The 57,671-nt window shown below is 35.0% G+C and carries 51 protein-coding genes and 1 tRNA gene (1 of these 52 running past the window's edge); 30 read left to right on the top strand and 22 right to left on the bottom strand.

The window, feature by feature from the left end; all coding sequences use genetic code 11:
• Positions 1 to 1,454, bottom strand: partial view of an NAD-dependent DNA ligase LigA gene (gene ligA / locus MYP_RS22725; RefSeq protein ID WP_045468936.1) — the 5' portion only. Its footprint begins 553 nt before the window's first position; only the first 1,454 of its 2,007 coding nucleotides appear in the window; it begins with the start codon at positions 1,452 to 1,454; the stop codon falls past the left edge of the window.
• 84 nt (positions 1,455 to 1,538) lie between these two features.
• On the opposite strand from ligA, the gene MYP_RS22720 reads away from it, so the two are divergent.
• From MYP_RS22720 to mtgA, 3 genes are all read left to right on the top strand, one after another.
• Positions 1,539 to 2,117: a nitroreductase family protein gene (locus MYP_RS22720; RefSeq protein ID WP_045468934.1), complete on the top strand. Its 579-nt coding sequence runs from the start codon at positions 1,539 to 1,541 to the stop codon at positions 2,115 to 2,117.
• 77 nt (positions 2,118 to 2,194) lie between these two features.
• Positions 2,195 to 2,503, top strand: a complete 309-nt coding sequence (locus MYP_RS22715) for a GNAT family N-acetyltransferase (protein WP_052430447.1) — start codon at positions 2,195 to 2,197, stop codon at positions 2,501 to 2,503.
• Between the two features lie 114 nt (positions 2,504 to 2,617).
• On the top strand, positions 2,618 to 3,304 hold the full coding sequence (mtgA, locus tag MYP_RS22710; RefSeq protein ID WP_370568898.1) for a monofunctional biosynthetic peptidoglycan transglycosylase: 687 nt from the start codon (positions 2,618 to 2,620) through the stop codon (positions 3,302 to 3,304).
• Between the two features lie 77 nt (positions 3,305 to 3,381).
• Here the strand turns inward: mtgA and MYP_RS22705 are convergent, their stop codons facing one another.
• From MYP_RS22705 to MYP_RS22695, 3 genes are all read right to left on the bottom strand, one after another.
• On the bottom strand, positions 3,382 to 5,400 hold the full coding sequence (locus MYP_RS22705) for an alpha-amylase family glycosyl hydrolase (protein ID WP_231570088.1): 2,019 nt from the start codon (positions 5,398 to 5,400) through the stop codon (positions 3,382 to 3,384).
• A 95-nt stretch (positions 5,401 to 5,495) separates the two neighbouring features.
• Positions 5,496 to 5,840, bottom strand: coding sequence for a hypothetical protein (locus MYP_RS22700; RefSeq protein ID WP_045468931.1), 345 nt, complete (start codon positions 5,838 to 5,840; stop codon positions 5,496 to 5,498).
• Positions 5,841 to 6,000: 160 nt separating this feature from the next.
• On the bottom strand, positions 6,001 to 6,315 hold the full coding sequence (locus tag MYP_RS22695; RefSeq protein ID WP_045468927.1) for a hypothetical protein: 315 nt from the start codon (positions 6,313 to 6,315) through the stop codon (positions 6,001 to 6,003).
• A 314-nt stretch (positions 6,316 to 6,629) separates the two neighbouring features.
• Here MYP_RS22695 and MYP_RS22690 point away from each other — a divergent pair, with 314 nt between their 5' ends.
• Genes MYP_RS22690 through MYP_RS22680 form a run of 3 tightly spaced genes read left to right on the top strand, consistent with a single transcriptional unit; the run spans position 6,630 to position 10,287 of the window.
• On the top strand, positions 6,630 to 7,151 hold the full coding sequence (locus MYP_RS22690; protein WP_045468924.1) for a TlpA family protein disulfide reductase: 522 nt from the start codon (positions 6,630 to 6,632) through the stop codon (positions 7,149 to 7,151).
• 57 nt (positions 7,152 to 7,208) lie between these two features.
• Positions 7,209 to 9,440 (top strand): penicillin-binding protein 1A, encoded by a 2,232-nt coding sequence (locus MYP_RS22685; protein ID WP_045468920.1) that lies wholly within the window; start codon positions 7,209 to 7,211, stop codon positions 9,438 to 9,440.
• Positions 9,441 to 9,498: 58 nt separating this feature from the next.
• The gene (locus MYP_RS22680; protein WP_045468917.1) at positions 9,499 to 10,287 is read left to right on the top strand and encodes an Fpg/Nei family DNA glycosylase; all 789 of its coding nucleotides are present in this window, start codon (positions 9,499 to 9,501) and stop codon (positions 10,285 to 10,287) included.
• Here MYP_RS22680 and MYP_RS22675 read toward each other — a convergent pair.
• Positions 10,250 to 11,287, bottom strand: a complete 1,038-nt coding sequence (locus MYP_RS22675) for a hypothetical protein (RefSeq protein ID WP_045468914.1) — start codon at positions 11,285 to 11,287, stop codon at positions 10,250 to 10,252. The genes MYP_RS22680 and MYP_RS22675 overlap by 38 nt on opposite strands.
• A gap of 347 nt (positions 11,288 to 11,634) precedes the next feature.
• Between MYP_RS22675 and MYP_RS22665 the strand changes: the two genes are divergently transcribed.
• A complete protein-coding gene (locus MYP_RS22665; protein ID WP_045468908.1) occupies positions 11,635 to 12,408 on the top strand; it encodes an XRE family transcriptional regulator in 774 nt (257 codons plus the stop codon).
• A 7-nt stretch (positions 12,409 to 12,415) separates the two neighbouring features.
• Here MYP_RS22665 and MYP_RS22660 read toward each other — a convergent pair whose 3' ends face one another.
• Complete coding sequence (locus tag MYP_RS22660; protein ID WP_045468905.1) at positions 12,416 to 13,162, bottom strand: hypothetical protein; 747 nt, start codon at positions 13,160 to 13,162, stop codon at positions 12,416 to 12,418.
• Between the two features lie 63 nt (positions 13,163 to 13,225).
• Here MYP_RS22660 and MYP_RS22655 point away from each other — a divergent pair, with 63 nt between their 5' ends.
• Complete coding sequence (locus tag MYP_RS22655) at positions 13,226 to 13,771, top strand: hypothetical protein (RefSeq protein WP_045468902.1); 546 nt, start codon at positions 13,226 to 13,228, stop codon at positions 13,769 to 13,771.
• A gap of 52 nt (positions 13,772 to 13,823) precedes the next feature.
• On the opposite strand, the gene MYP_RS22650 is transcribed toward MYP_RS22655, so the two are convergent.
• From MYP_RS22650 to MYP_RS22635, 4 genes are all read right to left on the bottom strand, one after another.
• Positions 13,824 to 14,888 carry an AMP-binding protein gene (locus MYP_RS22650; protein WP_052430445.1) on the bottom strand — a complete coding sequence of 355 codons (1,065 nt, stop codon included), beginning with the start codon at positions 14,886 to 14,888 and terminating at the stop codon, positions 13,824 to 13,826.
• A gap of 134 nt (positions 14,889 to 15,022) precedes the next feature.
• A complete protein-coding gene (gene menD / locus MYP_RS22645; RefSeq protein WP_231570087.1) occupies positions 15,023 to 16,708 on the bottom strand; it encodes a 2-succinyl-5-enolpyruvyl-6-hydroxy-3-cyclohexene-1-carboxylic-acid synthase in 1,686 nt (561 codons plus the stop codon).
• Positions 16,709 to 16,713: 5 nt separating this feature from the next.
• Positions 16,714 to 17,922: a chorismate-binding protein gene (locus MYP_RS22640; RefSeq protein ID WP_052430444.1), complete on the bottom strand. Its 1,209-nt coding sequence runs from the start codon at positions 17,920 to 17,922 to the stop codon at positions 16,714 to 16,716.
• Between the two features lie 13 nt (positions 17,923 to 17,935).
• Positions 17,936 to 18,355, bottom strand: coding sequence for a hotdog fold thioesterase (locus MYP_RS22635; RefSeq protein ID WP_045468896.1), 420 nt, complete (start codon positions 18,353 to 18,355; stop codon positions 17,936 to 17,938).
• Positions 18,356 to 18,395: 40 nt separating this feature from the next.
• On the opposite strand from MYP_RS22635, the gene MYP_RS22630 reads away from it, so the two are divergent.
• From MYP_RS22630 to MYP_RS22595, 8 genes are all read left to right on the top strand, one after another.
• Positions 18,396 to 19,025: a histidine phosphatase family protein gene (locus MYP_RS22630; RefSeq protein WP_045468893.1), complete on the top strand. Its 630-nt coding sequence runs from the start codon at positions 18,396 to 18,398 to the stop codon at positions 19,023 to 19,025.
• A gap of 123 nt (positions 19,026 to 19,148) precedes the next feature.
• Positions 19,149 to 20,243, top strand: a complete 1,095-nt coding sequence (locus tag MYP_RS22625) for a fatty acid desaturase family protein (protein WP_045468890.1) — start codon at positions 19,149 to 19,151, stop codon at positions 20,241 to 20,243.
• A gap of 204 nt (positions 20,244 to 20,447) precedes the next feature.
• Positions 20,448 to 22,055: a pyruvate dehydrogenase complex dihydrolipoamide acetyltransferase gene (locus MYP_RS22620; protein ID WP_045468886.1), complete on the top strand. Its 1,608-nt coding sequence runs from the start codon at positions 20,448 to 20,450 to the stop codon at positions 22,053 to 22,055.
• A gap of 93 nt (positions 22,056 to 22,148) precedes the next feature.
• Positions 22,149 to 22,688 carry an ATP-dependent protease subunit HslV gene (hslV, locus tag MYP_RS22615; protein WP_045468883.1) on the top strand — a complete coding sequence of 180 codons (540 nt, stop codon included), beginning with the start codon at positions 22,149 to 22,151 and terminating at the stop codon, positions 22,686 to 22,688.
• Positions 22,688 to 23,029, top strand: a complete 342-nt coding sequence (gene arsC, locus MYP_RS22610; protein WP_045468881.1) for an arsenate reductase (glutaredoxin) — start codon at positions 22,688 to 22,690, stop codon at positions 23,027 to 23,029. The genes hslV and arsC overlap by 1 nt, the downstream gene beginning before the upstream one ends.
• Before the next feature lie 78 nt (positions 23,030 to 23,107).
• On the top strand, positions 23,108 to 23,635 hold the full coding sequence (locus MYP_RS22605; RefSeq protein ID WP_045468879.1) for a hypothetical protein: 528 nt from the start codon (positions 23,108 to 23,110) through the stop codon (positions 23,633 to 23,635).
• A gap of 3 nt (positions 23,636 to 23,638) precedes the next feature.
• A complete protein-coding gene (locus tag MYP_RS22600; RefSeq protein ID WP_045468877.1) occupies positions 23,639 to 24,226 on the top strand; it encodes an acyl carrier protein phosphodiesterase in 588 nt (195 codons plus the stop codon).
• 105 nt (positions 24,227 to 24,331) lie between these two features.
• Positions 24,332 to 24,970: an ACP phosphodiesterase gene (locus MYP_RS22595; protein WP_045468875.1), complete on the top strand. Its 639-nt coding sequence runs from the start codon at positions 24,332 to 24,334 to the stop codon at positions 24,968 to 24,970.
• Here MYP_RS22595 and MYP_RS22590 read toward each other — a convergent pair.
• From MYP_RS22590 to MYP_RS22580, 3 genes are all read right to left on the bottom strand, one after another.
• Positions 24,954 to 25,754, bottom strand: coding sequence for a phosphatase PAP2 family protein (locus tag MYP_RS22590; RefSeq protein ID WP_052430443.1), 801 nt, complete (start codon positions 25,752 to 25,754; stop codon positions 24,954 to 24,956). The two genes, MYP_RS22595 and MYP_RS22590, sit on opposite strands and share 17 nt — an antisense overlap.
• Positions 25,755 to 25,816: 62 nt before the next feature.
• Positions 25,817 to 26,467 carry a YdcF family protein gene (locus tag MYP_RS22585; protein WP_045468872.1) on the bottom strand — a complete coding sequence of 217 codons (651 nt, stop codon included), beginning with the start codon at positions 26,465 to 26,467 and terminating at the stop codon, positions 25,817 to 25,819.
• An 11-nt stretch (positions 26,468 to 26,478) separates the two neighbouring features.
• Positions 26,479 to 27,513 (bottom strand): DUF4421 family protein, encoded by a 1,035-nt coding sequence (locus MYP_RS22580; protein WP_045468869.1) that lies wholly within the window; start codon positions 27,511 to 27,513, stop codon positions 26,479 to 26,481.
• Positions 27,514 to 27,743: 230 nt separating this feature from the next.
• Here MYP_RS22580 and MYP_RS22575 point away from each other — a divergent pair, with 230 nt between their 5' ends.
• On the top strand, positions 27,744 to 29,720 hold the full coding sequence (locus MYP_RS22575; RefSeq protein WP_045468867.1) for an amylo-alpha-1,6-glucosidase: 1,977 nt from the start codon (positions 27,744 to 27,746) through the stop codon (positions 29,718 to 29,720).
• 4 nt (positions 29,721 to 29,724) lie between these two features.
• Here MYP_RS22575 and MYP_RS22570 read toward each other — a convergent pair whose 3' ends face one another.
• Together MYP_RS22570 and MYP_RS22565 are read right to left on the bottom strand one after the other, a co-directional pair.
• Complete coding sequence (locus MYP_RS22570; RefSeq protein WP_045468865.1) at positions 29,725 to 32,139, bottom strand: DUF5686 family protein; 2,415 nt, start codon at positions 32,137 to 32,139, stop codon at positions 29,725 to 29,727.
• Positions 32,136 to 34,436: a patatin-like phospholipase family protein gene (locus tag MYP_RS22565; RefSeq protein ID WP_231570086.1), complete on the bottom strand. Its 2,301-nt coding sequence runs from the start codon at positions 34,434 to 34,436 to the stop codon at positions 32,136 to 32,138. The genes MYP_RS22570 and MYP_RS22565 overlap by 4 nt, the downstream gene beginning before the upstream one ends.
• A 147-nt stretch (positions 34,437 to 34,583) precedes the next feature.
• Here MYP_RS22565 and lepA point away from each other — a divergent pair, with 147 nt between their 5' ends.
• The 5 genes from lepA (at position 34,584) to MYP_RS22540 (ending at position 42,105) form a co-directional block, all read left to right on the top strand.
• Positions 34,584 to 36,371 carry a translation elongation factor 4 gene (gene lepA / locus MYP_RS22560; protein ID WP_045468861.1) on the top strand — a complete coding sequence of 596 codons (1,788 nt, stop codon included), beginning with the start codon at positions 34,584 to 34,586 and terminating at the stop codon, positions 36,369 to 36,371.
• Positions 36,372 to 36,392: 21 nt separating this feature from the next.
• Positions 36,393 to 37,304: a bifunctional 5,10-methylenetetrahydrofolate dehydrogenase/5,10-methenyltetrahydrofolate cyclohydrolase gene (locus tag MYP_RS22555; RefSeq protein ID WP_231570085.1), complete on the top strand. Its 912-nt coding sequence runs from the start codon at positions 36,393 to 36,395 to the stop codon at positions 37,302 to 37,304.
• Positions 37,282 to 37,923, top strand: a complete 642-nt coding sequence (locus tag MYP_RS22550; RefSeq protein ID WP_045468858.1) for a 7-carboxy-7-deazaguanine synthase QueE — start codon at positions 37,282 to 37,284, stop codon at positions 37,921 to 37,923. Before MYP_RS22555 ends, MYP_RS22550 begins: the two co-directional genes overlap by 23 nt.
• Before the next feature lie 7 nt (positions 37,924 to 37,930).
• Positions 37,931 to 39,853 carry an OmpA family protein gene (locus tag MYP_RS22545; protein ID WP_045468855.1) on the top strand — a complete coding sequence of 641 codons (1,923 nt, stop codon included), beginning with the start codon at positions 37,931 to 37,933 and terminating at the stop codon, positions 39,851 to 39,853.
• 164 nt (positions 39,854 to 40,017) lie between these two features.
• A complete protein-coding gene (locus tag MYP_RS22540; RefSeq protein ID WP_045468852.1) occupies positions 40,018 to 42,105 on the top strand; it encodes an alpha-ketoacid dehydrogenase subunit alpha/beta in 2,088 nt (695 codons plus the stop codon).
• A 382-nt stretch (positions 42,106 to 42,487) separates the two neighbouring features.
• On the opposite strand, the gene MYP_RS22535 is transcribed toward MYP_RS22540, so the two are convergent.
• The 3 genes from MYP_RS22535 to rfaD all read right to left on the bottom strand — a co-directional run bounded on the left by MYP_RS22535 (position 42,488) and on the right by rfaD (position 45,431).
• Complete coding sequence (locus MYP_RS22535) at positions 42,488 to 43,018, bottom strand: SRPBCC family protein (protein WP_045468849.1); 531 nt, start codon at positions 43,016 to 43,018, stop codon at positions 42,488 to 42,490.
• A 179-nt stretch (positions 43,019 to 43,197) separates the two neighbouring features.
• Positions 43,198 to 44,436: a M48 family metallopeptidase gene (locus MYP_RS22530; RefSeq protein ID WP_045468846.1), complete on the bottom strand. Its 1,239-nt coding sequence runs from the start codon at positions 44,434 to 44,436 to the stop codon at positions 43,198 to 43,200.
• A gap of 29 nt (positions 44,437 to 44,465) precedes the next feature.
• Positions 44,466 to 45,431, bottom strand: coding sequence for an ADP-glyceromanno-heptose 6-epimerase (gene rfaD, locus MYP_RS22525; RefSeq protein WP_045468843.1), 966 nt, complete (start codon positions 45,429 to 45,431; stop codon positions 44,466 to 44,468).
• A gap of 99 nt (positions 45,432 to 45,530) precedes the next feature.
• Between rfaD and MYP_RS22520 the strand changes: the two genes are divergently transcribed.
• Genes MYP_RS22520 through lpxB form a run of 4 tightly spaced genes read left to right on the top strand, consistent with a single transcriptional unit; the run spans position 45,531 to position 48,947 of the window.
• On the top strand, positions 45,531 to 46,391 hold the full coding sequence (locus MYP_RS22520; RefSeq protein WP_052430442.1) for an ABC transporter substrate-binding protein: 861 nt from the start codon (positions 45,531 to 45,533) through the stop codon (positions 46,389 to 46,391).
• Entirely contained in the window at positions 46,381 to 47,385 is a 1,005-nt protein-coding gene (locus MYP_RS22515; protein ID WP_045468840.1) for a FecCD family ABC transporter permease, read from the top strand. The genes MYP_RS22520 and MYP_RS22515 overlap by 11 nt, the downstream gene beginning before the upstream one ends.
• A gap of 23 nt (positions 47,386 to 47,408) precedes the next feature.
• Entirely contained in the window at positions 47,409 to 47,825 is a 417-nt protein-coding gene (locus MYP_RS22510; RefSeq protein ID WP_045468837.1) for a 6-pyruvoyl trahydropterin synthase family protein, read from the top strand.
• A 12-nt stretch (positions 47,826 to 47,837) separates the two neighbouring features.
• Positions 47,838 to 48,947: a lipid-A-disaccharide synthase gene (gene lpxB / locus MYP_RS22505; RefSeq protein WP_045468834.1), complete on the top strand. Its 1,110-nt coding sequence runs from the start codon at positions 47,838 to 47,840 to the stop codon at positions 48,945 to 48,947.
• 87 nt (positions 48,948 to 49,034) lie between these two features.
• Here lpxB and clpX read toward each other — a convergent pair whose 3' ends face one another.
• The 4 genes from clpX to MYP_RS22485 all read right to left on the bottom strand — a co-directional run bounded on the left by clpX (position 49,035) and on the right by MYP_RS22485 (position 52,663).
• The gene (gene clpX / locus MYP_RS22500; RefSeq protein ID WP_045468831.1) at positions 49,035 to 50,255 is read right to left on the bottom strand and encodes an ATP-dependent Clp protease ATP-binding subunit ClpX; all 1,221 of its coding nucleotides are present in this window, start codon (positions 50,253 to 50,255) and stop codon (positions 49,035 to 49,037) included.
• Positions 50,256 to 50,367: 112 nt separating this feature from the next.
• Entirely contained in the window at positions 50,368 to 51,063 is a 696-nt protein-coding gene (locus tag MYP_RS22495) for an ATP-dependent Clp protease proteolytic subunit (RefSeq protein ID WP_045469110.1), read from the bottom strand.
• A gap of 95 nt (positions 51,064 to 51,158) precedes the next feature.
• The gene (tig, locus tag MYP_RS22490; protein WP_045468828.1) at positions 51,159 to 52,499 is read right to left on the bottom strand and encodes a trigger factor; all 1,341 of its coding nucleotides are present in this window, start codon (positions 52,497 to 52,499) and stop codon (positions 51,159 to 51,161) included.
• Between the two features lie 82 nt (positions 52,500 to 52,581).
• Positions 52,582 to 52,663, bottom strand: a tRNA-Leu gene (locus MYP_RS22485).
• Between the two features lie 255 nt (positions 52,664 to 52,918).
• Here MYP_RS22485 and MYP_RS22480 point away from each other — a divergent pair.
• From MYP_RS22480 to MYP_RS22465, 4 genes are all read left to right on the top strand, one after another.
• Positions 52,919 to 55,120: a RelA/SpoT family protein gene (locus MYP_RS22480; protein WP_045468825.1), complete on the top strand. Its 2,202-nt coding sequence runs from the start codon at positions 52,919 to 52,921 to the stop codon at positions 55,118 to 55,120.
• Between the two features lie 108 nt (positions 55,121 to 55,228).
• Positions 55,229 to 55,708 carry a Fur family transcriptional regulator gene (locus MYP_RS22475; RefSeq protein WP_037576200.1) on the top strand — a complete coding sequence of 160 codons (480 nt, stop codon included), beginning with the start codon at positions 55,229 to 55,231 and terminating at the stop codon, positions 55,706 to 55,708.
• Positions 55,705 to 56,049: an STAS domain-containing protein gene (locus MYP_RS22470; protein WP_045468821.1), complete on the top strand. Its 345-nt coding sequence runs from the start codon at positions 55,705 to 55,707 to the stop codon at positions 56,047 to 56,049. Before MYP_RS22475 ends, MYP_RS22470 begins: the two co-directional genes overlap by 4 nt.
• A 13-nt stretch (positions 56,050 to 56,062) precedes the next feature.
• Complete coding sequence (locus MYP_RS22465) at positions 56,063 to 57,349, top strand: adenylosuccinate synthase (RefSeq protein WP_045468819.1); 1,287 nt, start codon at positions 56,063 to 56,065, stop codon at positions 57,347 to 57,349.
• Positions 57,350 to 57,671 lie beyond the last annotated feature (322 nt).

The following is a 57,671-nucleotide window of genomic DNA, read 5'->3' as shown; positions in this document are numbered from 1 at the left end:
CTTTCAAGATTGCAAAGTTTTTCAAATGTCAGATCATATAAGTCTGAGGGATCTTTAACCAATCCCTTAGCAAAAAGCTGATCCACTGTCTCTGATCCAATTCCTTCTATATTCAGAGCTTTTCTTTGGATAAAATGTTCAAGTTTACCTTTGATCTGTGGAGGGCATCCTTTCTCATTTGGGCAGTAATGCACCGCTTCTCCCTCTTTTCGGATAAGTGGGGTACCACATTCGGGGCAATTGCTGATGTACTCAATAGGAATACTATTTTCAGGCCTTAAACCCAGGTTTACTCCTGTAATCTTAGGGATTATTTCTCCCCCTTTTTCTACAAATACGGTATCACCAATGCGTAAATCGAGCCTTTTTATTTCATTGGCATTGTGCACTGAAGCTCTCTTTACTTTTGTTCCGGCCAATTGCACAGGTAACAGATTGGCAACAGGAGTAACGGCTCCTGTTCTTCCTACCTGATATTCTATTGATTCAAGTATAGTGCTTGCTGTATCAGCTTTATATTTATATGCTATTGCCCAACGAGGACTTTTGGCTGTATAGCCAAGAATTTCCTGTTGTTTATAATCATTAACTTTTATTACAATACCATCTGTACCAAGCGGAAGTTTAAATCTTTCCCTTTCCCATTTGTTGATATAGCTCATTACCTCTTGAATGTCTTTACAACTTGAATAAGAATCTGATACATTAAAACCCCACTCCTTAATTTTTATTAAAGCTTCATGATGAGATTTTATATCCAGATTCTCTCCCAATAAACCATATACGAAACAGTCCAGTTTTCTTTGAGCTACAACTGTAGAATCTTGCATTTTTATCGTACCAGAGGCCGCATTCCTTGGATTTGCAAGCAGAGGTTCTCCGATGTCTTCCCGCTCTTTATTGATTTTGTTAAAGGAATCCAGAGGAAGAAAGACCTCTCCTCTCACTTCAAAAAGGGGAGGTATATTGTTGCTTTTTATCTTTAAGGGAATGCTTCTGATTGTTTTTACATTGGCAGTAACGTCATCTCCTCGAACTCCGTCTCCTCTGGTAGTGGCCTGTTTGAGAATTCCATTTTCATAAGTTATACTCATTGCCACTCCATCAAATTTAAGCTCGGCTATGTATTCGAAATTTGTACCGATTGCCTTTTTAACCCGATTGTCAAATTCTATAAGCTCTTCCTCAGAGTAGGTGTTGCTTAAGGAAAGCATAGGGTAAACATGATAAACAGTTTTGAATTCTTTGGTAATAGTACCACCAACCCTTTGGCTGGGAGAATCTTCTTTTTTAAATTTGGGATGTAAATCCTCAAGTTTAATTAACTCTTCTAGTAATTTGTCAAATTCAAAATCAGATATTGCAGAGGTGCTTTGCTGATAATATAAATCATTATAGTAATTGATCTTTTCTGTAAGCTCTTCTATCCGTAGTTTGGCTTCTTCTCTGGTCATCTATTATTAAATGAATTGTTTTTAACTTTTTCTAAGTTATAATTATACAAAAATAAATAAAGATATAGTTTAAAATTTATTGTAATGGGAAATATTAAAATACATGAGCTAATAGAAAATCGTTGGAGTCCAAGAGCATATCAGACCAAGGATGTGGAGAATGAAAAACTTCAAAGAATTTTTGAGGCTTCCAGAAGAGCGCCTTCAGCAATGAACGAACAACCTTGGAGGTATATAGTGGGGGTAAAAAAAGACGGGCAGGTTTGGAGAAGCATTGCAAATAGTTTGAATGAAAGCAACCAGATATGGGCCCAACATGCTCCGGTTCTGATTTTGACTTTGGCCAAAAAACACTATACCCGAAACGGAGCAGAGAATTCCAGTAGGTATTATGATCTCGGGCAGTCTGTTGCATATCTTTCAATTCAGGCTACTAATGAAGGGTTGTTTTTACATCAGATGGGAGGTTTTTCCCAGGAAAAAGCAATAGAAAATTTACAAATTCCGGAGGAATTTGAACCGGTTACTGTAATTGCTTTAGGCTATAAAGGTGATCTCAATTCTTTGCCTCCAAATTTGCAAGAACGTGAAAAACAAATGGTTAATAGGATGCCGCTTAATCAGTTAGTTTTTTCGGAATGGGAAAATAGTTTTTTTGTTTAGGGATGTCACTTAACAAAATTTAAATCCTCCTAGTTATATTTTAAAAGTTCTTTAAATAAAACCATAGGAGGGTAACGATGATTTTCGATATAAAGCATGATGGGAAGAGTCAGAAATTCTTTATCGTTATAAATGGAAAGGAATGCAATCTAAAGTATGAAAAACTTTCCGATCAGATTTATGAGGTCAAGCAAATGTTTGTTCCAAAAAATTTGAGAGGCCAGGGGATTGCAGGTAGAATTGTGGAATTTTCTCTCAATTTTGCCAAAAAAAATTTTATTAAGATAAGAACGTCTTGTTCCTATATTCACAATTTCATAGAAAAAAGAAGAGAGTTTAAGGAGTTGTTGGTCACAACCTCTAAAGAGCCTGCCGTAATTATATAAGCCCGGTTAATCTTCAAATAACATATAACTTCATCCTGATTTTTCGATTCAGAAAATATATATTAGTAATTTCGTTTAGATTACTAAAATATGGATTGAGAAATCCGGATGAAGATGTTTTGGAAAAAGTGTGTAAGAATAATTAAACTGGCCGTAATTTTTTTTCTGGTCAGTACCTTGTTTTCAGTTATAATTTTAAGATTTGTTCCTCCAATTGCAACACCTTTGATGATCATGAGATGTGGTGAGCAGATCTGGAATGGTAAACCTCTAAAGCTTAAAAAGGACTGGGTGCCTTTTGAGGAAATTTCTCCAAATTTAAAAAGAGCGGTAATTGCATCGGAAGACCAGCGTTTTATGGACCATCATGGATTTGACTTTGATGCGATAAAAAAGGCTATGAAGTACAATAAAAAGGGAAAGAAAAAAGTAATAGGAGCAAGTACGATTAGTCAACAGGTTGCAAAGAATGTTTTTCTTTGGCCTTCCAGATCATGGGTGAGAAAAGGATTTGAGGTTTATTTTACTGTTCTTATAGAAATATTCTGGAGTAAGGAAAGGATTCTTGAAGTTTACCTTAACATTGTGGAGCTTGGAAATGGAGTATATGGTGCAGAAGCCGCATCAATATACTATTACAATATCAATGCAAAAAAACTTTCTAAAGATCAGGCGGCATTATTAGCCGCAATACTTCCTAATCCCTTAAAATGGTCTCCGACAAAGCCTTCCATGTATATTTTAAAGAGAAGGAACTGGATCAGACAGAATATGGCAAGAATGGGGAAGGTCGAGTTTTAATGAGAGGCTTAAAATTTATCCCAATAAAAAAGGGCCCGGATATTTATTCGGGCCCTTTTTATGTTTTAATATTAATATCAATCTATTTTTTTCATGACCAAAGCTGTTCTGTTGGTCAGATAAATACTTAAGGACTGGAATTCATCGGTTTCATGTATAAAGTCAGTATCAACTCTTCCAAATCCACCAAATTCCTTTTCATCAGAATTCAAAATGATTTTATACCTGCCCATTTCCGGAGCTCTGAAACGATAACCGAAAATTGAATTTCCAATGCTGAAGTTAAATATAAATATTAAGTTGTTTCTTTCGAAAATGATGACCTTATTAGCGGAGTCCATATTGATTTGTCTTCCGTGTAATGCGGATACAATATGGTTCTCTTTGATACAATGAATCATTGCTTTATCAAAGTTGGCAAGGTACTGATATTTCAGATTTTTACTGTCAACCAACGTCCATTGCCTGCGGGCATATTTGTAACTCCAGTTGTTTCCTTGTCTGGGAAAATCTATCCATTCCGGGTGACCGAATTCATTTCCCATAAAGTTCAGATATCCTTCTCCGCCCAAAGAAATGGTGAACAGACGGATCATCTTATGAAGGGCAATACCTCTGTCGATAACTACATTAGGATCATCAACCAGCATATGAAAGTACATTTCTTTGTCCATAAGCCAGAAGGCAAGTGTTTTGTCACCAACAAGTGCCTGATCATGGGATTCTGCATATGCAATTGTTTTTTCCTTCCATCTCCGGTTGCTTAAAACTGACCACATTTCATTTATATCCCAGTCTTCATCAGATCTTTCCTTTAATATTTTTATCCAATAGTCTGGAATACCCATTGCAAGCCTGTAATCAAAACCAAGTCCGCCTTCTTCTACTGTTCTGCAAAGGCCCGGCATTCCACTTACATCTTCTGCTATGGAAATTGCATTCGGGTTTACTTCTTTTATTAGTTCATTAGCAAGTTGCAGGTAAGTGATGGCATCCCACTCTACATCATTTTTAAAATATTTATCATAATGATCGAAGGATGTGGAGCCATGATGAAAATAAAGCATTGATGTAACACCGTCAAATCTGAACCCGTCGAACTTATATTCTTCAAGCCAGTATTTGACATTACTTAGCAAAAATTGCTTTACTTCCCATTTTCCATAATCAAAGATTTTGGAATCCCATCCTTCGTGATAACCTCTGCCTCCAGAATGGAAATATTGATGATCGGTTCCGTCAAATTCATTTAATCCTTCTGAAAGATTTTTTACTGCGTGAGAATGAACTATGTCCATAATAACAGCTATCCCCAGTTCGTGGGCTTTATTAATCAGATATTTTAAATCTTCCGGATTACCAAAGCGTGAAGAGGCTGCAAAAAAGTTAGATACATGGTAGCCGAAGGACCCGTAGTAAGGGTGTTCCATTACTGCCATTAATTGAATAGAATTGTATCCGTAATCTTTTATTCTTGGAAGGATTTCATCTGCAAATTCAATATAAGTGCCTAGTCCTTCTTTTTCCTGAGCCATTCCTACGTGAGCTTCGTAGATAATTGGTTCTTTGAGCACATCCTGAAGGTTCAGGTTATATGGCCCCCACTGGAATGGTGAAGGCTCAAACCAAAGCTGTCCGCTAAAATCATAAGTCTGAGGATCCTGAATGACCTTTTGTATATATGCAGGAATCCTGTCCATAGCGCCATTATTGGCTACGACATGAACTTTAATTCTGCTTCCATGAACAAAAGTATCTTTATATTGATCATAAGGAAGAAATATTTCCCAGTCCCCTCTGGGATTTCTGGTAAGAGAATGAGAACCTCTGTTCCATTGATTAAAATCACCAGTTAAGAATAATTGGTGAGCTTTAGGTGCCCATTCTCTGTACCACCATCCATTTTTTTCATTATCAAAGTTAACCCCATAGTATTTATGAGCATCAGCAAAATTGCTAAGACTTCCATAAGCCTTTTGAATTTCACTAAGAGCTTTATGATAACGTTCAAGACGAGCTTCAACATCATCATTATAGGGTTCCAACCAGGGATCATCCTGGATAAGAGGCAGTTTTTCTTTTTCCTTCACTGTCATTTAAAAAAGTTATGTTAGCTTAATAATACACGCTATAACTCTAATTTAAAAATTATTGTTTAGAGAATTTGATAACTTCTTTAATCAATAATTTATCAATCAGTAGTAATTAACTCATCTTCTGTAGTGCCAATTCTCGCAATAAGGATATTTTGAGCGCCTGAATATGCTACTAATGGCTTCTTATGAAGATTAATTGACTTTCGGATATATCGGATATCTACCTTTTTTGTTGTCTCTTTATCCACGGTTTTTACACTGTCCGCATTTAGAGAGTCTTTTGGAGTTGGGTCTGGTATTGATCTTGAACTTAATGTGTCTGTTTTTTTCTCAGGCAGCGGCCTGTTCATTTTATCTGTTTGTCCATTGTAAGGACTGCAGGCAAATACATTTCCCAAAAAGAAAATTAAAATGATGATATTCAGTTTAATATGTGACATAATTCCCTCCTTGAAATGGTGCTGTATAAGATTAAAACAAAAACTATGCAGTTTGTTTAATCAAAACGGGAATCGAAAAATGCAAGTTGGATTTAACTAATATTTAATTAGGAAAATCAGTAAGTTATGTTAAGAGTTATGAAATAAACAGAGAAAAAAATTATTCTAAATCTTCAGATAAATTATTTATATGAAGCTCATTTACTGAAAGTGTTTCTGAATCTACGTCCATTACAAATGATTTGAGTTTACCATCTTGTTGCTTAAATCGGATGAGACAGCGCTGGTTTGTTTCCCATTCAAAATTGACTGTTTTTTCATTCAGATCAGTAGCATAAATTTCTGCTGAAGGAGCTTCTGAAAATTCCATTCCTTTCAACCCAAATCGGACTGTAAATGGATCTACGAGGTTAGGCTTTATTCCTGAAATAAAAATGGAGAGTGAGCCATCAGGGGAGGAGGAATATATGCTCATTTCTTTCTTGCTTGTGCACGAAAAAAGCACTAGTGAGAACAGGCAAGAAATAACAATATGTTTCATTTAAGGAAGTGTCTGAATTGATAATCAAACCTAAATAAAATGGGAGTTAAACACAAGAATATCATTAAAAAAAAGATAAACATATCACTTACTGTCAATGATTAAAAGCATAGTCTAATTAGAAATACCAAACATCACACTAAAGATAACTTCATCCGGATTTTATTTTATCATCCAAGACTGTATCTTTAAATTTCAGAGATGAAAATGAACTTATTGGACTTAAACCTAATTTAAATTCAAGTGCTATGAAAAAGATATCGTGGTTATTGTTTTTTCCGGTCTTCCTTTTTTTGTTAAGCTTCAAGCCAAAGGAAATGACTTTGGAAACTAACAAAAGGATTTATGAAGCAGCACCGGATTTTACCCTTACTGATATTGATGGTAAGAAAGTTTCATTGAGCGACTTCAAAGGTAAGGTAGTTTACATGGATATCTGGGCTACCTGGTGTGGTCCATGCATGAATGCAATTGCGCTATCGCATGAACCTAAACAGGAATTTCTGGAAAATCCTGATGTTGTTTTTTTATATATTTCTATAGACCGGGAAAAAGATAAATGGAAAAAGGTCGTTAAGAGAAAAGGAATTGAAGGAATTCACGTTCATTCTTATGAAGGAAATGAGAGTTCAATTCTAGCCAAATATGGAGTTGTATCTATTCCGCGCTTTATTTTGATCGATAAAAACGGAAATATAGCGGATCCGAATGCAAAAGCTCCTTTCGAAGATGGATGGTCTGAGGATATGAAAAAATTACTTGCACAATAATATTGGTATTGACTAAAAGACATTTTAAATTGGGTTCTTTTTAGAACCCTTTTTTGTATGATTAGCTTTAAAGACAAAAAGATTAAATTCCTTTGGGTAGGATTCTGGAGTTTTGCTTTGTTCATTGCATTATTCATTTTTTCTATATCCATAAACCTGTTTGATTTATTTGGTAAAATTCCTTCACTAGAAATTCTTGAAAATCCTAAAAGTGACCTTTCTTCAGAAGTTTACACTGAAGACAATGTACTGATGGGTAAATATTTTAAGTATAACAGATCTAATGCAGATTACAGTGATTTGCCTGTTGATTTGGTTAATGCCTTGATAGCTACCGAGGATGTTCGTTTTTACAGACATTCAGGAGTAGATTTTAAAGGTACTTTTGCTATTTTTCTCTATGCTGTTACAATGCAGAAAAGGGGATCTAGCACCTTAAGTCAGCAGTTAGCCAAAAATCTTTTTCAGATGAGGCAGTCCAAAGAATATCAGGGACCTCTTAGCAAATTTATGCCTGTGGTTAAATTCAAGGAAATAATCACTGCTATCAGACTTGAAAGAGCTTATACAAAAAAAGAAATTCTCAATATGTATCTGAACACGGTAGAGTTCGGGAATGGAACATATGGAATCACATCTGCAGCTAAAAAATATTTTAATAAGAAAACATCTAAACTTAATACTGAAGAAGCTGCTTTGCTTATAGGCTTGCTTAAAGGACCAAGTGTTTATGATCCTATCAGAAAAGAGGAAAAAGCATTAAAAAGAAGAAATACGGTTTTAGGGCAGATGGTAAAATATAATTACTTAAGTAAGGATCAGTTTGAAAAGCTTAAGCTGAAACCTCTTGCTCTGGATATTACTTATGAAAATCAAAATACCGGCCTTGCTCCATACTTCAGAGACTACATAGAAGACTATCTTGTTAACTGGTGTGATGAACATGGTTATAATCTTTATGCTGACGGTTTGAAGATATATACAACCATTAATTCAAAATTACAGACTTATGCAGAAGATGCTGTTTCGAATCATATGAAGGCTCTTCAAAAGGAGTTTTTTGCGGAATGGAAAGGTAAGACTCCCTGGGCAACAAATAAAGTTGATGATAAAAAATTTGTAGAGAGATTTGCAAAAAGGTCTGAAAGGTACCGAGTCTTGAAAGCTGAGTTGGGAGATAATCCGGATGAGATTTTCAAGGAAATGAACAAGAAGGTTAAAATGAAAATCTATACGTTAAATGGAACCAAGGATACAACTATGAGTCCGATGGATTCTGTCAGGTATTACCTTCATTTCCTGCATACCGGAATGGTAAGTATGGATCCTCATAATGGTCAGGTTAAAGCCTGGGTAGGGGATGTTAACTTCAGGTATTTTAAATATGACCATGTTAAAAGAGGGGCAAGACAACCAGGTTCAACCTTTAAACCTCTGCTTTACGCCTATGCAATAGAAGAAAAAGGTTTAACCCCTTGTTCCAAAGTGCTGGATACCCAGGTTCCTTTCACAATGCCCGACGGAAAAGTCTGGATACCCAAAAACAGTAATAATAATTACTCTAATGACTATATGACCTTGCGTCGAGGAATGGCAAGGTCTGTGAATACTATAGCTGCTTATCTGATGAAATTAAGCGGTCCGGATTCTATCGTTGCATTTGCCAAACGTCTTGGTATAACCTCTCAGCTGGAAGCAGTTCCTACACTCGCGCTTGGAACAAGTGACGTGTCAGTTTTTGACATGACTCAGGCTTATTGTGCTTTTGTCAACAATGGCTACAGATTTGAACCATTAATGGTTACCAGAATTGAAGATAAATATGGCAATGTTCTGGAGCAGTTTAGAAATATTCCTCAACAAGTAATCTCTTCTGAAACTGCTGCATCCATGATTTATATGCTCAAAGGATCAGCAGAAGAAGATGGAGGTACTGCCAGAGACCTTGTAAGGAAGTTTAATATTACAAGTGAAGTTGGTGGAAAAACAGGTACTACACAAAACTCTGCAGATGGCTGGTTTATGGGGATATCGCCGGATCTTGTTTCTGGCGTATGGGTTGGTGCTGATGATAAAAATATTCACTTCCCGGACATGAAATTTGGACAGGGAGCAAGAATGGCATTACCTATATGGGGACTATACATGCAAAAAGTTTTTGCAGATAAAAATTTGGGTGTAAAAACGAAATTTGAAATCCCCGAACCTCTCAAGACTTCTTTTGATTGTGAATCTGCTGGCGATGAAGTAGATTCCACTATAGTGGATTTGACTCCTTCCTTTGATTAACATATAGCACCAAACACTTTATTCCTTTGTTTTTTTGATAAGATAAAGGAATAAAGTTATGCCGGAACTACCAGATGTTTCTGTCTTCAAAGATTATTTTGACAAAACTACTTTCAAAAAAAAGATTAAAAGAGTTGAAGTTTTTGAAAAACGTATTATTAAAGGAACCTCAGAAAAAGAACTAAACAACGTCTTAAAGGGCAAGTTTTTTAAAAAATCAGGTAGGTATGGAAAACATCTCTTTGCAGAAATAGATTCTGAAGCGGGCCTGGATATTCATTTCGGAATGACAGGTGATCTTGAACTTATTGATGATCTTTCTAAAATTCCTCCATTTACAAGGTTACTTTTTATTTTTCAGGACGGAGAAGGGTTAGCCTTTGAAGATCAGAGAATATTCGGACATATCAGTCTTGTACATAACTTTGATGATCTGATCTCACGATATCGATTAGGAAAAGATGCTCTGGAAATAACCGCTGAAGAGTTTCAGGAAACAATTCATAAAAGGAAAGGGAAGATCAAATCTCTTCTGATGAATCAGTCTTTGATTTCCGGTCTAGGAAATGTTTATGCAGACGAAATTCTTTTTCAGGCTGGTATTCATCCGGAATCAAAGGGAAGCCGAATCCCTGAGGAAAAAATAAAGAAGTTGTTTTCAACTATGAATAAGGTTTTAAAAACCGCTATAAAATACGCTGCTAAAAGAGAAGATTTCCCATCTAAGTTTTTAATAAATCATAGAAAGAAAAATGAAGATTGTCCGGATAAATGCGGTAAAATCGACATAATTAAAATAAATGGGCGTACTACTTATTTTTGCGGCGCTTGTCAGGAGCTTTTTTAGGTTCCTTTCTTTGAACTATTAAATATTCAAGGTTGCCAAAAACAAAAGTATCCGGATGAGCGATACTTATATCATTAATATTTCCGGACCAGGTTTCTATAATATCATGTTGGGTATTGAAAGGGCCTTTATCGAAGTCAACTGCCCGGATTGTAATCTTATCATTAGGAGTACATAAAAAGTAGTTTGATTGGTATGGTTTATTATATTGAATTACATTTTTTATTTGAGGACTATGGTAAATATAATCATCACCGCACTGAATATCCCAGAAAAGATCAGGAAAACCTGTGCCTCCAAAAGCATAGTCGAACTTGGAAGGATCACATACTTTCGTATTCAGTTTGAATTTTAATACTTCAATAGAAGTATAGATAAGTTCAGGGGCATTAATCTGAAATTTTATTTTCTTAAAAGCTATTGACTTATGTGAAAAATAGTCAATCTCTTTAAGATCACTTTTCAGGCTATCTTGTTTAAAGCGGACAGGAATAGCTTCGACCACCAGGTTAAGTTCGTGTTTTCCTTTCGATAGTTCCAAAGATCGGATCGGAATGGCGCAATTGAAAATTCTATTACCTTCTTTAACAAGCAAAAATTCATCATGCAAGCTCAGGAATTTTTCGGAATAATAGTTGATTGGCGATGTATATCTCTTCAAGCCTGTGCAGGATAAGGAGATATATACGGCTTCAATTCCCTGTGTTTTTAACTCTTTCCAAAATTGATCTGAGGAAGCAATACTGAAATCAACTTGTATAACATTAGACTTCTCATTTGTAAGCGTGTCAATGCTGACGATATTAAATTTAAATCCATTTTCAAGAGAGTCAACTGTGGTATACTTAATACCTGAGTATATCAATTGTGTGGGCACCTGACTGCTATTTGATTCATGATGGGCAGCTTCCTTACAGGAAGGTATTAGAATAATTAAAAATAATGCAATGAGATTGACTAATAAAATTCGTTCCATTGAGTTGTTCACTCCTTTTTTCATTCGTTAATTATATTTTTATACTAATTACATTTGCTAATAATTATATTTTTCAGAAAATAGTACTAAAAAAATTAGCATATGTTGATTTTGTAATGTTTATTTGCTAAAAAACATCGTAAATATGTTAGTCTCTACTAAAAGGGGGTTTAAATTAAAATATTTTTTACGCAAACCTATACCAAATTCAAGTTTCATACTGGTGAATTACCTGTTTGAAGATAATACGGGATTTTTCATTCATGGTGAAAAACTGGTCGAAAATAAAAGCAGTTTAGGCAGAATGATCAATAATGTATTACAGGATATCAATATTTTGATTTAATTAGTAGATATAATTTAAAAGAAACATGACTCTGATAAGTGACAATATTAAGCATTTAAGGAAGCAAAAAGGATTTACTCAGGAACAATTGGCCGAAAAAGTTGGAATAAAAAGGTCATTATTAGGGGCTTATGAAGAGGGGAGAGCAGAGCCTGGTTTATATAACCTTATCATGTTTTCTAAAATATTGGAAGTATCTGTAGACGCCCTCATTAGTGGGGATTTAAAAGATCCTGAAAGCTATAGGCAAATGATGCAGAAAGATATTGAAGCTAAAAAGTTAAGAGTGCTTTCAATTACTGTAGATAAAAATGATAATGAATCAGTTCCTATGGTTCCTCAAAAAGCAGCGGCAGGTTATCTCAATGGATATGCCGACCCTGAATATATTGGGGACCTTCCTAATTTTTATCTTCCGAACTTTAAGAATGGAACGTTCCGTGCTTTTGAAATTTCAGGAGATTCAATGTTGCCGCTTGTCTCTGGTACCATTATCATTGGCCAATATGTCGATAACTGGAATTATGTCAAAGATGATCAGACTTATATTGTCGTGACTTCAAAAGAAGGTATAGTTTACAAAAGAGTGACTAATTACTTAAAAACTAAAGAGGTATTTCTTTTAACATCAGATAACCCGGTTTATTCTTCTTATGAAGTACACCCGGATGATATACTCGAAATATGGGAGGCTAAAGCGTTCATCAGTACTGAGTTTCCAAAGCCCGATATGTCAATTGAGAAGCTAGCGCACATGGTTGTAAACATGAAAGAAGAACTTAAAAACCTGAAGAAGTAAGTTGGGCTTACTTCTTCGATATTTTTTCAAACATTTCGATAAGTTTTGGTACACTTTTATCTTTTTCTGAAAGATTAACTACCCCCTCGTTTGCCTTAAACCAGATTCCTTCTCCTGTATTAATGTAATAACCTTGAGCTTTTCCTGGATTTGGTAGGCTGTTTTCATAAATATATTCAGGTAAATAAATTGCCTGAAGTGTATTTTTCAGGTCTTCCCACTTCAATTGAATAGTCTTTTTCTGATTGTTTTGTTCTATTTCAGCTATAAATTTTCGGGATTTAAATTCAGGTTTAAGATTTATAGCTACAAAGTCCTGAGGGAAATTCTTTATAAAGCTGATCTCTAAATTGCTTTCTTTTCCTGAAGTTTCATAAACAGCCTGTGTTACTTCTTGTATAAAATAAGCCCACTCTTCACTATTCTCAGGTGACCCGGAAATAATTTTAGGTGCTTCAATCAGTACTTTTATGTCTGATTCCTCTTTAACAAATGTTGATTTATTGATTAGGGATTGAATTGGATCAATCCATACAGAACTTAAACTGCCATTCCAGTTGTAATCATCGTTTAAAGTGAATCCTTCATCTAAAATTTCTTCTTCTGTGAGTTCTTCACGTCCAATATATTTAATATTAAATTCAACTTTGAGCAGATTGTTTGCGTTAATAAATTTCAAATTAATGGTGTTGGCGTAAGGGGGATAAAGGTCAGAAGGTGTAAAATTTATTTCAAAACTGTGAAAGTTATTCATATTTGATTTGTTTTTTTAAATTTTATAAATATTTTTCAACGCAAATTAGTACAAACGTAAATAATGAAAGGTTTAAAAAGTATTATCTGTGATACAATATTAGGTGAAACAGGTATTAAGTTGACAGCCAAGGATTTGGGTATTAAGTTCGAAGCTGATGGTGTTATAGTGAAGCTTTGGGATTTCGAAGTGCTTAAAATGGCTATTCATGGGCACAAAGATACAGATACTGCTGAATTTGCTGAAGATTTATTGGATGCTCTTTTTGAAGAATATTATGACTTCAGAGAGAAGGTCATTGAATTAAAGCTAGAAGATTTGAATCAGCGTTGGAGACCTTTGATTATTGAGACAATTACCCCAATCTTAAAGAAGAACAAGGTGAGTCAAGGTGTGTTGGATGTCTTGGATTATGAATTTGTAGATATGGGATATGTAAAAACACCATATTCTAACCCGGATGAAGAGGAATGGGGCTTCCCGATTTTTGCTCTAAGAATAACTGACTTTGAAGATCTGGAATATTTGCATACAATAGATGCTTATTCTGATTTGCAAAAGTTTGATTTTGAGGGGCTTGTTAAAGATTTTCTTAAAAAGATAAGATAGTTTTAAAAGCTGTTAATATTAAATAAACCTGTTCTGGGCAACCAGAACAGGTTTATTTATTGTTTTTAATTGTCATTAGTTTGTCAATTTTTCCTGAAGTGGTGTATTCGAAAGTTTTACAAAATACAATATATCTTGGCACTTCATATTTGGATAATTCTTTTTTTAATAACTGAAGAATTTCTGATTTTTGGGTTTCAATGCCTTCGTAATAAAAGGCCAATGCTTCTCCCAATTTTTCATCAGCATTTTTGCTTAAAAAGAAATTTCCATCATAATTTCTATCTTTTAGAATTGTGTTAATCTTATTTTCTATTGATTCTATCTGAAGTTTTATTCCTCCTGAATTAATAATATTATCAATCCTTCCAAGCCAGGTGAATTCTCTTTCAGAATGAAATTGAACGAGATCGTTAGTAATTATCCATTGATTGTTGGTTACGGTGCCTTTAATTTCCAGACAGCCTCTGGAATCTACTCTTGTCTCTATACCATCAAATACTTTAAAATAATCAGATTGCTCAGGCCCATTTAATAATTTTAACGCTATATGACTTACTGTTTCAGTCATTCCATATGTACTATAAATCGGGACAGTTAAATTCTGAAGTCGGGATTTCAATGATTCTGATACTACTGCCCCACCTACTATGACGGCTTTTAACTTGTTTAATTTTGCTGAACTTTCAGGATTATTTAATATGGTTTCCAGCTGAAGCGGAACTATTGCTGTAAAATCAAATTCAAACTTCTCAGGAATTGATTTAAATGGATCTGAAACAGGAGGGATGATATAAGCATTAAATTTTTCTATCAACGTTCTGACAAGCATCATTTTACCTCCAATCATATTGGTGTTGATGCAAATTAAGGCTCTATCTCCTGACTTCAGTTTAAGCGCTTTTATTGTAGCTCTGGCACTTGCTTCCATCTGTTCTCTGCTTATCTCAATGACTTTGGGTGTTGAAGTGGATCCAGAAGTCTTTAGATAAAAAATATCTTCGTAATTCAACCAGTCCTTTAAAAAAGTAATTGTCGTGGACTCATATTCATCGGAAGTGGTGAAAAGATCCAGCTTTTCTAATTCAATTTTTCGATTATTAAGGTAGACTTCCACGTGATTAAAACTAAAGTTTATAATGGGGTTTTGAAATCCATTCAATCTGGTTTCATCAAGAAAGTAACTTAATTGAAAACGTTTCTTAATGTATGAATTTTAATTTTGAAAGTGGATTAAGGTTTTGACAAATTCTATTTGCCATATTTCTCTTTAATCTGCTGTTTAAAGGAAGTGAATATCCCAGTATTTTTATCTATACATGTTTCTATTTCAAGAATCTTTGATTTACCGGATGATGTTAATAACTCTGGTAGTGCTGTATTTAAAGACTCTCTTTCGTTGCAGTATAAGTATTCAAGATTAAATTCATTTGCAATATTATTAGCCTTAAGATTTTGTTGAGTAATAAAATATTCAGGAGCTTCTTTCAGATTTTTAGGACCATCAATCATGTTAAAGATACCTCCGCCATGATTATTTAATAAAACAATTCTTAAGTTATCTGGCAGGTAATTATTCCAGAAAGCATTTCTATCATAAAAAAAAGCAAGATCTCCAGTCAAAAGAAATACCAGTTTATTAGTGCTTAAAGCATTACCAACAGCGGTGCTGAGGACTCCATCTATTCCACTTGTGCCTCTGTTGGCTCTTACGATAGTTCCTGATTGGATAAAGCTTCCTAAGTAATTTACATACCTCACAGGCATACTGTTTGATAAATGAAGAATATTTTCAGGAGGTAAATTTTTTACGACTTCAAAAGCCGCTTCAAATTCTGAAAACTCTGATTGGAAAGAAAAGAAGTTTTTAAGAAAAGTCAATCCTTTTATATCAATATTAAGCCAGTTGTTCAGCCATTCATCATTTTTAACTGCACCTTTAAATGTATTGAAAAAAGATGTAGGTTCTACAGGAATAATATGTGTAAGACAATGATAGGTATCAGCACCTTCTCCTGATGGATCTATATGCCAATGGTATTTAGGCTTATACTTTCTTAGGAATGATTTCAGACTTTTAGATAATACTGATTGACCAAATGTGATGAGTAAATCTGGTGTAAGTGTTTCGTGTTCCGGTTCTCCCGAAAGTATTACATCAATGTTTTGTATGGAATTCTTACAGCGAATATTAGAAATTGGTTCAGCCCATACAGGAATTTTATGAAAAGCTGTGAATTTAGATACTGCATTATTCAATTCGATATTAGCATTGTTTTGTCCGCTGAGCAATACTACTTTCTCACTTTGGTTAAACAATTGAATAAGTTGCTGCAAGCTTGATGTATCGATTGATGATTGAGCTTTTACTTTTTCTATTATTCTAACAGAAGTATACTTTACTTCATTACTGTTTTTAGGATAAAAAGGCTCACGTAAAGGAATATTGATGTGTACAGGACCCCTAGGGTAGGAGTCTGCTAAGTTAATTGCTTCAGATATAGTTCTTTGAATATGCCAGGATGAATCTGGATTTTGATGATCTGTTGGAAGCTGGAAGAACTTTTTAACATGGTTTCCATATATATATTGCTGTCGGATAGTCTGTCCGTCTTGTTGATCTACCCATTCAGGTGGTCTGTCAGCAGTAAGTATAATTAATGGTATTTGTTGGTAAAAGGCCTCTGCCACGGCAGGGGCATAGTTGAGTGCGGCAGTTCCACTGGTACATAAAAGTCCAACAGGCTTTTGGGTCTCAAGTGATAACCCTAATGCAATAAATGCTGCAGATCTTTCATCTGTAATTGTCCTGCTTGTCAGTTCGGGATGTCTGACTATGGCTACAGTAAGAGGAGCACAGCGAGAACCAGGAGATAAAACAAAGTTTTTTAGACCTTTTTTGGAGCAGATTTCTGCAATATTATAGATTGATTCCACAAATATTAGTGAAGGTTATCAAAGAGTGATTCTAAAGTGTACATTTTATGATTGGTCTCTTCCAATTCATTGGCTGCCACTGAATCTTTTGTAATACCGGCTCCTGCAAAAAAGGAAACTTTCCCTGATTGAATTTTGCAGCATCTGATATTTACATAGACACTAGTTTCGTTATTTATATTGATTGGTCCAAGAAATCCTGTAAATAGCTCTCTGTCATATTTTTCCATTTCTGTTATATAATTCATGGCTGGTTCTTTAGGAGTACCACATACAGCAGAAGTAGGATGAAGAAGTTTTATCATCCTGTATAAAAGATCAGGAAAAGGAACTTCATTGATATTAACAGTAAAATCTGTTCGCAGGTGAAATAGATTGCCAGCCTGAACGGTTCTTGGCCCTTCATCTTCATATTCCCGAAGGCGAATAGACTTGAAGCAATTGATAATATATCTACTTACTATCGCCTGTTCCTCTATCTCTTTTTGAGTCCAGACCACTTCATTAAGTTTCTGAATTCCTGTTGCAGGTTTAGTTGCTGCAAGAGCTATTGTTTTAAATATATTATCCTTGGATACACTTACAAGCAGTTCTGGAGTAGCACCAATCCAAGTGCCCAAGGTCGGATGACTAACCAGGGAAGTGAAAGCCAGAGGATGTTTTTGACAAAGTTGAAGATAGAATTGAAAAGGATTAAATCCTGAGGGAAGTCCTTTCTCTTTGGAACGGGAAAGAACAATTTTTTTAAATTTTTCTTTTTGAATTTCTTCAACAGCTTTTTCTACAAGATTTGTAAATTCCTGAGTTTCTTTTTTATTTGAATTCTTTGAGCTGTATTTGCCCTGATGAAATGAGGTAAACTCATTGTAATGATATTCAAAAGTATCAGCAAGAGTTGAATTTGGAATATTATTTACTTGTATTTCAGATTCTGAAGAGTTGAAATAGATATCAGGCCTTATCAATATAGTTTCTTTTAAGTCGGGGTTGATAAAAGGACTTAAAAGAAATCCGGAGCCGATATTTTCATTAAACTGAACTTTATTAAGAGTTTCAGAAAAGTCAATGATGATGGATACATCATCTCGCCCAGGTTCTTTCCAAACAGCGACAGCAAGTCCAAGGTTAAAAGAAGCAGTGAATAATCGCTCCATTGTTTCTTCAGCCCGATCAAAACTTTGAACAAAGTCAGTGCGGGTACTCAATCCCTTCATCCGATAAATGTGTTTACTTTTTAGGTACGATGGCAACAGTTAGTCTGCTGATACAAACTAACTCTTTTTTTTCATTTTCAATCCTGATATCCCAGATATGCGTGTTTTTACCAAAATGAACGAGAGAAGCTTTTCCATAGACATAGCCGCTTCGAACACTTTTGACGTGATTAGCGTTAATCTCAAGACCAAATGGAGCATACTGCTCAAGATTGACGCAAGATGCTGATCCTATGGATCCAAGTGTTTCAGCAAGTACAACAGAAGCACCTCCGTGCAGAAACCCCATAGGCTGATGGGTACGGTTATCTACTGGCATTCTGCCGATGATATAGTCTGCGCCGACTTCTATGTATTCAATCCCTAAATGCTCCACCATTGTATTTTTGGATAGTTTATTAAGGCCCTGAACCGTAATGTTGGGATTAATCATTATTTTGCAATACTATAATTAGTACAAAAGTAGAACAAAATTGAAAACGAAAAAAATTTACCTTTTAAGACATGGTCAGACAGATTATAATCTGAAAGGAATTGTTCAGGGAAGTGGGGTAGATACAGATCTGAATGAGACTGGTCAGAATCAGGCAAAGGCATTTTATAATTCTTATAAAAATGTTCCTTTTGATAAAATTTATATTTCAGCCTTGAAACGAACCAAACAATCCGTTCAACCATTTATAGATCTGGGAGTTCCTTACGAAATTTTAAAAGGACTAAACGAAATCAACTGGGGTAATAAAGATGGCCAGATGATCAGCGTTGATGAAAATACCCAATATTGGCAGCTTGTAAAAGGATGGAATTCCGGAGATTTTGGGTTGAAAATGGAAGGTGGAGAAAGTCCAAGTGAAGTGGAAAAAAGACTTTTAGAAGCATGGAATCATATTATTTCCAATGAGAAAGAAGAAAATATTTTAATTTGTATGCATGGTAGGGCAATGAGAATATTACTTGCATCTATATTGCACAATGACTTGAGAAAGATGGAAACATTTGAACATCATAATCTTGGCCTATATATTTTGACTTATTCTCAGGATACAGGATTAGTGATAGAAAAATCTAATTGTAAGGAACATCTTAAAAATTTATTTTGTTAAAAAAACTGATATACATATATTTCCAGAACGAACTATTCGTTCGTGTAATGTTTTTCATTCATAAATAGAATTTTTTCGTATTAATGAAGAATAAATTGAAATTATAATACCTAAATACCATAAATGTTAGCAAAAGTAAAATTCATCGACGTTAAGAAAACTGGTTTTTTTTCTACCGTCAGAGAAAGAGTAGACAAATATTTTACAGAGAATAATATCTCGAAAACAGGTAATGCCGCAATGTATTTTAAAACAGTGTTTTTTTTGGGCGGATTAATTCTTTTCTATGGTTTAATTATTTCAAATCAATTCGGACTTATTACAATGTGGGTGCTTAGCGCCCTGCTTGGAATGTTTGCTGCATTTATAGGATTTAATATCTGCCATGATGCCATTCATGGGTCTTATTCTACAAACACAACTCTTAACAAAATTCTCGGTTATTTATTTAATCTAATTGGTGCCAATGCATATTTATGGAGTATTGCACACAATGTGGTGCACCATACATATACCAATATTCACGGTCATGATGAGGATATTGAAATTGCTCCCGGCCTTATCAGATTAAATCCTGAAGAAAAAGCAAATAAAATACAAAGATATCAGCATTATTATGCCTTTTTTCTTTATAGTCTCGCAAGTCTTTCATGGGTACTGAGAAAAGATTATATCAAATTCTTTAAAAAGAATATAGGATCTCATGTAAATGATCATCCGAAGAAGGAATATGTAAAGCTGTTTTTATTTAAGTTTTTATATTACTTGGTATTTATAGTTCTACCTCTTGTATTTGTTGATATAACCTGGTGGCAGTTCATTATCGGATTTTTAACAATGCACTTTGCAGAAGGTCTTGTATTAGGACTTGTATTTCAGCTTGCACATGTTGTTGAATTAACAGAATTTCCTGATCCTAATGATGATGGGAATATTGAAGAGGCTTGGGCTGTACATCAGATGCGTACAACTGCCAATTTTTCAAGAAAAAGTCCAATTGCTGCATTTTTATGCGGTGGATTAAATATGCAAGTGGAGCACCACTTATTTCCTAAAATATGTCATATACACTATCCCGTAATTTCTGAGATAGTTAGAGAAACAGCTATTGAATTCGGTATTCCTTATCATGAATATCCGACATTTGGAGAAGCATTAGTATCACATTTTAAGGTTCTAAAAAGATTTAGCAGACCTGAAATGGAAATATCTGCCTAATAAAATAAGGTTAAATCCCTAAGAAATATAGATTTTAAGAAAAATATCCCCACTCCTGTATATTTTCAGGGTGGGGATAGTACTTTTTGCGTTTTATTTTTAAATTTGGTCCGTTAAAAACTTGTTTTGAAAGGTAGTTAAACCTTATTATTACAGTTTGAAATAAATTTTCTAAGCATTAATTAAACAATTGCATTTAGTACAATGGCTGAAGTGATCAGAATGCCCAAAATGAGTGATACCATGACTGATGGTGTTATTGCTACGTGGCATAAAAAAGTAGGAGACAAAGTAAAGTCCGGAGACGTACTTGCTGAGGTTGAAACTGACAAGGCTACAATGGAGCTGGAATCTTACGAGGATGGTACACTTTTATTTATAGGTGTAAAGGAAAAAGAATCAGCTCCTGTGGATGGAGTAATTGCTATCATTGGAAAAGATGGAGAAAACATCGACGGGCTTTTGAGCAGCGTGGGTAAAGGTGGTGCAACTCCTGCATCTGCTCCTTCAGAAACTAAACCTGAGCCGGCTCCTCAGAAAACAGCAGCTAAAGTGGATACATCAAATATTAATGCTGAGATAATCAGAATGCCCAAAATGAGTGATACCATGACTGAAGGTACCATCGTTGCCTGGCATAAAAAAGTAGGTGATAAAGTTAAATCCGGTGATTTGCTTGCAGAGGTAGCAACTGATAAAGCTACCATGGAGTTGGAATCATACAATGACGGTATATTATTATATGTAGGTGTTAAGGATGGAGAAGCTGTTGTTGTAGACGGGGTCCTTGCTATAATAGGAGAGCAGGGGGCTGATTATCAGACATTGCTTTCAGCTGCAGCATCAGGGACACCTTCTGCAGCACCTGCAGCAAAAGAAGAAAAGAAAGAGAGTACGGCTCTCCAGTCAACAGCGCAAACATCTTCCGTTTCCAGTGGTGATCAGAGACTGAAAGCTTCTCCACTGGCAAGAAAAATTGCAAAAGACAAAGGTATTGATCTGCAGCAGGTTCATGGATCAGGAGAATTTGGTAGAATTGTTAAGAAAGACATAGAAAGCTTTAAAGCTCCTGCAGCAACTCCTGTATCTGCTGAAACAAAAACCGTTTCTGCTCCTGCTTATGTAGGTCAGGAAAGTTTTGAGGAGGTTTCTGTTTCTCAAATGAGAAAAACAATTGCTAAAAGACTCGGCGAAAGTAAATTCGGGGCTCCTCACTTCTATCTGACTATGGAAGTAAACATGGATAAGGCAATCGAGGCAAGAGCAAGCATCAATGAGGTTGCTCCTGTCAAAATTTCTTTCAACGACATGGTAATAAAGGCCACGGCAGCAGCTTTAAGAAAGCATCCGAAAGTAAATTCGTCTTGGTTAGGTGATAAAATAAGATATAATCATCATATCCATATAGGTGTTGCAGTTGCGGTTGAAGAAGGCCTTCTTGTGCCTGTTTTGAAATTTGCTGATAATAAATCATTATCTCAGATAGGAACAGAAGTAAAAGAGCTGGGTGGAAAAGCAAAAAATAAAAAACTGACACCTGCTGAAATGTCTGGAAATACATTTACTATATCGAACCTGGGAATGTTCGGTATAGAAGAATTTACAGCAATTATCAATCCTCCGGATGCCGCAATTCTAGCAGTTGGAGGCATTAAACAACTACCAATCGTTAAAAACGGTGAAATAAAAATAGGTAATGTGATGAAACTTACTCTATCATGCGATCACAGAGCATTGGATGGAGCAGTTGGATCTGCATTCCTTCAAACTCTGAAAGACTTCTTGGAAGATCCGGTTAGAATTCTGGTTTAGTAAAAAATAAAAGAATAAGCCTCTCAACATCCGGGAGGCTTATTTGTTTATAAGAGTGAAGTGTATTTAAATTTTTTAAAGATTTTTAAGTAAATGGAAAAAATTAAATCAACAACTGTAATTTCTGTAATTCATAAAGGTGAAGTTGCTATCGGAGCTGATGGACAGGCAACACTGGGCAATACAATTGCTAAAAGTAATGTTAAGAAAATCAGAAAATTATTTGACGGAAAGATCATTTGTGGCTTTGCCGGAAGCACTGCTGACGCTTTTACATTACTTGAGAGATTGGAAGAAAAGCTGAATTCTTATGGAGGGAATTTGAAAAGAGGGGCAATTGAACTTGCAAAAGACTGGAGGACTGACAGATATCTGAGAAAACTCGAAGCAATGCTAATTGCGGCTGATAAAGATGAAATTCTGATTGTTTCCGGAACTGGCGATGTTATTGAGCCTGACAATCAGATCGCTGCAATTGGTTCGGGGGCAATGTATGCGCAATCTGCAGCACTGGCATTAAAAAAGCACGCACCTCACCTTTCTGCAGAAGAGATTGTTAGAGAAAGTCTGAATATAGCAGGGGATATCTGTATTTATACTAATCATAACTTAATAATAGAGACGATTAAATAATGATTCAAATATTACACAATCCCAGATGTACCAAAAGCAGGCAAGCCTTGGCTATTCTGACAGAATCTGGTGAAAATCCTGAAATAATAGAATATCTGAAAAATCCCCTCACGATAGAGGAGTTACAGGATATCATAGCCAAGCTTAAAATAAAACCTGAGGATTTGGTAAGAAAGAAAGAACCTCTTTTTGTTGAAAATTATAAAGGTAAGTCCTTTACGGATAAGCAATGGATTAAAATTTTATCTGAAAATCCGGTTCTTATTGAACGCCCGATATTAATTAAAGGTAATAAAGCTGTGATTGGAAGGGAAGAAGTAAAAATAAGAGAATTGCTGTAAATTCTTTCATTACCAGGATTCAAATTGAGTTAATATTAATTCCTCAATTTTTACTATATTCAGTAAAAATTGAGTTTAATGATTGTACGCACGGTACTGACAACATTGTGTCTTTTGTCCTATTTCAATAGCGTTGGACAGATTATCCCTCCCGAAAAAAAGAAATTTAATTTAGGAATTTATGATGGAATAGGAGGAGTTAATTTTTCTCCTATTCCAGCAGCTGATATCCAGGTTCTCAACACTACTTTAAGACTGGCGCCTGGGAACGACTATTGGGCGGTTGGGGTTTATCAGGAAATAATGCCATTATCAAAAATATTTTATAATTGGAGATGGATCGTTTCTGCCGGATACGGATCAAGAAAGGAAGAGGGACTTTTTTATGGAGGGGGAGCAACTGTAATTTCTAAAGGAAATTCTCTCATTCTCCTTACGGGTTTAAAAACTTATTTCGGATCCAGATTTTATTCTCAATTTCAGTTAGGATACATGAATACTCACTTTAAAACAGAAAACTTTCCTGATAAACGAGAAAATGGAGTGTATTTCGAATTTGGCCTGGGAGTAAATATTTTCAAAAATTTTAAGAAGAAAGCAGAATAATAGATGAATTTTCTGGGGCATTTATATTTGTCAAGGAGTCTTTCTGATGAAGTTATCGTAGGGAATTTTATTGCGGATGGAATAAGGGGAAAGGAATTAAAAGAGCTATCTCCTGAAGTTTTACCAGGTATAGTGCTTCATAGAAGTATTGATGAATTTACAGATAAGAATGCTTGGGTAAAAAAGAGCAAACAGAGGTTATATACTGAGTATGGAAAATATTCTCCTGTTATTGTTGATATTTTCTATGACCATTTTTTGGCAGTAGAATGGGGAAATTATTATCCTGAAATCTCGCTTAAAGACTTCGCTCAGGCCTCTTATGATTTATTGGAAAGCTATCCTCAATATCTTTCGGACCATATTAAGTTTCTCCTGACCCATATGAGAAACCAAAACTGGCTTTACAATTATTCAGAAATAAAATCACTTGAGAGAACTTTTGAGGGAATGTCAAGGCGGGCAACTTTTCATTCCCGAATGGAGACTGCCTGCAATGCTCTTATTAAGGATTATGATTTGTATAAAGAAGAGTTTAACGCTTTTTTTCCAGAGATTATACAGTTTGTGGAAGAGATGAAGATTCAGTGATAATACTGATTTTTTGAAGGCTTCGAATTTTTTGAGTCAATATTTGTTTTACATCCATACACTTATTTAAACCGGATCTTTCTGATCCAATTTAAATTAACCATTATGGGATTTCTTTTAAACACTTATTTATTCCTTTCCGAATCAAAAGATATCATGGTTGGAAGTTTTATTGGCTCAAATGTAAAACCAGCAAAAGTTGATAATTATGGCTCGGAAATCAGGAAAGGTATTCTCGCAAATCATCTTGTTACTAAATTTAAAAGGTCCCATTCTTTTTATCTTGCAAGTCAGAAACGTTTAAGCCCTAAGTTTTCAAAATATACGGAAGATGTTGTGGATCTCTTGTATGATCATCTTTTAGCATCCACATGGAAAGAAAGATCCGGATATCCATTTCTCGACTTTGTTCAAAATCTTTATCAGGATTTACTGGAATTTCATTCCGTATTTCCCTATAAAATGAATAGACTTTTGCCTTTCATAATTTCTAATAATCTGTTTGGTCTCCTTGAAACTATGAATGGCGTTCATAAATACATAAAACTAATGGCCAAAAGAGATACTTTAAAGGGAAATTTCGAATATGCCCTTACAGATTTTCTTGAAAGCTATGTGGAATTCAGAAAAGATTTTACTATTGTTCTAAAGGATTTGACTGAATTTGTCCAAACTGGTTGTAAAAATATTCTTGAGGAAAATTCTCAAGTTAAAACTCCCAGGATTATCAGAACTTATAAGTAAGGGCCACAATTCCTGTTTGATTGATATATGTTGGTATGATAGAAATATTTGAATCTTTCTTCTTTTTATGAATTTCCGGAATTAAAATTCCTAAGGCAACACCGATCGGAAGGCCAGCAATGATATCAGTTGGGAAATGCTGTCCGTTTTGGTATCTGAAATATCCTACAAGTGCAGGAGGAATTGAGGCTACAGTCCATATAATCCACTCATTTTTCATGTCAGGGTAATAGTCATGAAGAACTTTTGCTGCAAAAAAAGTGGAAGCCGCCGCCGCGGCAGGATGTCCTGCAAAGAATGAGTTTAAAGCGCCTTTCCCCGTCCTTTTTTCCATTTCCACTTCCGCATTATAAACATAAGGTCGTTTTCTTCTGGTCTGACTCACTCCCCAAGTATATATTACACCCATGGCGCCCATAGTTTCCAGATATAGTGTTACTATTTTTAATCCGTCATGCCTTATGTTTTTATCCAGTAGAGTTAAAAACGGAATCGCAATAGAAGTATACAAAGCTGCATCTGAAAAGACTCCTGCATTATTATAATCCCTGCGGGTTGCTCCTCTGTCAAATGCATTAACATCGGCCGGACTTAAAGTCACTACATAAGCACTGTCCAGTCTTGGTTTGGCCCTCAGCTCTTTTAATCCAAGTAAACTAAGGCCACCTGCTACAGGAATTGAAATAACATCAATCGCTCTGACTCTATAAGGGCTGGTCTGTGCGAGGCAAATATTAAAAGTATTAATTAATATAAGGATTGTGGTTAGTGCTACTTTTACCATTTTCAAAAAACTTGCAGTGTTATGATTTAACCTCAGTAGTGTTGAAAATGTTAGTGGAGTATTTATTCTTCTTCAAAATTGATATTCTTTCCTAAAGTTCCTTTCCAACGTTTCCAAAAACTTTCCCTTTCTGTGATGCTGATGAAGTTTTGGACCTGAGCTGTAGAGTCTATGATCTTAGGATCTATTTTGTTGATTTGTTTTAATGTGTCAAATACAATAGGGATATGGGCTACATCAAGTTTAAATTTTTTACCAAACCTTCTTAATAACTTATCCTGATAAGGATCAGTTGCCAGTGCAATTCTTTTAAATCCCATTTTCTGGGCCATCTTATAAGAGTAATAGAGGTTTTCTGTGCTATGCTCAGCTTTGGTTTCTGCAAAAATTTTCTCTTTAGGAATGCCAAGAGCTTCACCATATAATGCCATAATCTTACTTTCAACATAAGGAGTATATACAGCACTTCCGGAATAAATAATATTTTTGGCAATACCTTTTTTATAAAGATATTCAGACCAGTAGACTCTTATTTTCATTACAGGATGCCAGTTGCCATTTTCATATGGATAAGGGATTCCGGGAACAATAATGACATCATATGGCTCTGATTGCATGGCCTGATTAAGGTACCTCTCAGGTTTGCGAGTTGCACAAGAAGTGAGAAGTGCTAAAAAATAAACAAGGCCTAATGGGAAAAAATATTTTTTCATAAAATGAGGAATTAAAATTTACTTATGATTTTACTCAAGTCAAAGCGGCGTCCAGCATAAAATCTGATGTTGCCAAGGTGGTAGTTTATTGACGATTGCTCTGAGTTGTCCATTGAAATATTATCGGTCGTTAAATTGAATCCCGCATAGAACTTACCTCTATTATATCCTGTTGCAAAACGGATTTGGGATCTTAATGCAATTTTTGTTTTGGTGTAAAAATAATCCATGTTTTCTTTTTGACCTTCAAAATTTACCAATGCAATACCTGGAATTGCAGAAAGAGTTATGAAGAAATGCTTTCGGATTACTAAAGTATAGGCATAACCAACTCCTGCTCCAAATGTTAGGGTTTTCCCTTTGATCAAATATGCTCTGTCGGAAAAAGCTGATTCAAGCTGTATGGGTATGATGCTTGAATCTGACCGAAGATTAAAATAGTTTACATAACCACCTAACAAAAGAGATCCAGCTCTTTGCTTTTGAGCTTCATCCTGGATGAATGCTGCACGGTATGAAAAACGACTGGAATTAAGAATATAATAAAAACTACCTCCTAAAGCTATTGTAGAGATATCCGGTCTTTTAGGATAAGGATCAAGTTTTGAATTCCATGAAGGGTTTAGTTCTTTGGCATTTTCAATGTAAAAACCTTTATAAGTCTGAAGGTTCAGGTCAATGATCGTTTTCCTGCCATATCTGCTGGCGTGCAAATCTCTCTGGTATGTTTTACCATACTTATCATTATCATTATTGATGAAAGGGAGATTGAATGCAAGCTCAAGACCGATTTTTTTGTGATAACCTGCAAATCCCATTGCCAGGCTTTGATTAGGTTTATACTTTAAGCTTCTTTTGCTGGTTTTATCGTAAATATTAAAGTTATTGCCTCTGATTATAAATGTTCCTTTTGTTGTAAGTAAATGAGAGTAACTTATAATATAGAGAGTGTCATACTTCGTTTTTTTGCTAGTATGCTCTTGGGAGAAACATAATTGTGTTGACAATAAAATTAATATTAAAGCAACCAGTCTGAAACAGGACATCTGTATGTATTTCTCAATAAAATTTCTCAAAAGATACATATTTCCGTCTTATTTTTTGTATTAAGATTTGAACCAGGGTGGGTATATTGATATGAACGAAGTAAAATTAAACATTATTTAGCTTTCCCTATTTTACTTTGGCTGGCTTTTATTTAAGAGTATTCTTATGAATAAATGAATAAAATTGTCAAATTTAAGTCAGTATAATTGGAGTTATATTTTTCAGAGCAATGAAAATTACCATCAGCGACAATATTATTAAGGATTTTTCAAAAGCTTCTTCCAGGGAGTGGTTGGAAACGAATGGCTTAGGGGGATGGGCGAGCGGATCTTTATCCGGTGCCAATACCAGAAGTTATCATGGAATGTTTGTTGTTGCCACTCATCCACCGGTGGGAAGAATGGTTTTGATTTCAAAACTCGAAGAATTTATTAAGTTTAAAGGAGTAAAATTCGAATTAAGTGCGAATCAATTCCCATCCAATATCTGTGCTACTGGCCTGGAGTATTTTGATAAATATGAGCAGGAGTATTTTCCCGTGTTTCATTATAAAATAGGGGATAATATTGAAATAGTGAAAACGATTGCTGCTATCTATGATGAAAATACAATCGTGGTGACTTATGAAGTAAAGAATGCTGTTGATGAGTTTGAGCTGGAATTAAAACCGTTTATATCTTACAGAGATTATCATGGATTAATTAAAGAGAATAAAAATTTGAGGTGGGAGGCTGTATTTGGTAATGGAGTTCTGAAAATGGATCCATATGAAGGTTTGCCACCTTCCTACATATTTCTTAAAAATTCTAACTTTAAATTCACTCCTGCATGGTTTCTTAATTTTGAATACGGGGAAGAGCAAAACCGAGGTCTACAGTTCTCCGAAGATTTGTTTAGCTATGGAAATTTCAGTGTTAAACTGAAACAGGGAAATAAAATCGGAGTAATTATTTCAGACAAAGATCCTTCAAGAAAAGATCCGTTTAAACTGATTTCCTCTGAAAGGAAACGTAGGGAAAAAATCACAAGAAATATTCCGTTTAAAGATGATCTTTCTCAAAGACTTGCCATTGCTGCAGATCAGTTTGTGGTGAAGAGGGGAAAGAATCTTAAAACAATTATTGCTGGCTACCATTGGTTCTCAGACTGGGGGAGAGATACAATGATTTCACTCCCCGGAATTTGTCTGGTTACAGGTAGGTTCGATGAGGCAAAAAAAATACTTAAAGCATTTGCCAAAAGTATAGATATGGGAATGATTCCCAATAGATTTCCTGATGTAGGGGAAGAACCGGAATACAACACAGTGGATGCTACTTTATGGTTCTTTATTGCAATAAAAAAATATCTTGATTATTCGGGAGATAAAACGTTTGTTCTGAAAGACCTCTATTCTTCTTTGAAAGATATTATTCAATGGCACGATAGAGGTACAAGATATAATATAAAGGTTCAGGAAGATGGTTTACTGTATGCCGGGCAGCATGGGGTTCAGCTTACCTGGATGGATGCAAAAATTGGCAATTGGGTTGTGACACCAAGGGAAGGCAAAGCTGTTGAAATCAATGCTCTTTGGTACAATGCTCTAATGATTCTGGGAGAACTTGCAGATCTCAAGGGTGAACTGAAAGCAAGTCGTCAGTTCTATGAAAGGGCAGGACATATTAAAAACGCTTTCCTTGATACTTTTGTAATAAAAGATCAGGGGTATCTTTATGATTATATTAATCAATATGAACACAACAGTGCAGTAAGGCCTAATATGCTTTTTGCTATCAGTTTACCTTATCCGCTTCTGGATAATGAACTATCAGCTTCAATACTCAAGATAACAGAAGAAAAACTTTTAACTCCGGTTGGATTACGAAGTTTGTCTCCTGATGATCCTCAATACAAAGGCAATTACTCAGGAGATCGGCTTGCAAGAGACGGTGCATATCACCAGGGAACTGTATGGGGATGGCTGATTGGACCATACATAACAGCGAAGGTAAGACTTGAAGGAGATAAAGGAAGACAGGAAGTAGAGCAATGGATACAAAATTTCCAATACCATCTAAGCGAAGCAGCAATAGGCAGCATATCGGAGATATTTGACGGAAATGAACCATATGCTCCTAAAGGTTGTGTTGCTCAGGCCTGGAGTGTTGCGGAACTTCTAAGAGCTTATCTTGAAGATGTGAAAGAGGTCTTTAAAAAGAAATAATAGATTATAAAAAGAAGTTAGTGGCAAACTTGAATACAAAGTTATCACCAAAATGAGGTAATGCATAAGGGCCATATCTCAGGAAGACACCGGCACCTATCCCTAATTTTAACCCGGCTAGATTTATAACAATTACGTTGTTAAGAAAAGACCCTCCCTCCATATATCCTTTCTCCATTGTTTTAAATGGAATCTCCTGATGGTATTCCGGATGATTTAAGCTTCCGATACCGATATTATTGATGATCCATAATGATGGGGTGATGGACTTTGTAATAAATAATTTTCCAAAGTCATGGGAAAAGAATAAACTCGCATATTTGTTGCTCAGAAACTCATTGAACTTCATTGTTTCAAAGCTATTGTGAAATACAACAGACGTGTTTCTGTAACTACCTTTTTGATTATAGAGTTTCATATAAGGAGCATCTCCGGTAATTAAACCTGTCTCAAGTTGTATTCCGGTTTTGCCCAGGAAAAGTATTCTCAATGTTTCCTCTATCTTTAAGGCAAATCGATTATAATTAAAATCTCCGCTTACACCTTTCTTTAGTCCTTTCTGCCAGATAAATGAAATAACTGGGTAGTTAGTAGGTTGAGGATATTTCCTTTTCAATACGTTGAAATATTGTTCACCAAAAGCATATCGAAATCCAAATTTGAATTCTGTGAAATTAAATTTTAAACTGTCAGTTCCCCTATAAACATAATCATAAGTTGGCCTGTGCTGACTGTTATCAAAGGAAACCATCACATCCATATTTTTAAAAGGATGATAAAAGATTGAATTTTCCTGTTCAAATACAAGGTCCAATATTCTTAACCAGAATTTTCTTAAAGCCTCACTGCTGTACTGATATCTGTTGTAAGGATAAAAATTAGCTCCTGCTTCTCTTAAATCATAAGAAAATCTAGCATTAAAGGAAATCGGAACATCGTAAAAGGGTTTATAGGTAAAGTCAGCTCCGTATTTGAATTTTTGATCTCTAATTCCATATCCAATGTAACCTCCATATTTGATTTTATCGGAGTATTTTTCGTTGGTATGCGCTCCGAAACCTATTCTTGTTCCTTCTACTTTGTTAAATGTCAGAAGTCTGTTTACATCTATATCAATTTTTCTGAAAGGAAGTTCTCCATAAAAAACCTTTTCTCCGAATGTGAGAAAATTCTCGATATCTTTTTTATACTTAAAAGATTCAAAGTAAAAATAAGTAATGGAATCAGCATGAGTAAGAGGCTCTTTTCTAGTAGCTTTCCAATACTGCTCTCCTCTTTTGTTTGCGCGCTCAGAGTAATTGAGAATTACTTCATTAAATGATTTTTTATTAAGATAAGCATTGAGATTTACATCAAATATATAAGAGTTACCATTGGCTATATACTTTTCTGTGCCTCTTGAAAAGACTATAACAGTTCTGGTTCTGGAAGGAAACCATACATCTTTCTCATTATGGAATTTATAAGATTGCAATAGGTTTATTTCAACTTTCCCTTCCTCATAAGGAGAAACATTTAAATGCTCTATGGCATACTTGTTTTTATTAATAAAAACAGTGCCTTTCAACCCATCAAAATATCGGTCACTTCGAGGATTAAACTTAACAACATAAACAGTGTCTTTATTCGGATATACTGTATCGATTAAGTTGAAGGCATATCTGTGAAATATATCTTTGTTCAGGGGGCTCGGATAACTTTTGCCTGCAATGTTCAGGTAGTCTTTATATAAAGATGCATTCTGTACCTGATTGGCCTGAACCATCAGCAAGGGGAGATCAATTCCAGAAGATTTAGCGCCGTCCAGCTCTTCTCTCTGGTGTAATTGATCTATAAATTTTTTTTCGCTTGAAGTTTCAATCAGAATGAAATGCTGTTCTTCTTTTAACTTTTTAAATGAAAGAGAAAATTTTTTAAAAATAAGACTTAGAAACTTATTTGATTTCTCAACCTCCGTTGTAGCAAGACTGAATTTATTATAGGTTTTATAACTATAATAACGCATTTTCTCAGGGTTATTCAGATCTTTATGATCCATAACCTTATGAATAATCTCCGGAGCAAAAGGGTCAGAATCCTTTGATATTTCAAAAAAGAGAAACTTATTAAGCTTTACAGAAAGTACGCTGTCAAAAGGAGGATATAACGTAACAGGTCTGTGCATATAGAGATCAAATGTTACCTTCTTTAAAGAGGATATATTTTCAATAAAAAAATTACCATCGATATCTGATAAATAATCAATGGAGTCATTTACTCTAATGTGGACGAAAGGTAGACTGCTCCCTGAAAAGGTTTCTTTTACATATCCTTTTAATGTGTCTGTTTGAGCAAGTAGTATTTGGGATAAAAAAAGCAGGATTATAAAAATCCCTGTGCTTGTTAACTTTTTTAAAAGAACAGGGGAAAAATTTTTCATTTCTGATCAGATAATAGCTTTTTTAAGTGATTTAAGGATTCCTGATTGTTATTTTCTAAAATAGTTCTTTGTAAGCTTTGTTTTTCCCTGGTAGTTAAATGCCAGCTCAAAACCGCTCTTTCAGCGGTTTCCTTCTTTTCAACTTCTTCCGGGTTTATTTTCTTTTCTTTCAATATGCCCCAATATCTAGGTTTGGGGATATATTCGAAATTAACCACATTGATCTTTCCGTTAAACCAGCCATAAGCGCCTTCGATCAGGTTGTCGTTGTTGAAGTCTTGAAGATAATCCCAATTATTATATAAACTTCCAATTGGTGTAAACATTTTTTGAAAAATTGAAGCTTCTGCTTTTTTCTCAATCGGACTATCTTTCTGAGAATCTCTGATACAGACAAAAACAACGCCACTTGTATTCTGACTTATCCATTCTCTGAATACATATAAAAACCTCACCGCATCCCTGATTCCAAAATTGTCAGCAATTCCGGCATCCATTATTTCCATTGCAGGTGAACTGGGAAGTTCTACATTAGGAGTGACATATGGAAAGGTTGCACTCATGCGAACTGCGCTTAAAAATCTCAGATTTTTAGCATCCTGTTTCTCATAGAACCTTTGAAATTCAATTCCTTTGATCTTTTGATTAAGATCTACTTCCTCTGGAGGAGAGGTTGTCATATAACTGCAATGCTGGCTGGAAATGAATAGTTTCCTTCCATCGTTTATGACTGTTGGAGACATAATAATTAAAGGTATAAGAGCATTCTGTTCCGGAATTTTATAGTCACAAACCTTTTTATTAAGCACATGCTCAAGATTGGTATTGAGTTGTTCTTCGAATGCATAACCTCTGTCTTTGAGATATTCATAGTTCCCATAATTGAACTTTTGGAATCGGAAGAAAATGTCGTTTACAACAAGGCTGAAAATGACAGGGTTTAGAACATCTTTGGTAATGTTTTTAAATGCATGATCTGAATATAGATTAATGTTTTCTCCTTGTTTTTTCCTCAGATATAATTCTCTGAAGTAACTAGCACCCACCATTCCTCCAGAGGCACCTGTCATGAGAATGGAATGATCAAGTAATCCTCCGTTAAGTGTGCTGTCTACATATTGTAATGTTCTCGTAGTCCAGGCCGCAGCTCTTTGTCCACCTCCACTGACACAAATAAAGACCATTTTCGGTTTTTCTGGTCCTGAAAATTTATTCTTCCAGTTATTCAGAATGAGAGTAGTTGAATCGGTATCTGTTTTGAAAGTTGATTCATTGCTCAAATCGTTAAGTCTTTCAAGGCTATATTCTGCGGGAGTATTATTGTAATTAATTCCATAGGCCTGATATTTGGAATTGATGATTTCATATTTTACCAGAAAGTTAAAAATTACCAAGGCTGCAACCAGGGCTGTAATTGCCCATCCTCTTAACCAATAAGAGAATGCGCCGGTAAACATAATAAAGATTGAAAAGAAAAGTATCCCACTTGCAGCTGCAGGTATCTGGAAATAAGAGTTATCCCTGAACAGACCAAGAATTATAATGACTATTATAACAAAAATTTCAACAATTACTGCATTCAGGTGATTCTGATCGAATACCTTTAATAGAATTTCCTTATCATAATTTTTGTATGGTTCAACCTTGACGAATTTAAATGGAAAATCCAGATAATGATTTACAATGTATTTATTCTTTTTAGCATTTTTTAATTTCCTTAATACATTGACTCTGTTAATATTAGTCTTCTTTAGCTGCCTGTCAAGGTTAGAAGCCAGCTCCTTGAATATATCCTTATTAGTAGAACTGAAATAAAAGAGCAATAAGAAAAGCGTAATACCGACACCTAAAAGAAAACTAGCTACTTCAAGAAAAATTTGCGTATTAGTCTGAAAACCACTTTTGAACTGAAATCGAACAATATTGATTGAATAAACTATCAGGAAGGCCAGAGGTATTATACTGTTATTCAGGCAGAATTTTGTAAAAGGGCGTGCAACAGTACCAAGGAAGTTAAAACGATAACTGTCAAGAATATAGGTTGTAATATGAAAGGATAAGATAAATATTCCAACGGCTACACCAATTATCAGGAAGCCTTTGTAATTCACCTGATTCATGTATTCCGGATCAAGAAACAAATAAGGGATTCCGAGAATATTTCCAATGTTTGAAGTGACAAAACCAAACAGAATGAACCACAAAGCCAAAAGTATCTGGTTTTTCTTGAAATGATTAATCAAAAGCTGTGCAGGGAAGGAATAATATAGATCCTCCAGAGTCTTATTCTTGCTCATTCTGTTCATGAATACACGATTCCTCCTTACATATACGAAAAAGACAATTTTAAATATTAAAACTTATTAAAACAATTAGATAAATATTAAACGGGGTATTATTTTTTTAGTATCCAGAATTCATAACTTTGTAGCTGATTTACTGAAATGGAAAATATTAGAAACTTTTGCATCATAGCCCATATTGATCACGGAAAAAGTACCCTGGCCGATCGTCTTTTAGAATTCACAAATACCGTAACTAAAAGAGAAATGCAGGCGCAGGTCCTTGATAATATGGATCTTGAGAGAGAAAGAGGAATTACAATTAAGAGTCATGCTATTCAGATGAACTACGTGTACAAAGGAAAAACCTATGTGCTTAATCTGATAGATACACCCGGGCACGTTGACTTTTCTTATGAGGTTTCCAGGTCTATAGCTGCCTGTGAAGGTGTTTTACTTTTAGTTGACGCCTCTCAGGGTATTCAGGCTCAGACTATTTCAAATTTATACCTTGCCTTGGAGCACGATCTTGAAATAATTCCTGTATTAAATAAAATAGACCTTCCTGGCGCTATGCCTGAAGAGGTAAAGGATCAGATGGTAGATCTTGTGGGATGTTCAAGGGAATCAATTATTCCTGCCAGTGGTAAAGACGGAACCGGAGTAGATAAAGTACTTGAAGCAATTGTTGAAAGAATTCCAGCTCCCAAAGGAGATAAAACAGCTCCTTTACAAGCCCTGATTTTTGATTCAGTTTATAATTCGTTCAGAGGTATCGAAGTAATATTCAGAGTTTTAAACGGAACAATCAAAAAAGGAGATAAAGTAAAATTCGTTGCCACAGATACCGTTTATCATGCTGATGAAATCGGTATTTTAAAACTTGAAAAAGAACCACGTACTGTAATTGAGGCAGGTGATGTTGGATATCTTATTTCAGGTATCAAAAGTGCGAAAGAGGTAAAGGTAGGAGATACAATTACAAGCTTTGATAATCCTACAAAAGAAGCCATTGTTGGTTTTGAAGATGTAAAACCAATGGTTTTTGCCGGAGTGTATCCAGTTGAAACCAGTGATTATGAGGATTTAAGAGAGGCTATTGAGAAACTTCAACTGAATGATGCATCCCTTGTTTGGGAACCTGAAACTTCGGCAGCTCTTGGATTTGGCTTCCGTTGTGGTTTTCTTGGAATGCTGCACATGGAAATCATTCAGGAACGTCTTGAAAGAGAATTTGACCAGACTGTAATAACTACTGTTCCTTCCGTGTCATTTCATGCATTCGATAATAAAGGAGAAATGCATGTTGTAAATGCACCTTCTGAAATGCTTGATCCATCTAAGTTGGATCGCATTGAGGAACCTTTTATCAAAGCTCAGATTATAACAAAGTCCGAATACATTGGGGCAATTATGACTCTTTGTATGGAAAAAAGAGGAGTATTAAGAAATCAGGTTTATCTGACAACTGACAGAGTAGAAATGATTTTTGAAATGCCACTCTCTGAAATGGTATTTGATTTCTTCGATAAATTGAAAACCATTTCAAAAGGATATGCTTCACTTGACTATGAATTAATAGGATACAGGGAATCCAACATGGTGAAACTTGATATTCTTCTGAATGGTGATAAAGTAGATGCTCTTTCTGCTATTGTTCACAGAGATAAGGCATATGAATGGGGTAAAAAACTTTGCGAAAAATTAAAAGAGTTACTTCCAAGACAGCAATTTGAGATCGCGATTCAGGCTGCAATAGGTGCTAAAATCATCTCCAGAGAAACGGTAAAAGCATTAAGAAAAGACGTTTTGGCGAAATGTTACGGTGGTGATATTTCCCGTAAGAGAAAGCTTCTCGAAAAACAGAAAAAAGGTAAGAAGAGAATGAGACAGGTGGGTAATGTGGAGATACCTCAGGAGGCATTTATGGCTGTCCTTAAAATTGACTAATATTATTTGTTTCGAATACCAATGAGTGAATTAAAAATGACTACCCAACTGATCGACGGAAAAAAAGTTTCGCTTGAAATAAAACAGGAAATAGCAGTAGCTGTAGAAAATATAAAAAATAACGGAGGTAAAATTCCGCATCTGGCGGCGATACTAGTGGGGGATGATGGGGCAAGTCATACTTATGTTGGTGGCAAGGTTAAAAGCTGTGAAGAGGTAGGTTTCAGATCCACTCTTATTACATACGAATCCAGTGTTTCGGAAGAAACGCTTCTTGCTAAAATTGAAGAAATAAATAATGATACTGAAATTGACGGATTAATTGTACAGCTTCCATTGCCAAAGCATATTTCAGTAGAGAAGGTAACTGAAAGAATTCGTCCGGAAAAGGATGTCGATGGGTTTCACCCTGTAAATATCGGTAGGATGAATAAAGGGCTACCTGCTCATATTTCTGCAACACCCAATGGTATCATGATGCTTTTAAAACGTTATGGAATCAATACTAAAGGGAAACATTGTGTTGTGGTAGGAAGAAGTAATATTGTGGGCTCTCCAATGAGTATCCTTATGGCAAGAGACAGTGAGCCGGGAAATGCGACAGTTACATTATGCCACAAAAATACAGTGGATCTTGCTTCATATACTCGTCAGGCCGATATCATTATTGTTGCAGTGGGTATACCTGGATTGATCAAAGCAGATATGGTAAAGGATGGTGCTGTGATTATCGATGTCGGGACTACCAGGGTGCCTGATGCTTCTAAAAAGGCAGGTTATGCCATAAAAGGAGATGTGGACTTTGAAGCAGTTGCTCCTAAATGCAGCTATATAACTCCGGTTCCTGGCGGGGTAGGTCCAATGACTATTGCTTCTCTTTTATTAAATACACTTGCTTCGGCAAAGGGTGATGTCTATCAAACAAGATCTTAATAAGATATTAGAACATTCAGGTTCCATTCTTCCGGTAATGGAATCTTTTTATACAATTCAGGGAGAAGGCTTTTTCCAGGGACATGCTGCATATTTTATCAGGCTTGCAGGATGTGATGTAGGATGTCACTGGTGTGATGTAAAAGAATCCTGGGAAATAAAAGGACATCCGGTTTATTCCGTTGAAGAAATTGCTCAAGCAGGATCTGCTCATCCTGGAAGAGTAGCTGTAATCACAGGGGGAGAACCATTGATTTATCCCTTAGAACAACTAACAGAGTCATTAAAGAAATTTCAATTCAGAACCCATATTGAAACCAGTGGTGCATATCCACTTTCCGGAAATTGGGACTGGATTTGCCTTTCTCCTAAAAAGTTTAAAGCTCCTCATCAGTCTGTTATTGAAAATACGGACGAACTAAAAATTATCGTTTTTAATAAGTCTGATTTTGATTGGGCAGAGCAATTTGCCAGGCAGGTAAAGCCTGAATGCAAGCTATATCTGCAACCGGAATGGTCCAAACAAAATGAAGTGCTTCCGCTTATTATTGAGTATGTAAAAAGTAATCCTCAATGGAATATTTCGTTACAGATTCACAAGTTCATGAACATTCCTTAATGAATCTATGAAATCAAAGATCTTCTTTTCTTTTCTGTTTCTTCTATTTTTCTCTATATCTGCTACTTTCGGTCAAAACTACAGCTCGACAAATAAAAAAGCCATTAGTCTTTTTCAGGAAGCAGAACAGCTGGTTCGTGTGCGTAAGTTTAACGAAGCTATAAGAGCTCTTCAAGCCTCTCTTGATAAAGATCCGAATTTTGTTGAGGCTCATTATAAGCTTGGCGGCATATTTAAGCTACTTGGAAACTCAGAAGAAGGAAAAAAACATTTTTATAAAGCAGCAGCTATTTTGCCAAATGATAAAAGATTTTATTTCGGATACTTTACTGCAGCTGAATTTTACTTTAATGATGGGGATTATGAATCTGCTAAAAAGTATTTTCAGATGATGTTGGAGCTGAAACCTAATGATAAAAAGATAACTGAAGAAGCTACCCAGCTCATGGCTAAGGTTGAATTTGGAATTAAGGCTAAGCAGAATCCATTGCCGTTTAAACCTGTTATGATGAGTCCTAAGATCAACAGGTTTTATATTCATGGATATCCCGTACTTACTGCCGATCAACAGACAATTATCTATTACAAAAAAGATGGCCTTACTCAGAATGATGACGAGGATATCGTGGTCTCTGATAAAGTAAATGGGGAGTGGTCAGATCCTTACTCTATTTCAACTAATATCAATACAAGGTTTAATGAAGGTGCAGCTTCCTTGTCTGGAGATGGTAAAGTACTTGTGTTTACATCTTGTAATAAGCAGGATGGCTTCGGTTCCTGCGATTTATACATATCCTATAAAAATGGAGAAGCCTGGAGTGAACCAGTGAACCTTGGGGCAAATATCAATTCACCTACCTGGGAATCTGAACCAACAATATCTGCTGATGGCAAAACAATTTATTTTTCATCTCTCAGAAGGGGAGGTTTTGGAAAAGAAGATATCTGGTTCACAAAGATGGATGAAAATGGTGAATGGTCTCCTGCTAAAAACCTTGGAAAACCTGTAAATACCTCAGGAAGAGAAGTCGCCCCTTTTATACATGCCAATGGTAAAAGTCTTTATTTCTCATCCTCCTATCATTTAGGAATGGGAGGTTTGGACATCTTTTCATCTGAAATGACAGACTCTACCTGGTCTGAGCCTGTAAACCTGGGATATCCCCTTAATGGTCCGAGTAATGATGCAACAATATTCATTACCTGTGATAGCAAAAAAGGATTTTATACTGTTTATGAAAAAAAGGATATGCGTATTTCTAAAGCATTTCTTTATGAATTTGATGTTCCAGAGCAAATTCAGGAAAAACACAAGAGTACTTATTCCAAAGGAAAAATATTTGATGCTGTAACTAAAAAGCCACTGGGTGCAAAAATAGAACTTGTTGATCTGAAAAACGGAAAGGTTAGTCAATGGGTAAAATCTGATAGCATTAACGGTGGTTATCTTATTGTATTAACTGAAGGATCAGAGTATGCCTTGCATGTTAGCAAGCCTGGCTATATGTTTAAAAGTGTACATTTTGACTTTAATAATCCGAAAGTATTTGACGCTCTTGCTTTGGATGTTTATCTGGATCCTGTGAAAACAGGTGCAGCTGTCGTTCTGAATAATATATTTTTCACTTCAGGCTCTTTTGCGCTTGAGGAAAAATCAAAAACAGAGCTGAATAAAATCAGTACTTTTTTAAAGCAAAATCCTAAAGTTAATATAGAATTTGGTGGACATACTGACGATGTAGGAGCTGATAAAGACAATCTTACCTTAAGTACAAATAGAGCAAAATCGGTTTTTGATTATTTAGTAAAGTCTGGTGTAGAAGCTACAAGAATGAAGTATAAAGGTTATGGAGAAACAATTCCATTGTTACCAAATACCTCAGATGAAAACAGGCAAATTAACCGAAGGATAGAATTTAAAATATTATAATTCATTCATCATTAAAACTCCGGTAATCCGGAGTTTTTTGTTTTCGGGCAACTCTTAATTAAAATAGGAAGCATATTTCTTTCAACAAATTTATCTGATTGGAAGTCTAGTATATAAGAGCTATAAGTTTTAAAACTTCTATAACTTTTAATATTACTCTATCTATGGAAAAGAAGCAATTGCTATTATCTGCTTATAAATTTATGCAGCTTTCAATTCACATGTCTCAGCTATATGACCGTGAAAGGGAAATCGTCAGATACATTTATGCTTCTTCCAGAGGACATGAGGCTATCCAGATTGCTACAGGACTTCAGTTATTACCTTGTGATTTTGTTACCCCATATTACAGGGACGATAGTTTAATGCTATCCATGGGATTTACTCCCCATGAATTGATGCTTCAGCTCCTTGCTAAAAAGGATGATCCCTTTTCTGCAGGTAGAACTTATTATTGTCATCCAAGCAGCAAAAGAGAAGACAAGCCAATAATCCCACATCAAAGCAGTGCCACTGGTATGCAGGCTATTCCAGCAACAGGTGTTGCTTTGGGAATACAATACTTTGAGAAGATCCAATCTCCTTTGCTAAAAAAAGGACCAGAAAATGAGTCCCCTGTTGTGGTGTGTTCTTTAGGAGATGATAGCATGACAGAAGGAGAAGTAAGTGAGGCATTACAGTTTGCATCTTTAAAACAATTACCAATTTTGTTTCTGGTACAGGACAATAACTGGGGAATTACAGTAACCAGCGAAGAAAGCAGGGCAATGGATGCCTATGATTTTGCAGGCGGTTTTAAAGGACTCAACCGAATACGTATAGACGGAAGTAACTTTGAAGAGTCTTTTGAAGGAATGGCTAAGGCTTTGAATTATGTTCGTTCTAAGAGATGCCCTATCCTTGTGCATGCTAATGTTCCTTTGCTTGGGCATCACAATTCAAATGTCCGTATGGAAGTATACAGAAGCGATGATAATCTTGCAAGACATGCGGTGAATGATCCCGCATTTAAATTGAGACGGCGACTGATTGAGATGGGGGTTTCTGATGATGAGCTGAGGCGATTGGATATGGACGCATTGAATGAAGTTCAGGATAGTTTTGAGAAAGCACAAAAAGCAGATGATCCGGATCCTATAACTGTTCTGGATAATGTTTTTACCCCCACTACAGCCCTTGTTGAGAAAGGTAATCGTACTCCAGTGAATGGCGGCAAGGTTTCTATGGTTGAAAGCGCATTGCACGCCGTAGAAGAGATTATGGAAGGAAACCCTGATTGTATATATTATGGTCAGGATGTTGGAAAAAGACTGGGTGGCATGTTTGGTGAAGCAGCATCACTTGAAAATAAATTTGGTAGTGATCGCGTCTTTAACACTCCAATTCAGGAAGCATTTATAATAGGATCAACAGTAGGTCTTTCTGCAATTGGCGTTAAGCCGATTGTGGAGATTCAATTCGCTGATTATTTATTTCCAGGAATGAATCAACTGGTTACAGAAGTGTCAAAATCATGTTATCTCAGCAATGGAAAATTTCCTGTAAGAACCTTGATAAGAATACCAGTAGGAACAAGTGTAGGAGGAGGACCATATCATTCAGGATGTATAGAATCCATGCTGTTGACAATAAAAGGTATTAAAGTGGTTTATCCCTCAAATGCTGCGGATATTAAGGGATTGATGAAAGCTGCATTTATAGACCCAAACCCGGTTATTATGCTGGAGCATAAGGGACTTTATAGAAGTAAAATTCCCGGAACTCAGGATGCATATATGGTTGAGCCTGAGGCTGACTACATACTTCCACTGGGAAAGGCAAGTCTGGTATTGCAGACTGAAAATCCAGATTGTGTTACTATCATTACTTATGGTCTTGGAGTTTATTGGGCAAAAGAAGCGGCTCAGTTTTTTAAAGATAAAGTTGAAATCATTGACCTCAGGACGTTATATCCCTTGGATGAAGGTTTGATTTTTAAGGCAGTTAAAAGATCGGGAAAATGCTTGTTATTAAGCGAAGCTCCGGTTGAAAATTCATTTATTCAAGCCCTGGCGGGACGAATTCAGAAATCATGTTTTGAATATCTGAAGGCTCCGATCCTAACAATTGGAGCCTTGAATATGCCTGGACTTCCTGTGAGTCTGATTCTGGAGAACGCTGTATTGCCGGATATTCTGAAGATTTCAGAGGGTATAAATGATTTGTTAATTTATGCAAAAAAGAAAGATCTGATAGAAACAAAGTTGCCATAAATTATTCTCATATTCGAGTAAATATTTAGTTGTATTGTCATTCATTTTTGAATAATTTTTACAGTTTAAACTTTTATTTTGGAAGGAGCTTTAAAAGTATTTAAAGCTTTTATACTATTCTCGTGTAAATCAGAGTCAGTTGCTTTACAAACGGATAAAGTAATCAATCTGATATGACATGACATATATAGAGGAATGCCAGGTTCAGATATTCATTCAAATATAAGTTAAACAGCTATGGGGAGGAGAAATTTATGCATATAAAGGACATCCTTACAGGTACCTTTATCAAATTAAAAAATCCGAAAAGGAATTTATGTATCTTGGGTTTCTATAGTTTTATTCCATCTGAAAACTCATTTTAATATGAAAGATGCATTCATTAATGCATCTCAGCATATTTCTTAAGATTCTTCAGACCTTTATCAAAATCTTTTTCTAGTAAATCTTTTACCATAAAACCAAAATATCTCCCCAAAGGATAGTCCAGATTACCTTCATTTTTCCAGGTTACTTTAGTACCGCCTTCAACTGGTTCAATAGTAAAATATACCTCAGATTCAGATTCTATAGGTGTTATCATTGTTAACTTTGAATGGACCATGTTAGGCTTGTTAGTCTCTGTAATGACCATGTAACCTTTACCCGCTTTTTCACCTTCCCAACTATATTTATGACCTGAACGGGATGGTTGCCCTTCTACAATTTTCTTAATTGTTGAATCTCTTTCAGACCAGGGATTCCAATCTTTAAAATCGTTATAATCCGAAATCTCTTTATACAGTTTTTCCGCAGGTTGTTTGATTACGATACTCCTTTGAACTGAATAAGTTTTAGGAAAGAATAATGCACCTGTAAATATTAAAAGCAAAATTCCCAGTAAAATTAGAAGTATAGTTCTGGCTAATTTCATAGAGCTTTATTTTGTGATGAGATTGAAATGCAATAATTAATTTCAAAGTAGTTTGTTCTAAAAAAAGAGATTAAAAAAGCCCTTACCTTTAAATATGATGTCTCCTTAAGCAATCAACTTTTGCAAATCTCATGACCTCTGAAAATTAATCTACAGTAATAATCGCATTTGTTAAGAAATTATTGAATTTGCTTTAGAGCTCTCAATCTATATAATAAAGGAGGATGAGAATAATGCATAAATACATAAGCAGGATGTGGAGTCAGGTTGCTGAGGTTTTTACTTGACAGTTTCTTTAGTGCTTCCTGAAGCGCAATGCTGCTGTATGTAACTGCAGCAAAACGATCCGCTTCATATTCATTTTTCCTCGAAATAATATTCATTAAAAGACCAGTAATGTGTGATATCGGAGTATATAAAATTCCGAAAGCAATTAAATTAATGTGGATTGCCAAATGATCAGCCCCCAAAGCTTCTGATAAATTTTTATTAAAGATGAAGTAGGAGAGAAGGAAAAGCATAAATCCTGTTTGTATGATTCCAAGGATTAGTCCTGTGATAATATGTTTTTTCTTGAAATGTCCGATTTCATGGGCTAATACTGCAACAAGTTCTTCTTTAGAATGATTGTTAATCAGCGTGTCATAAAGCACCACTTTTTTCTTTGGTCCGATACCGGAAAAAAAAGCATTTGCTTTTGAAGATCTTTTGGATCCATCAATGACAAAGATATTGGTTAAAGAGAAGTTGTTTGTTTTGCTATATTCTTCAATGGAATTTCTGAGATCTCCAGCCTCAAGAGGAGTAAGCTTGTTGAAAAGTGGAACAAATATACTGGTATAAAACATATTGATTATGAGCATCACTACAGATAAAATAATCCAGAAGTAAAGCCAGAAACCAGGGCCAATACTGGTAACCATGAAAATAAAAAGCCATATCAGCAAACCGCCCAGCACACCACCAATTAGATATCCTTTTAATTTGTCCAGAACATATGTCTTAATAGTTGTTTTGTTGAATCCGAACTTTTCTTCAATAACAAAAGTCTTATACAATGAAAAAGGAATATTGATAATGTCTGAAACAAAGAAAAGTATGCCAAAGAATACTAAAGCTAACGTGGTTGGATTCTGAAATTTGAAACTTAATTGTTTGTCCAGCCATCCAAAGGTGCCAGTGAGAATAACAATAATAATAAGAAGAAAACTTAATGTGCTGGATAAAAAACTGAAATTGGCATTGGCTTTATAATAATCCTGTGCTTTCTTAAATTCTTCTTCAGAATATATGTCTTTTAATTCTTCAGGCAAATCAGTTTTTTGATGTTTAAGATTTAAATAATCAAAAAACTGTTCAAGTATAAAATCAAAAGAAAGTATGCCTAGAATAATGTATAAAAGACTTCTGGGATCCATCAAAATTAAGTTTTCTGTTATTGAAAATTTTAATAATATATTTTATCGATAAGGTAATTCTTTACATAATCATTCACACCTTCTTCAAGAGTATGAAATGGTTTGGAATAACCTGCGGATTTTAACTTCTCCATTTTTGCTTCAGTAAAATACTGATAAGTGTCACGGATGTCAGCCGGAGTATCTATAAAACTGATATCTTCTTTTTTGCCCATAGCCTTGAAGGTATTTCTGGTCAGATCAAGAAAAGTTCTGGCCTTTCCGCTTCCAAGGTTATAGATACCAGAATGTTTCCTGTCTCTCATAAGGAACATGATAACTTCTACCACATCTTTAACATAAACAAAATCCCTCATTTGTTCACCATCCTTAAATTCAGGATTGTGAGATCTGAAAAGTTTCATCTTGCCACTTCCGCTAATTTGATTGAAGGCATGAAATATAACACTTGCCATTCTGCCTTTGTGATATTCGTTTGGTCCATATACATTGAAGAATTTAAGGCCTGCCCAGAAAAAGGGTTTTTTAGGTTGATTCAGTGCCCAGATGTCAAAATCATTTTTAGAATCACCATAGGGATTTAATGGCTTAAGTTTCGGAATTACCGCTTCGTTATCTTCATATCCAAGTTCTCCTAGTCCATATGTAGCACCAGAAGAGGCGTACACTAGTGGAATTTGGTAGTTAACACATGCTTTCCATATTTTTTGAGAATATTCAACATTGAGTTTATCAAATATTGCTTTGTTAAATTCAGTCGTATCAGTTCGAGCGCCAATATGGAAGATGAATTCTACATGTTCATAGTTTTTATCAAGCCAGTTGAAAAAATCATCTCTATGAACTTTTTCCTGTATCTTTTTTCCCTCCAGGTTTTTATTTTTTTCTTCATTGCTGAAATCATCCACAGCAATAATATAATTGAAGTTTTCAGCATTTAATTTACTGATAAGGCAGCTACCTATAAATCCTGCTGCTCCGGTCACAACCATCATAAAACAAATAGTTTCTTTTTCTAGGGTGAATTTTTAAGAAAGGCTAAATTTACAAAAAAAAGAACGATATAGAGGTTGAAAAAGCTTTATTTGCTATTGATGATTTTTACGTTATCTGTACTCTCAGGATGTAAAACCCATAGAGACAGGGAAGTAAACTCTAATAAATTTCTTAATGCTTCGGGGAGCGAATTACATTTACCAGAAAAAGTTAATCGCGTTCTCGGTCTTTGCCCTTCTTCTACTGAAATTCTTGCAAGTATTTGTCCTGAAAAATTAGTTGGAAGAACACAAAACTGTAATTTCCCTTTATTTATTGAAAAGTTACCTGTAGTAAACAATTATCCCCTTGACTTGGAAGGAGTGATGAAGCTACGTCCTGATTTGGTTTTTACCCTGGAAGGAATAAATTCAGAAGATGATATAAAAAGGATAGAAGCTTTGGGAATACCAGTTTATGTTCAGAATTTTAAAACAGTCGATGAGGTACTTCAAGGGATCAGAAATGTTGGTAAAATTTGTGGTACACAAGTAAAAGCTAATTTACTTGTTGATTCACTTGTCAAGATTAAGGATAGTTTGTTAAATCAAAATGTCGCACAAAAACCTTCTGCAATTAATATCATTTGGAACTCTCCAATATATGTTCATGGATATCATTCTATTATGACTGACAAACTTAGAATTGCAGGGATTAATAATATTATCGACTCTTCATTTAAGAAAACTTCTCCGGAAGTGAGCCGAGAATATCTTTTAGCAAAAAATCCAGATTTCATGTTTTGTGGGTTTAAAGATTATGAAAAGGATTTTTTTAGCCTATATCCGGAATTGAGAAGGATGAATTGTTACAGGAACAAAGCAATCTTTAAGATTACAGAAGATTTACAATCCAGACCCGGACCTCGAATATTAGAAGCTGTCATGGAACTTAAAAGCATCTCGAAAAATGACAGGTAAATTGGTTCTTTTAATATTAATTTTATTAACAATCTTTTTACTTGTCTTTTCCCTAAGTATAGGAACATACAGCATATCCTTTAATGAGTTGAAAGAATGCATCTTTAATTTTGATAGGAATAATGATGTTCATTATGTTTTAGTAAACTTAAGACTTCCGAGAGTTGTTCTTGCTTTTCTGGTTGGATCAGCGCTTGCTTTTAGTGGGTATTTAATACAGATCATGGTAAATAATCCGCTTGCAGATCCATATCTGATGGGAACCGCCTCCGGAGCTTCCCTTGGGGCCAATATTGTTTATTTAGGATTGGTGCCATTTACAATATGGGGATTTCAAATGACTCCTGTATTTGCCTTTGCAGGTGCTGCAGGAGTATCTTTATTGGTTATATTACTGGCTTATGAAAAGGGGCATATAAATCCTGCTAAATTATTGCTTGGAGGGGTTGCATTGTCTTCATTTCTGGTAGCTTTTATCAGTTTATTAATCTTTTTTTCAGATACTGAAAGCAAACTTAAAGCAGTAATATTTTGGAGTATGGGGAGTTTTGAAAGGGCAAGTTGGGATTTTATACCCCTATTAGCTATTACTATAGTTATTTCAAATACTATATTTATATTTTTTCAAAAACATATTAATATATTGCTTCTGGGTGAAAGTCGCTCGTACACTTTAGGATTAAAAGTTGCACAACTCAGATGGTTTATTTTGATTTTTATAAGTTTAAATACCGGATTTGCAGTGGCAACATCTGGCCCGATAGGATTTGTCGGTTTGTTTATTCCTCATTTTGTTAGAGCTTTATTCGGAATTGCCGGAAGATTTAATATTCTTTATTCTTCTTGGTTTGGCGGTTTATTTATTTTAGGATGCGATTATGTTGCGAGATTAGCCTATCCGCCAGCTGGTTTGCCAATCGGAATAATTACTTCGTTTTTGGGAATTCCTTTCTTCGTATATTTGCTCCACAAAAGGAATTATTCCTTTTCCTGAATAATCTGTTAGAATAAGATTTGATGATTTACGTTTCCAGAAAAGAACATTTTAATGCAGCACATAAGCTGTATAATCCTAATTGGTCAGAGGAGAAAAACAAGGAAGTATTTGGGCCTTGTGCAAATTCAAACTGGCATGGACATAATTTTGATTTGACTGTTACAGTGAAAGGAACTCCAGACCCGGACACTGGATTTGTAATCGACCTTAAGAAATTAAGCAAAATCATCCGAACTGAAGTTGTAGAAAAACTTGATCATAAAAATCTTAATCTTGATGTAGATTTCATGCTTGGCAAAATGGCCAGTACAGAAATCCTGGCAATGGAGATTTGGAAAATTCTTGATAAAGAAATTAAATCTATTTCTAAGGCAAGATTGCATTGTATCACTCTTTATGAGACTCCCAGAAACTTTGTTGAATATTATGGAGAGTAAAAGGTTGTCCATATGAAGTATTATGTAATATGTGGTGAAAGGTCAGGAGACCTTCATGCTTCTAATCTCTGCAAAGAAATTATACGACTGGATAATAATGCTCAAATTAGGGGGATTGGCGGGGACTATCTTTCCAATACAGGAATAACTCTATATTCCCATTTTAAAGACATTGCATTTATGGGTTTTTGGGAAGTATTTAAAAATTTAAATGCAATAAATAAGATTCTTGAAAAAACAAAAGCTGATATTCTTTCCTATAAACCAGATGTTCTTATACTGGTTGATTTTGGAGGCTTTAATTTAAAGGTTGCGGCTTTTGCAAAATCCAAAGGAATAAAAGTTTACTATTATATTACCCCTAAAGTATGGGCCTGGAATCAGGGAAGGGCTAATAAAATCAAGAAGGTTGTAGATAAAATGTTTGTCATCCTTCCTTTTGAAAAAGACTTCTATAAAAAGTTTGATTTTAATGTAGACTATGTTGGAAATCCTGTATTTGATGCTGTCGCAAATTTTAAATCAGATCCGGCATTTTTAACTAAACATAACCTGGAAGGAAAACAGCTAATTGCTGTTCTTCCAGGCAGCAGAAAACAGGAAGTAGAATCAACACTACATTATATGGTTTCTGTGCTACCATCTTTTCCTGAGTTTACATTTGTTGTAGCAGGTGTTTCAAATCTTCCTGCCGATTATTATGATAATTTTAAAAGGGAGGGTAGGGTAGCTGTTATATTTGATGAAACGTATGACTTATTATCACATGCCAAAGCAGCTGTTGTAACTTCGGGTACAGCAACGTTGGAAACAGCATTGTTTGAAGTGCCTCAGATTGTAGTTTATAAAACTAGTGCGGTTACTTACAATATTGCTAAATTTCTGATAACTGTTAAGTTTATATCCCTTGTTAATCTTATTGCAGGCTATGAGGTGGTAAAAGAGTTAATTCAATCAGACTTTTCTCCATCTAATTTAATTACAGAATTAAAGAAGATTATATACGGTAAGGAAAGACAAGAACAGTTGAATGGTTATCATAAGATAAAAGAAATTCTTGAAGGTCCGGGAGCATCCAGAAGAGCTGCGGAATTAATGGTGAAATATTTGAATGAAAATTAAGGGAATGATAAATTAATAAAAATAAAAAGGGCTTTTAAAAAGCCCTTTTTATTTCTTATTAATTTAAAACTTATCACTTACAACTTCCTATGCTGCTTTCAATTTATTGAATTTAGATTTTTCAATTTTTTCTACAGCATAATCTCTCGTAATTACAAGTTTTTTAATTTCATCTTGAGATGGCAGTTCAAACATTGCATCAGTCATTACAGCTTCACAAATTGATCTTAAGCCTCTTGCACCTAATTTAAAATTAACAGCTTTCTCAACGATGAAATCCAGTGCTTCTTCCTCAAATTCAATCTCAATATCTTCCATCTTAAACAATTTCTTGTATTGTTTAACGATAGCATTTTTCGGCTGAGTCAAGATCATTCTCAATGTGTCTTTTGAAAGTGGCTCCAGATATGTGAGTACTGGTAGTCGACCAATCAATTCAGGAATTAAACCGAATGTTTTTAAATCCTGAGCTGTAACATATTGAAGTAGGTTTTCTTTATCTACAAAGGTTTGTTCTTTACTTGAGAAACCAAGAGGCTGAGTATTTAATCTGCTCCCTATCATTTTAGAGATACCATCAAAAGCACCACCACAAATGAATAAGATATTTTCGGTGTTTACCGAGATCATTTTTTGATCGGGGTGTTTTCTTCCTCCCTGAGGTGGAACATTTACCTGTGTTCCTTCAAGAAGCTTTAAAAGAGCTTGCTGCACGCCTTCTCCGCTTACATCTCTGGTAATTGAAGGATTGTCGCCTTTACGAGAAATTTTGTCAATTTCATCAATATATACAATACCTCTTTCAGCTGACTCTACATCATAATTAGCAGATTGTAACAGTCTTGTTAAAATGCTTTCAACATCTTCTCCCACGTAACCTGCTTCTGTTAGTACAGTAGCATCTGCAATACAGAAAGGTACCTGGAGTATTTTTGCCAATGTTCTGGCAATATAGGTTTTACCTGTCCCCGTTTCACCTACCATGATGATGTTAGATTTTTCAATCACTACATCATTCTCTTCCTGTTGCTGCATTAACCTTTTATAATGATTATAAACGGCCACAGACATAACCTTTTTGGCTTCGTCTTGTCCCACAACAAACTGATCCAGAAATTTTTTCATTTCTGATGGTTTGATCAAATTGAACTTAGGGACACTGTTTTTATTTTTGGTTTTAACTTCTTCGGAAAGTATCTGTTGAGATTGTGTGATGCATCTGTCACAAATGTGAGCATGTATACCGGATATCATTAATGATACATCTTTCTTAGATCTTCCGCAAAATGAACAGGTGATTTGAGCCATTTTTTTGTTTTTCTTATTCCTTCCTTAATTAAAATATTGGGATATTTTACCTTAAAAATGTAAGGATTTAAAACATCCCAATTTTTAACAAAGGTTTTTAAAATTAAGTTTATTATCGGGTCCTGAATAGAACTTCGTCAACTATGCCGTATTCTTTAGCTTCTGCAGATGTTAACCAGTAATCTCTGTCTGCATGTTTTTCAATAGTTGCATAATCATTACCACTATGATGAACAAGGATATCATAAAGTTCCTTCTTTAATTTAAGAATTTCTCTAGCAGTGATTTCTATGTCAGATGCCTGTCCTTGAACGCCTCCTAGTGGTTGGTGAATCATGATTCTTGAATGTTTTAAAGCTGATCTTTTATTAGCAGCTCCTCCACATAGTAATACAGCCCCCATTGAAGCTGCCAATCCTGTACATATTGTAGCTACGTCAGGATTGATGTATTGCATTGTATCATAAATGCCAAGTCCCGCATATACTGACCCTCCAGGACTGTTGATGTACATAATCACATCTTTGTTTGAATCAGCAGATTCTAGAAACAGTAATTGAGCTACAACAATGTTAGAAACATAGTCATCTATAGCAGTGCCGAGGAAGATAATTCTGTCAGCCATCAGACGTGAAAAAACGTCAATGACAGTAGCTCTCATTTGTCTCTCCTCAACAATATTGGGAGTCATATTATTTATGTATGGAAATGCAGTACTCTCAATTTGTTTAATGTATTGATCCACTACGTTGCTGCCAATATTCTGATCCTTTATGGCGAATTTTCTGAATTCTTCCTTATTTATCATTTTCATTTTTGTTAGTGTTGCACAAATGTAAAAAAAAAGTCCTTTTTACAAAGGACTTTCAAAAACTTTACCAATTAGAAATTATTGTCAAAACGTCAGTCTTGAGCTTCTGCAATCTTTCTGAATTCTTCAACATCTACGCTCTTGTCAGCTATAGAAATTTTTGTTTTTACGGTTTCAATAACCTTTTCGTTAACAAGCTGCTCATACATTTTAACGTAGTTTTTGCCGTTGTCTTGTTTCAGGTAATTGTCTGCAATTTTGTCAAAAGTCTCTTCAAGTTCCGCCCCAAAAGCCATACCTCCAAATTGCTGTTTAACCATTTCTTTTGTCTTTCCAACAATCTCATCGTTCTCAGCTTTAATGTCGTTTTCTTCGCTGATTTTATTCTTTATAAGAGTCCATTTTAACTCTTTAAGATATAAATCAAATTCTTTATCAATCTGCTCCTGAGTTATTTTGCCATTGTTAGAAACCAATAACCATCTTTTCAGGAAGTCTGAAGGTAACTCAATTTGAGTATTATCAACAAAGTGTTTTCTTATCTGATGGTTGATCAATAGATCAGACTCTCTTCCGTAATTTTCTTCTATCGTGCTTTTAAGTTTAGTCATGAATTCTTCTTCAGACTTCACTGCATCTTTACCAAAAACCTTGTCAAAGAACTCTTGATTTAATTCAGCTCCTTCTGATCTGCTGATTTTGGTAACGGTAAGGCTAAAAATTCCTTGTTTTTTCTCAGCATCTTCTAGAGAAAGTCCTGTAGCGTAAGCTATATCGGCTACGTCATCAAAAGTATTCTCAATTTCAAAAGTGACTTTATCGCCTGTTTTTAAACCTACAAACTTAGATAACTCTGATTTTTTAATTTTGTTTGTAGGGATTAAACTCTGAAATTCGAAATCTCCGTTTTCTTCCTTCAGATCGCCATATATAAAATCTCCTTCAGCTGAAACCTCAGGATTAGTAGATTGTCCAAATTGATTTTTAAGATTCTGAAGTGTTTCTTGAACAACCTTATCTTCAATTTTAATGTTGTTTTTTGTGAGCTTTACATTAGGAGACAGATCTAACTTGAATTCTGGTACTAAACCTAAATTATAGTTAAATTCAAAATCTTTTTGGGTGTCCCAGTTAATGTTTTCTGATTTCTCTGAATCAGGAAGTGGTTCACCTATAATCGGAAGTTTGTTTTCTCTGATATATTTTGTGATAGAATCGCTTAATATCTGATTAATCTCTTCAACCAAAATACTTTTTCCATACATTTTTTCAACTAAAGAAGTCGGAACTTTTCCAGGTCTGAAACCCTTTAGTTGGACTTTCTTACTGTACTCTTTCACCTTTTCAGCAACTTTAGGTCTGTAATCAGACTCATTAAGGTTTACTTTTAAGGTTGCATTGGTGGCACTTTGTTTTTCTAATGTAATTTCCACTTTTGTCCGATTTTATTCTATTAACAATAAGGTACCGTGATTAATTTAAAAACCCTCAGAAGGTTAATTCTGAGGGTTTCAGTGCGGATGGAGGGACTCGAACCCCCATGCCTCGCAGCGCTAGATCCTAAGTCTAGTGCGTCTACCAATTTCGCCACATCCGCATTGGTTATCCAAACTTGATTCGCTTTTTTGAACTTTATTTCTGTGCTGTTGTTCAAAATTGCGCAGCAAAGGTAGCAAATAAATTATCTACCATGCAAGAAAATAATTCATTTTTTTTAAGTTTTTTTTCTTTTTGTTGTTAATTATTTGATAGACAGTTTAATATAATTTATAACGTAACGGATTGACTTTCGTAGAACGAAATTACATTGATTTCAAGTTTAAATAAAATAGGTTTTGCGTATTTTTGAGACATGCAGACGGTAGATATTGAAAAGGAAAATAAAGAAATTATTCGCAGGTATAGAAAGTTGTTAAGGCATGCCAAACCCTTCCTGAAAGATGACGATGCGAAAATAATTAAAAAGGCTTTTTTTACTTCTCTTCAGGCTCACAAGGATATGAGACGACGCTCAGGGGAGCCATATATATATCACCCTTTGGCTGTGGCTCAAATCGCAGTGGAAGAAATCGGATTGGGTACTACTTCAATCATTGCAGCTTTGCTTCATGATGTTGTAGAAGATACTCATTTGGAAATAAGTGATATTGAAAGAGATTTTGGTCCAAAGGTAGCCCGGATTATAGATGGACTTACTAAAATTTCGGGAGTCTTTGAACATGGAAGTTCTCAACAAGCTGAAAACTTTCGGAAAATGATCCTTACTCTGTCAGATGATGTCAGGGTTATTTTAATTAAACTGGCCGACCGCCTTCACAATATGCGTACGCTTGGTAGTATGCCCCGTGAAAAACAATTAAAAATTTCCAGTGAAACCATTTATCTGTATGCTCCTTTGGCTCACCGACTTGGTCTGTATGCAATTAAAACGGAACTGGAAGATCTGTACTTGAAATATACCGATCCTGAGGTTTACCGAGGTATTGCAAGAAAGATTAATGAGACAAAAGCTGCAAGAGATAAGTTTATCAAAGACTTTATCGAGCCGCTTCAAACAGCTCTTGATAAATCAAATTTTGACTTTATTGTTAAGGGACGTCCTAAATCCATTTACTCCATTTGGAATAAAATAAGGAAACAAAATACACCCTTTGAAGAGGTTTATGACCTTTTTGCAATTCGAGTTATAATTGATACTCCTTACGAAAATGAAAAAGCCGCATGTTGGAAAGCTTATTCTATCGTCACTGACTTTTATAAGCCGAATCCGGATCGTCTGAGGGACTGGATAAGTACTCCTAAAGCGAACGGCTATGAATCCCTTCATACAACTGTAATGAGTAAATCTGGTCAGTGGGTAGAAGTACAAATTCGTACTAAAAGAATGGACGATATTGCAGAAAAGGGGTATGCCGCTCATTGGAAATATAAAGAAGCTACACAAAGTAAAAGTGAATCAGGATTGGAAGAGTGGATCAAGAAGGTTAGAGAACTGATCGAAACAAATGATTCTTCTGCTCTGGAATTCATGGATGATTTCAGAACCAACCTGTTTCATGAAGAAGTCTTTGTATTTACTCCAAAAGGCGATCTTAAAATTTTACCTCATGGAGCAACTACTCTTGATTTTGCATTTGAAATTCATACTCAGATAGGTATGCATTGCCTTGGAGCCAAAGTGAATCAGAAGCTTGTACCCCTTAGTTACATTCTTAATAATGGAGATCAGGTCGAAATCCTTACTTCAAGCAAACAAAAGCCAAGTGAAGACTGGCTTAAATTTGTTGTTAGTTCCAAAGCGAGAGCCAAGATCAAAGATTGTTTGAAGGAGGAAAAAAAGAAGATTGCTTCAGATGGTAAAGAGATTGTTTTAAGAAAGCTTCACCAAATGAAGCTTGATTTGAATACTGAAACTTTAAATCAGCTTCTGGCCTATTTTAACATGAAATTCCCTTTAGACCTCTATTATGATGTCGCTAAAGGAATTATTGATCCCAAAGAAATTAAAAGATTTCAGGAACCTAAGGAAATTAAAAAGCCAGAAAAGAAAGAAATTGTTGAACCTAAACCTCAAGAACCTAAAAGATCTGGAGATCCCAATGCAGATCTGTTGCTCATTGGTGACGACATGGAAAAAATTGATTACAAACTTGCAAAATGTTGTAATCCAATTCCAGGAGACGATGTGTTTGGGTTTGTTACTGTTAATGAAGGGATTAAGATTCATAGAACAACCTGCCCCAATGCAATTGAATTAATGTCACACTACGGCTATAGGGTAGTAAAAGCCAAATGGACTGCTCAAAAAGAACTGGCATTTCTCACAGGATTGAAAATTACAGGAATGGACAGAGTGGGGATTGTTAATGATATTACGAGAATAATTTCGAATGAGTTAAAAGTAAACATGAGAAGTATCACTATTGAAACTGAGGATGGAATGTTTGAAGGAAGAATCATGTTGTTTGTTCATGACACAAAACACCTTAATAAACTCATTATGAAATTGAAAAAGGTGCAGGATGTAATCACAGTCAATCGTTTTGAATCCTAATTATTTAGGTATTTATTTGTAAATCAGATATATATTTTTAATGCGGTTGAAACTATTAGAGTTTTGACTTGTGATAGAAAAATTTATCTTTGTATCTTTGGAGGCTTTATGCAGCAGGCGAACGAAAATATTTTTAACGAGGTAAGGAAAATATTTACCGCATACCTTGAGAATAAGGGGCTTAGGAAAACCCCGGAAAGATTTGCTATATTAGAGGAGATCTATACCAGAAAAGGACACTTTGATGTTGAATCTCTATACATAAGCATGAAAAACAAGAATTATCGTGTAAGCAGAGCAACTGTCTATAACACCTTGGATATTCTTGTTGAATGTGACTTAGTTAGCAAACATCAGTTTGGTAAAAACCTTGCTCAATACGAAAAATCATTCGGATATCGTCAGCATGATCATTTAATTTGTACTGAATGTCATAAGGTTGTAGAGTTCTGCGATCCAAGAATCTATAATATTCAGACAATGGTTGGCGAATTACTGAACTTTAAAGTTCTACATCATTCCCTGATACTTTATGGGGAATGTAAAAACGCTCAATGCGAAAACAAAAAGGAAATTAAGGAAAAATGAAATACACTTCAGAAGTAAAGCAAAATATCCTGTCAATTCAGCTTCAGGGAGATCTCATCGGAGAAACGAATGGAATGGAATTAGTAGATTTGGTTAATGATAAAATAAACGAATCGATTATTTTGTGCAGCATTGATCTTTCTCAGGTAAGGTATATGAATAGCAGTGGTATCGGAGTTTTAATCACCATTCTGACCAAGTTTAGAAATAAAGGAGGAGAAGTTGTATTGGTAAGCCCTTCAGAGCAAATTAAGAAATTACTCATTATTACCAAGTTGAATGCTATTTTTTTAATAGTTAATTCACAAGAAGAAGCAATTCAAAAACTTATTCAAAAATAAATATTAAACAATAATGGCTGTAGATATTTTGTTGGGACTTCAGTGGGGAGATGAAGGAAAAGGTAAAATAGTAGATTTTATTGCTCCGCGTTATCAGGTAGTTGCTCGTTTTCAAGGTGGGCCAAATGCAGGACATACTCTTGAGTTTGATGGTATTAAGCATGTGCTTCATCAGATTCCATCTGGAATTTTTCATGACTCTATTATAAATATCATCGGTAACGGTGTAGTTTTGGATGCTATCATTTTTAAGAAAGAAATTGATGGTCTGAGAAAATACAACGTTAACTTCAATAAGAATCTTTTCATTTCCAAAAAAGCTCAGTTAATAATTCCTACACATAGGCTATTAGATGCGGCTTCTGAAAATTCCAAAGGCGAAAAGAAAATAGGTTCAACTTTAAAAGGTATAGGTCCGACTTACCAAGACAAAATAGCAAGGCAAGGACTTCGAGTAGGTGACATTATTGCTTCGGATTTTAAAGCTAAATATCAGAAGTTAAGAGATGCTCACAAGACAATTCTAGACTTTTATAAATTTGATTATAGTAATCTTGAAGCTCTTGAAAATGAGTTCTTTGAAGCTATTAATCATTTGAAAACATTTAACTTTGTTGATAGTGAATATTTCATTAATCAGCTTATAGCTGAAAAGAAAACCATTCTTGCTGAAGGAGCTCAAGGATCTCTTCTTGATATAGATTTTGGGTCTTATCCTTTTGTTACCTCATCAAATACAATGGCGGCGGGTGCATGTACTGGTTTAGGTATTGCTCCATCGCACGTAGGAGAAGTTTTGGGAATTTTCAAAGCATATTGTACAAGAGTTGGAGGAGGACCGTTTCCAACTGAATTAGATAATGAGCATGGAGAAACATTAAGAAAGCAGGGGAATGAATTTGGTTCTACAACTGGTCGGCCTAGACGATGTGGGTGGATTGATTTGCCAGCTCTTAAATATGCAATAATGCTCAATGGCGTCACTCAATTATTGATGATGAAGGTCGATGTGCTTAATGCATTTGACGAAATAAAAGTATGTACCCATTATAAATTGAAAGATGGTAGTGTTGTAGATACTCTTCCATTTGATATTGTAGAGACAGATATAACTCCAGTATATAAGACTTTCAAAGGTTGGAATAAATCAATTAATGATTATTCGAATTCAGAAAATCTTCCTCTTGAGCTTAATGAATATATACAGTATATTGAGTCTGAACTTGGGGTGCCCGTTACTTTAATTTCTTTAGGTCCTGATAGAAAGCAAACCATTTTGAGAAATATTATTACTGCTTAGATTATAGAGATATATCAGCAAAGAGCCATTGAGGCTCTTTGCTGAATTTTTTTTAATAGACCCAAGGTCTCTATTTTATTCATTTCATTCCTAGAATAAAAATAATGAAAACTTTACTTTTTCATATTCATCTCCAAATGTGGATAAATAGATCATTTTCTTGCTTGACATCCTAAGAAATATCATTAAGTTTGTAACCCTCGAAAGCTGGAAGGGCTAAAAGATGAGGAGTATTGAAATAATTTAAAATTTATTAGGGACTGAATGAAAAATGTGTTAATTTGGTCTCCCTCAAATTTTAATCATTACTTATTGCAACAAA

The organism is Sporocytophaga myxococcoides, assembly GCF_000775915.1.
Classification (GTDB): domain Bacteria; phylum Bacteroidota; class Bacteroidia; order Cytophagales; family Cytophagaceae; genus Sporocytophaga; species Sporocytophaga myxococcoides_A.
The sequence above is the reverse complement of the archived record's forward strand: the minus strand, read 5'-3'. Positions and strand labels throughout refer to the sequence as shown.

Excerpts from the sequence above, each read along its gene's own strand:
- MYP_RS22705 (WP_231570088.1), bottom strand. The coding sequence starts at position 5,400 with ATGACAGTGAAGGAAAAAGAAAAACTGCCTCTTATCCAGGATGATCCC.
- MYP_RS22720 (WP_045468934.1), top strand. The coding sequence starts at position 1,539 with ATGGGAAATATTAAAATACATGAGCTAATAGAAAATCGTTGGAGTCCA.
- rfaD (WP_045468843.1), bottom strand. The coding sequence starts at position 45,431 with ATGATGGTTGTGACCGGAGCAGCAGGATTTATAGGTAGCTGCCTTATC.
- MYP_RS22640 (WP_052430444.1), bottom strand. The coding sequence starts at position 17,922 with ATGAAGGGATTGAGTACCCGCACTGACTTTGTTCAAAGTTTTGATCGG.
- MYP_RS22655 (WP_045468902.1), top strand. The coding sequence starts at position 13,226 with ATGAAAGGTTTAAAAAGTATTATCTGTGATACAATATTAGGTGAAACA.
- lpxB (WP_045468834.1), top strand. The coding sequence starts at position 47,838 with ATGAAGTATTATGTAATATGTGGTGAAAGGTCAGGAGACCTTCATGCT.
- clpX (WP_045468831.1), bottom strand. The coding sequence starts at position 50,255 with ATGGCTCAAATCACCTGTTCATTTTGCGGAAGATCTAAGAAAGATGTA.
- lepA (WP_045468861.1), top strand. The coding sequence starts at position 34,584 with ATGGAAAATATTAGAAACTTTTGCATCATAGCCCATATTGATCACGGA.
- MYP_RS22605 (WP_045468879.1), top strand. The coding sequence starts at position 23,108 with ATGATTGTACGCACGGTACTGACAACATTGTGTCTTTTGTCCTATTTC.
- hslV (WP_045468883.1), top strand. The coding sequence starts at position 22,149 with ATGGAAAAAATTAAATCAACAACTGTAATTTCTGTAATTCATAAAGGT.
- MYP_RS22580 (WP_045468869.1), bottom strand. The coding sequence starts at position 27,513 with ATGTCCTGTTTCAGACTGGTTGCTTTAATATTAATTTTATTGTCAACA.
- MYP_RS22540 (WP_045468852.1), top strand. The coding sequence starts at position 40,018 with ATGGAAAAGAAGCAATTGCTATTATCTGCTTATAAATTTATGCAGCTT.
- MYP_RS22700 (WP_045468931.1), bottom strand. The coding sequence starts at position 5,840 with ATGTCACATATTAAACTGAATATCATCATTTTAATTTTCTTTTTGGGA.
- mtgA (WP_370568898.1), top strand. The coding sequence starts at position 2,618 with ATGTTTTGGAAAAAGTGTGTAAGAATAATTAAACTGGCCGTAATTTTT.
- arsC (WP_045468881.1), top strand. The coding sequence starts at position 22,688 with ATGATTCAAATATTACACAATCCCAGATGTACCAAAAGCAGGCAAGCC.
- MYP_RS22555 (WP_231570085.1), top strand. The coding sequence starts at position 36,393 with ATGAGTGAATTAAAAATGACTACCCAACTGATCGACGGAAAAAAAGTT.
- MYP_RS22565 (WP_231570086.1), bottom strand. The coding sequence starts at position 34,436 with ATGAGCAAGAATAAGACTCTGGAGGATCTATATTATTCCTTCCCTGCA.
- MYP_RS22680 (WP_045468917.1), top strand. The coding sequence starts at position 9,499 with ATGCCGGAACTACCAGATGTTTCTGTCTTCAAAGATTATTTTGACAAA.
- MYP_RS22715 (WP_052430447.1), top strand. The coding sequence starts at position 2,195 with ATGATTTTCGATATAAAGCATGATGGGAAGAGTCAGAAATTCTTTATC.
- MYP_RS22675 (WP_045468914.1), bottom strand. The coding sequence starts at position 11,287 with ATGAAAAAAGGAGTGAACAACTCAATGGAACGAATTTTATTAGTCAAT.
- MYP_RS22695 (WP_045468927.1), bottom strand. The coding sequence starts at position 6,315 with ATGAGCATATATTCCTCCTCCCCTGATGGCTCACTCTCCATTTTTATT.
- MYP_RS22465 (WP_045468819.1), top strand. The coding sequence starts at position 56,063 with ATGGCTGTAGATATTTTGTTGGGACTTCAGTGGGGAGATGAAGGAAAA.
- MYP_RS22520 (WP_052430442.1), top strand. The coding sequence starts at position 45,531 with ATGATTTTTACGTTATCTGTACTCTCAGGATGTAAAACCCATAGAGAC.
- MYP_RS22535 (WP_045468849.1), bottom strand. The coding sequence starts at position 43,018 with ATGAAATTAGCCAGAACTATACTTCTAATTTTACTGGGAATTTTGCTT.
- MYP_RS22620 (WP_045468886.1), top strand. The coding sequence starts at position 20,448 with ATGGCTGAAGTGATCAGAATGCCCAAAATGAGTGATACCATGACTGAT.
- MYP_RS22570 (WP_045468865.1), bottom strand. The coding sequence starts at position 32,139 with ATGAAAAATTTTTCCCCTGTTCTTTTAAAAAAGTTAACAAGCACAGGG.
- MYP_RS22585 (WP_045468872.1), bottom strand. The coding sequence starts at position 26,467 with ATGAAAAAATATTTTTTCCCATTAGGCCTTGTTTATTTTTTAGCACTT.
- MYP_RS22690 (WP_045468924.1), top strand. The coding sequence starts at position 6,630 with ATGAAAAAGATATCGTGGTTATTGTTTTTTCCGGTCTTCCTTTTTTTG.
- MYP_RS22590 (WP_052430443.1), bottom strand. The coding sequence starts at position 25,754 with ATGGTAAAAGTAGCACTAACCACAATCCTTATATTAATTAATACTTTT.
- MYP_RS22595 (WP_045468875.1), top strand. The coding sequence starts at position 24,332 with ATGGGATTTCTTTTAAACACTTATTTATTCCTTTCCGAATCAAAAGAT.
- MYP_RS22470 (WP_045468821.1), top strand. The coding sequence starts at position 55,705 with ATGAAATACACTTCAGAAGTAAAGCAAAATATCCTGTCAATTCAGCTT.
- MYP_RS22530 (WP_045468846.1), bottom strand. The coding sequence starts at position 44,436 with ATGGATCCCAGAAGTCTTTTATACATTATTCTAGGCATACTTTCTTTT.
- MYP_RS22510 (WP_045468837.1), top strand. The coding sequence starts at position 47,409 with ATGATTTACGTTTCCAGAAAAGAACATTTTAATGCAGCACATAAGCTG.
- MYP_RS22550 (WP_045468858.1), top strand. The coding sequence starts at position 37,282 with ATGTCTATCAAACAAGATCTTAATAAGATATTAGAACATTCAGGTTCC.
- MYP_RS22625 (WP_045468890.1), top strand. The coding sequence starts at position 19,149 with ATGTTAGCAAAAGTAAAATTCATCGACGTTAAGAAAACTGGTTTTTTT.
- MYP_RS22665 (WP_045468908.1), top strand. The coding sequence starts at position 11,635 with ATGACTCTGATAAGTGACAATATTAAGCATTTAAGGAAGCAAAAAGGA.
- MYP_RS22515 (WP_045468840.1), top strand. The coding sequence starts at position 46,381 with ATGACAGGTAAATTGGTTCTTTTAATATTAATTTTATTAACAATCTTT.
- MYP_RS22660 (WP_045468905.1), bottom strand. The coding sequence starts at position 13,162 with ATGAATAACTTTCACAGTTTTGAAATAAATTTTACACCTTCTGACCTT.
- MYP_RS22545 (WP_045468855.1), top strand. The coding sequence starts at position 37,931 with ATGAAATCAAAGATCTTCTTTTCTTTTCTGTTTCTTCTATTTTTCTCT.
- MYP_RS22635 (WP_045468896.1), bottom strand. The coding sequence starts at position 18,355 with ATGATTAATCCCAACATTACGGTTCAGGGCCTTAATAAACTATCCAAA.
- MYP_RS22495 (WP_045469110.1), bottom strand. The coding sequence starts at position 51,063 with ATGATAAATAAGGAAGAATTCAGAAAATTCGCCATAAAGGATCAGAAT.
- MYP_RS22480 (WP_045468825.1), top strand. The coding sequence starts at position 52,919 with ATGCAGACGGTAGATATTGAAAAGGAAAATAAAGAAATTATTCGCAGG.
- MYP_RS22685 (WP_045468920.1), top strand. The coding sequence starts at position 7,209 with ATGATTAGCTTTAAAGACAAAAAGATTAAATTCCTTTGGGTAGGATTC.
- MYP_RS22475 (WP_037576200.1), top strand. The coding sequence starts at position 55,229 with ATGCAGCAGGCGAACGAAAATATTTTTAACGAGGTAAGGAAAATATTT.
- MYP_RS22600 (WP_045468877.1), top strand. The coding sequence starts at position 23,639 with ATGAATTTTCTGGGGCATTTATATTTGTCAAGGAGTCTTTCTGATGAA.
- MYP_RS22575 (WP_045468867.1), top strand. The coding sequence starts at position 27,744 with ATGAAAATTACCATCAGCGACAATATTATTAAGGATTTTTCAAAAGCT.